The 55,260-nt window shown below is 70.0% G+C and carries 47 protein-coding genes and 2 riboswitches (1 of these 49 running past the window's edge); of the genes, 20 read left to right on the forward strand and 27 right to left on the reverse strand.

Features of this window, described 5'->3' with window-relative positions:
• Positions 1-637 carry the 5' portion of a thioesterase family protein gene (locus ABD355_RS35080; RefSeq protein WP_344404966.1) on the reverse strand. The gene continues 224 nt to the left of window position 1, outside the view, so the window shows 637 of its 861 coding nt (coding positions 1-637); it begins with the start codon at positions 635-637; its stop codon lies beyond the left edge, outside the window.
• A 164-nt stretch (positions 638-801) separates the two neighbouring features.
• Between ABD355_RS35080 and ABD355_RS35085 the strand changes: the two genes are divergently transcribed.
• Positions 802-2,025, forward strand: coding sequence for an alpha/beta hydrolase (locus ABD355_RS35085; protein ID WP_344404967.1), 1,224 nt, complete (start codon positions 802-804; stop codon positions 2,023-2,025).
• Here the strand turns inward: ABD355_RS35085 and ABD355_RS35090 are convergent.
• Together ABD355_RS35090 and ABD355_RS35095 are read right to left on the reverse strand one after the other, a co-directional pair.
• Positions 1,934-2,590 (reverse strand): trimeric intracellular cation channel family protein, encoded by a 657-nt coding sequence (locus ABD355_RS35090; protein WP_344404969.1) that lies wholly within the window; start codon positions 2,588-2,590, stop codon positions 1,934-1,936. The two genes, ABD355_RS35085 and ABD355_RS35090, sit on opposite strands and share 92 nt — an antisense overlap.
• Positions 2,591-2,622: 32 nt before the next feature.
• Positions 2,623-4,014, reverse strand: coding sequence for a M1 family metallopeptidase (locus tag ABD355_RS35095; protein WP_344404970.1), 1,392 nt, complete (start codon positions 4,012-4,014; stop codon positions 2,623-2,625).
• A gap of 325 nt (positions 4,015-4,339) precedes the next feature.
• Between ABD355_RS35095 and ABD355_RS35100 the strand changes: the two genes are divergently transcribed.
• A complete protein-coding gene (locus tag ABD355_RS35100) occupies positions 4,340-4,852 on the forward strand; it encodes a hypothetical protein (protein WP_344404972.1) in 513 nt (170 codons plus the stop codon).
• Between the two features lie 81 nt (positions 4,853-4,933).
• Here ABD355_RS35100 and ABD355_RS35105 read toward each other — a convergent pair whose 3' ends face one another.
• The 8 genes from ABD355_RS35105 to ABD355_RS35140 all read right to left on the reverse strand — a co-directional run bounded on the left by ABD355_RS35105 (position 4,934) and on the right by ABD355_RS35140 (position 14,122).
• On the reverse strand, positions 4,934-6,178 hold the full coding sequence (locus ABD355_RS35105; RefSeq protein WP_344404973.1) for an ABC transporter ATP-binding protein: 1,245 nt from the start codon (positions 6,176-6,178) through the stop codon (positions 4,934-4,936).
• Between the two features lie 23 nt (positions 6,179-6,201).
• On the reverse strand, positions 6,202-7,299 hold the full coding sequence (locus tag ABD355_RS35110; RefSeq protein ID WP_344404974.1) for an ABC transporter ATP-binding protein: 1,098 nt from the start codon (positions 7,297-7,299) through the stop codon (positions 6,202-6,204).
• The gene (locus ABD355_RS35115; protein ID WP_344404975.1) at positions 7,296-8,294 is read right to left on the reverse strand and encodes an ABC transporter permease; all 999 of its coding nucleotides are present in this window, start codon (positions 8,292-8,294) and stop codon (positions 7,296-7,298) included. Before ABD355_RS35115 ends, ABD355_RS35110 begins: the two co-directional genes overlap by 4 nt.
• Before the next feature lie 111 nt (positions 8,295-8,405).
• Positions 8,406-10,196 carry an ABC transporter substrate-binding protein gene (locus ABD355_RS35120; protein WP_344404977.1) on the reverse strand — a complete coding sequence of 597 codons (1,791 nt, stop codon included), beginning with the start codon at positions 10,194-10,196 and terminating at the stop codon, positions 8,406-8,408.
• Between the two features lie 70 nt (positions 10,197-10,266).
• Positions 10,267-11,274, reverse strand: a complete 1,008-nt coding sequence (locus tag ABD355_RS35125; RefSeq protein ID WP_344404979.1) for an ABC transporter permease — start codon at positions 11,272-11,274, stop codon at positions 10,267-10,269.
• A 309-nt stretch (positions 11,275-11,583) separates the two neighbouring features.
• Positions 11,584-12,381 (reverse strand): enhanced serine sensitivity protein SseB C-terminal domain-containing protein, encoded by a 798-nt coding sequence (locus tag ABD355_RS35130; protein WP_344404980.1) that lies wholly within the window; start codon positions 12,379-12,381, stop codon positions 11,584-11,586.
• 198 nt (positions 12,382-12,579) lie between these two features.
• Complete coding sequence (locus ABD355_RS35135; protein ID WP_344404981.1) at positions 12,580-13,371, reverse strand: enhanced serine sensitivity protein SseB; 792 nt, start codon at positions 13,369-13,371, stop codon at positions 12,580-12,582.
• A gap of 82 nt (positions 13,372-13,453) precedes the next feature.
• Positions 13,454-14,122, reverse strand: coding sequence for an AAA family ATPase (locus ABD355_RS35140; RefSeq protein WP_344404982.1), 669 nt, complete (start codon positions 14,120-14,122; stop codon positions 13,454-13,456).
• Between the two features lie 188 nt (positions 14,123-14,310).
• A riboswitch (glycine riboswitch) is annotated at positions 14,311-14,409 on the forward strand.
• Positions 14,410-14,510: riboswitch (glycine riboswitch) on the forward strand.
• A 44-nt stretch (positions 14,511-14,554) separates the two neighbouring features.
• On the opposite strand from ABD355_RS35140, the gene gcvT reads away from it, so the two are divergent.
• The 6 genes from gcvT (at position 14,555) to ABD355_RS35170 (ending at position 20,148) form a co-directional block, all read left to right on the forward strand.
• Complete coding sequence (gene gcvT, locus ABD355_RS35145; RefSeq protein WP_344404983.1) at positions 14,555-15,673, forward strand: glycine cleavage system aminomethyltransferase GcvT; 1,119 nt, start codon at positions 14,555-14,557, stop codon at positions 15,671-15,673.
• 129 nt (positions 15,674-15,802) lie between these two features.
• Complete coding sequence (gene gcvH / locus ABD355_RS35150; RefSeq protein ID WP_099931447.1) at positions 15,803-16,180, forward strand: glycine cleavage system protein GcvH; 378 nt, start codon at positions 15,803-15,805, stop codon at positions 16,178-16,180.
• A gap of 14 nt (positions 16,181-16,194) precedes the next feature.
• Positions 16,195-17,457, forward strand: a complete 1,263-nt coding sequence (glyA, locus tag ABD355_RS35155) for a serine hydroxymethyltransferase (RefSeq protein WP_344404985.1) — start codon at positions 16,195-16,197, stop codon at positions 17,455-17,457.
• Between the two features lie 56 nt (positions 17,458-17,513).
• Positions 17,514-18,881, forward strand: coding sequence for an L-serine ammonia-lyase (locus tag ABD355_RS35160; protein ID WP_344404986.1), 1,368 nt, complete (start codon positions 17,514-17,516; stop codon positions 18,879-18,881).
• A 126-nt stretch (positions 18,882-19,007) separates the two neighbouring features.
• Positions 19,008-19,340 (forward strand): hypothetical protein, encoded by a 333-nt coding sequence (locus ABD355_RS35165; RefSeq protein WP_344404987.1) that lies wholly within the window; start codon positions 19,008-19,010, stop codon positions 19,338-19,340.
• Between the two features lie 250 nt (positions 19,341-19,590).
• Complete coding sequence (locus tag ABD355_RS35170) at positions 19,591-20,148, forward strand: GH25 family lysozyme (protein ID WP_344404988.1); 558 nt, start codon at positions 19,591-19,593, stop codon at positions 20,146-20,148.
• A 17-nt stretch (positions 20,149-20,165) separates the two neighbouring features.
• On the opposite strand, the gene ABD355_RS35175 is transcribed toward ABD355_RS35170, so the two are convergent.
• Together ABD355_RS35175 and ABD355_RS35180 are read right to left on the reverse strand one after the other, a co-directional pair.
• Positions 20,166-20,915: an NADPH-dependent F420 reductase gene (locus ABD355_RS35175; RefSeq protein WP_344404990.1), complete on the reverse strand. Its 750-nt coding sequence runs from the start codon at positions 20,913-20,915 to the stop codon at positions 20,166-20,168.
• A gap of 14 nt (positions 20,916-20,929) precedes the next feature.
• Complete coding sequence (locus tag ABD355_RS35180) at positions 20,930-21,931, reverse strand: zinc-dependent alcohol dehydrogenase family protein (RefSeq protein WP_344404992.1); 1,002 nt, start codon at positions 21,929-21,931, stop codon at positions 20,930-20,932.
• 102 nt (positions 21,932-22,033) lie between these two features.
• Here ABD355_RS35180 and ABD355_RS35185 point away from each other — a divergent pair, with 102 nt between their 5' ends.
• Positions 22,034-22,942, forward strand: a complete 909-nt coding sequence (locus ABD355_RS35185; protein WP_344404993.1) for an AraC family transcriptional regulator — start codon at positions 22,034-22,036, stop codon at positions 22,940-22,942.
• Between the two features lie 64 nt (positions 22,943-23,006).
• Here the strand turns inward: ABD355_RS35185 and ABD355_RS35190 are convergent, their stop codons facing one another.
• Both ABD355_RS35190 and ABD355_RS35195 read right to left on the reverse strand, forming a co-directional pair.
• On the reverse strand, positions 23,007-23,219 hold the full coding sequence (locus ABD355_RS35190) for an EF-hand domain-containing protein (RefSeq protein WP_115905780.1): 213 nt from the start codon (positions 23,217-23,219) through the stop codon (positions 23,007-23,009).
• Between the two features lie 58 nt (positions 23,220-23,277).
• Positions 23,278-24,192, reverse strand: a complete 915-nt coding sequence (locus tag ABD355_RS35195) for a MerR family transcriptional regulator (RefSeq protein ID WP_344404996.1) — start codon at positions 24,190-24,192, stop codon at positions 23,278-23,280.
• A 49-nt stretch (positions 24,193-24,241) separates the two neighbouring features.
• On the opposite strand from ABD355_RS35195, the gene ABD355_RS35200 reads away from it, so the two are divergent.
• Complete coding sequence (locus ABD355_RS35200; protein ID WP_344404997.1) at positions 24,242-24,925, forward strand: GNAT family N-acetyltransferase; 684 nt, start codon at positions 24,242-24,244, stop codon at positions 24,923-24,925.
• On the opposite strand, the gene ABD355_RS35205 is transcribed toward ABD355_RS35200, so the two are convergent.
• The 7 genes from ABD355_RS35205 to ABD355_RS35235 all read right to left on the reverse strand — a co-directional run bounded on the left by ABD355_RS35205 (position 24,879) and on the right by ABD355_RS35235 (position 31,957).
• Positions 24,879-25,478 (reverse strand): ADP-ribosyltransferase, encoded by a 600-nt coding sequence (locus ABD355_RS35205; protein ID WP_344404998.1) that lies wholly within the window; start codon positions 25,476-25,478, stop codon positions 24,879-24,881. The two genes, ABD355_RS35200 and ABD355_RS35205, sit on opposite strands and share 47 nt — an antisense overlap.
• A gap of 87 nt (positions 25,479-25,565) precedes the next feature.
• Positions 25,566-26,750: a YncE family protein gene (locus ABD355_RS35210; protein WP_344404999.1), complete on the reverse strand. Its 1,185-nt coding sequence runs from the start codon at positions 26,748-26,750 to the stop codon at positions 25,566-25,568.
• Positions 26,747-27,538, reverse strand: a complete 792-nt coding sequence (locus tag ABD355_RS35215; RefSeq protein ID WP_344405000.1) for a polysaccharide deacetylase family protein — start codon at positions 27,536-27,538, stop codon at positions 26,747-26,749. The genes ABD355_RS35210 and ABD355_RS35215 overlap by 4 nt, the downstream gene beginning before the upstream one ends.
• A gap of 147 nt (positions 27,539-27,685) precedes the next feature.
• On the reverse strand, positions 27,686-28,189 hold the full coding sequence (locus tag ABD355_RS35220; RefSeq protein ID WP_344405001.1) for an ATP-binding protein: 504 nt from the start codon (positions 28,187-28,189) through the stop codon (positions 27,686-27,688).
• Between the two features lie 272 nt (positions 28,190-28,461).
• On the reverse strand, positions 28,462-29,229 hold the full coding sequence (locus ABD355_RS35225) for an enoyl-CoA hydratase/isomerase family protein (RefSeq protein WP_344405002.1): 768 nt from the start codon (positions 29,227-29,229) through the stop codon (positions 28,462-28,464).
• Between the two features lie 76 nt (positions 29,230-29,305).
• Entirely contained in the window at positions 29,306-30,544 is a 1,239-nt protein-coding gene (locus ABD355_RS35230) for a L,D-transpeptidase (protein WP_344405003.1), read from the reverse strand.
• Between the two features lie 165 nt (positions 30,545-30,709).
• Positions 30,710-31,957, reverse strand: coding sequence for a L,D-transpeptidase (locus ABD355_RS35235; RefSeq protein ID WP_344405004.1), 1,248 nt, complete (start codon positions 31,955-31,957; stop codon positions 30,710-30,712).
• A 153-nt stretch (positions 31,958-32,110) separates the two neighbouring features.
• Between ABD355_RS35235 and glgX the strand changes: the two genes are divergently transcribed.
• Positions 32,111-34,357, forward strand: a complete 2,247-nt coding sequence (glgX, locus tag ABD355_RS35240) for a glycogen debranching protein GlgX (protein ID WP_344405005.1) — start codon at positions 32,111-32,113, stop codon at positions 34,355-34,357.
• Positions 34,358-34,442: 85 nt separating this feature from the next.
• Here the strand turns inward: glgX and ABD355_RS35245 are convergent, their stop codons facing one another.
• From ABD355_RS35245 to ABD355_RS35260, 4 genes are read right to left on the reverse strand one after another with little or no spacing between them, the layout of a single operon-like run.
• Positions 34,443-35,087 (reverse strand): response regulator, encoded by a 645-nt coding sequence (locus tag ABD355_RS35245; protein WP_344405035.1) that lies wholly within the window; start codon positions 35,085-35,087, stop codon positions 34,443-34,445.
• 1 nt (position 35,088) lies between these two features.
• Positions 35,089-36,357: a sensor histidine kinase gene (locus ABD355_RS35250; RefSeq protein WP_344405006.1), complete on the reverse strand. Its 1,269-nt coding sequence runs from the start codon at positions 36,355-36,357 to the stop codon at positions 35,089-35,091.
• A gap of 26 nt (positions 36,358-36,383) precedes the next feature.
• Complete coding sequence (locus ABD355_RS35255; protein WP_344405008.1) at positions 36,384-37,118, reverse strand: ABC transporter permease; 735 nt, start codon at positions 37,116-37,118, stop codon at positions 36,384-36,386.
• Positions 37,115-38,041 carry an ABC transporter ATP-binding protein gene (locus tag ABD355_RS35260; protein ID WP_344405009.1) on the reverse strand — a complete coding sequence of 309 codons (927 nt, stop codon included), beginning with the start codon at positions 38,039-38,041 and terminating at the stop codon, positions 37,115-37,117. Before ABD355_RS35260 ends, ABD355_RS35255 begins: the two co-directional genes overlap by 4 nt.
• A gap of 205 nt (positions 38,042-38,246) precedes the next feature.
• Here ABD355_RS35260 and ABD355_RS35265 point away from each other — a divergent pair, with 205 nt between their 5' ends.
• From ABD355_RS35265 to ABD355_RS35295, 7 genes are all read left to right on the forward strand, one after another.
• The gene (locus ABD355_RS35265) at positions 38,247-40,061 is read left to right on the forward strand and encodes an ABC transporter ATP-binding protein (RefSeq protein ID WP_344405010.1); all 1,815 of its coding nucleotides are present in this window, start codon (positions 38,247-38,249) and stop codon (positions 40,059-40,061) included.
• A complete protein-coding gene (locus ABD355_RS35270; RefSeq protein WP_344405012.1) occupies positions 40,058-41,917 on the forward strand; it encodes an ABC transporter ATP-binding protein in 1,860 nt (619 codons plus the stop codon). The genes ABD355_RS35265 and ABD355_RS35270 overlap by 4 nt, the downstream gene beginning before the upstream one ends.
• Before the next feature lie 23 nt (positions 41,918-41,940).
• Complete coding sequence (locus ABD355_RS35275) at positions 41,941-43,713, forward strand: ABC transporter transmembrane domain-containing protein (protein ID WP_344405013.1); 1,773 nt, start codon at positions 41,941-41,943, stop codon at positions 43,711-43,713.
• Positions 43,710-45,464 (forward strand): ABC transporter ATP-binding protein, encoded by a 1,755-nt coding sequence (locus ABD355_RS35280; protein ID WP_344405014.1) that lies wholly within the window; start codon positions 43,710-43,712, stop codon positions 45,462-45,464. Before ABD355_RS35275 ends, ABD355_RS35280 begins: the two co-directional genes overlap by 4 nt.
• Positions 45,465-45,705: 241 nt before the next feature.
• A complete protein-coding gene (locus tag ABD355_RS35285) occupies positions 45,706-47,727 on the forward strand; it encodes a M4 family metallopeptidase (protein ID WP_344405016.1) in 2,022 nt (673 codons plus the stop codon).
• A 237-nt stretch (positions 47,728-47,964) separates the two neighbouring features.
• Positions 47,965-49,629: a M4 family metallopeptidase gene (locus tag ABD355_RS35290; RefSeq protein WP_344405017.1), complete on the forward strand. Its 1,665-nt coding sequence runs from the start codon at positions 47,965-47,967 to the stop codon at positions 49,627-49,629.
• A gap of 69 nt (positions 49,630-49,698) precedes the next feature.
• On the forward strand, positions 49,699-50,217 hold the full coding sequence (locus ABD355_RS35295) for a DUF1990 domain-containing protein (RefSeq protein WP_344405018.1): 519 nt from the start codon (positions 49,699-49,701) through the stop codon (positions 50,215-50,217).
• A gap of 107 nt (positions 50,218-50,324) precedes the next feature.
• Here ABD355_RS35295 and ABD355_RS35300 read toward each other — a convergent pair whose 3' ends face one another.
• Positions 50,325-52,943, reverse strand: a complete 2,619-nt coding sequence (locus ABD355_RS35300) for a glycosyltransferase family 1 protein (protein WP_344405019.1) — start codon at positions 52,941-52,943, stop codon at positions 50,325-50,327.
• A gap of 260 nt (positions 52,944-53,203) precedes the next feature.
• Between ABD355_RS35300 and ABD355_RS35305 the strand changes: the two genes are divergently transcribed.
• Together ABD355_RS35305 and ABD355_RS35310 are read left to right on the forward strand one after the other, a co-directional pair.
• Positions 53,204-54,406 (forward strand): S8 family peptidase, encoded by a 1,203-nt coding sequence (locus ABD355_RS35305; protein ID WP_344405020.1) that lies wholly within the window; start codon positions 53,204-53,206, stop codon positions 54,404-54,406.
• Positions 54,407-54,621: 215 nt separating this feature from the next.
• The coding region (locus ABD355_RS35310) for a maltotransferase domain-containing protein (RefSeq protein WP_344405021.1) at positions 54,622-55,260 on the forward strand (639 nt) is incomplete at its 3' end.

Here is a 55,260-nt window from a genome sequence, read left to right on the forward strand (position 1 = left end):
CCACCGCCAGGAGGAGGGAGAGCGGGTCGGCGTCCCGGCCGTCCGCCAGGCCGAACCAGGCGCGCATCTCGCCCTTCCCGGACGGTGCGCCGACCGCCCAGCCGAGGGTGGCCGGGTCGATCTTGATCATCAGGCGGTCGGCGATCGCCGAGCTGCCGGAGACGGGGGCCGGCCCGTCCTGGGGGCCGAAGCACTGGTCCATGGGCGGGAACTCCGGCGGGACGGCCGTGGTCCGCACGTCGTCCGGGAGTGCGTCCAGGTCGCCGTAGGAGGCGAGGACGCGGATGCGTTCCACCTCGCGGCCCTGCTCGTCGTACTGGAAGAGCGAGGCCTGGCCGGTCGACAGGGTGCGGCCCGTGCGGACGACGTCGGTGCGGACGACCGCCGGGCCCGGCTGGGACGCCGTCAGATAGTGCGCCGAGATGGTGAACGGGTCGGCGTGCGGCAGGGCGTCCGCGAGGGCGCGGCCCAGGACGGCCAGCAGATAGCCGCCGTTGACGGCGTTGATGATGGTCCAGCCGGCGGAGAGGTCGATGTCGTACACGCCGGGTGCGCGCAGGGCGAGCGCGGTGTCCCGGTCGAACTCACTGTCACCGATGGCGGCCCTCGTGGCCTGCGCGGAAGCTGCTTCTGGCATGCCTGAACCGTACAACGACAAACTACTAAGCGGTAGCTTTTCACGTTACGGGCGCATGACACATTCGTTCGGCCGCCGTCCTCCCGGGTGAGGTTCCGGCAATTTCTTGGTAAGTGCCCGCACTCGTCCTCAACCCCGAGGCGCCTCTCCCCCTCTATGGGGACATGAGCCTCACCGGGACTCCGTTCCTCTACACGCTGATCGTGCTGTTCGCGATCGCCCTGATACTGCCGCTCGTGCTGTGGACGCGGATGCGCGGGCCAAAAGCCCTGCGCGCGGCGGCCCGCGTGTTGATGCTGCTGTTCGCCCAGGGGACGGCGGTCGCGCTGGTCTTCGTCTTCATCAACAACGCGAACAACCTGTACGACAACTGGGCCGACCTGCTCGGCACGGGCAACCATGTGCAGCAGGCGGCCAACCTTGGTGCCGACGGTACCGGCGGAATAGCGCTGAAACGGTTGCCCAAGGTGAAGCAGGACTTCACCCCGGCCACCGGCCCGGGCATGCGCGGCGTGCGCCAGACCGAGCTCAAGGGCCGTGTCTCCGGCGTGAACGCCGAGGTCTACGTGTGGCTGCCGCCGCAGTACGACGACCCCAGCTACCGCAACCACAACTTCCCCGTGGTCGAACTGCTCCCCGGCTACCCGGGCTCGGCGAAGGCGTGGTTCGGGTCGATGAAGGTGACCCAGCAGCTGGCCCCGCTGATGCGCAGCGGGCAGGTCGCGCCGTTCATCCTGGTCGCCCCGCGCACCAACCTGCTGGCCGGCGTGGACACGGGCTGCGCCAACACCCCGGGCCAGGTCAACGCCGACACCTGGCTCAGCATCGACGTACCGAAGATGGTCATGGACAACTTCCGTGCCCAGCCGGCTCCCAAGGGCTGGGCGGTCGCCGGGTACTCGGCCGGGGCGCACTGCGCGGTCAAGCTGGCCGTCGCGCACCCGAACCGCTACATGGCCGCGATCAGCATGTCCGGCTACAACGACCCGATCGGCGAACGCAACTCGCTCGCCGCGCAGAACCCGACGGTCCGGGCCGAGAACAACCCCTTCCTGCTGCTGAAGAAGTCACCCACCCCGCCCCGGATCGCGCTGTACGTCTCCGGCCAGCCGCACGACGGCTACGAGGCCGGCGTCGGCCTCGAACAGATCGCGAAGGCACCGACGACCGTGCATGTCGTCTTCATCCCGAAGAGCGCGGGCGGACACACCATGGCGCTGTGGCGTCCGCAGGTGGTCCCGTCATTCCGCTGGCTCTCCGTGGAGATGGGCCAGCACCGTGGGCGGGCACGGAGCGCTACTCCTCCCGCACAGTCGACCGGCGGTTCCACGCACGCGGCGCTCGCCAGTGGTACTTCATCGCAAGCAGGCGCAACACGAAGGCGGTGACGACCGCGAGTCCGCTGGTGAAGGGGGTCAGGGCGTCGTAGCGGATGCACAGGACGGCCATGGTGGAGCCGACCATCGCTGGGACCGCGTACAGATCGCGGTCCCAGCGCAGCAGTGACGGCACCTCGTTGGCGAGGACGTCCCTGAGCACACCGCCCCCGACGGCGGTGGCGAGGCCGAGGGTCGCGGACTGGGTGAGGCCGAGACCGTACGCGTACGCCTTGATCGTCCCGGCGACGCAGAACAGACCGAGGCCGGCCGCGTCGAAGACGTTCACGGCGACCTGGATGCGCTCCACGTGCGGGTGCAGGAAGACGACCATGAGGGCGGCCAGGAGCGGGGTGATGAAGTAGCCCAGGTCCGTGAAGGCGGCCGGGGGCACCGCCCCGATGATCAGGTCCCGGAACAGCCCTCCGCCCAGCGCGGTGACCTCGGCGAGCACGGCGATGCCGAAGACGTCGAAGTTCTTGCGGACGGCCAGCAGCGCGCCGGAGATGGCGAACACGAAGATGCCGACGAGGTCGAGCGTGTGCTGGACGGAGGGACTGAACAGTTGGCTGAGCACCCCACATTCTTACTCGGGGGTTCTCACGGCCCTCACAGGGCCGGTTTGCCGGTGGTGTAGATCCACTTCTGGAACAGGTCGTCGAGGTTCTGCCCGGAGATCTTCTCCGCGAGCCTGACGAACTGCCCGGTGTTGGCGTTGCCGTAGCGGTGGATCCTCGTCCAGGTCGGCAGCAGCTCGAAGAACGCCTTGTCGCCGATGCGTTCCCGCAGCGCCTGAAGCGTCATCGCGCCTCGCTGATAGACCGCGGAGGCGAACATGGTGTCGCGCTGCGGGTCGGCGACGGTGATCTGCCAGAACGGGTTGTCGGCGGCGCGGGCGTTGTAGGCGGCCAGGAAGGAGTCGTGGGCGCTGCGGGTGCCCTGGTGCTCGGCCCACAGCCACTGGGCGTAGGTGGCGAAGCCCTCGTTGAGCCAGATGTCCTTCCAGCGCTCGACCGAGACCGAGTCGCCGAACCACTGGTGGGCGAGCTCGTGCACGATCGTCGTCTCGTTGCGCACGGCCGAGTACGCCGGCTTGCTCTGCACCTCCAGCGAGAACCCGGCCTGGGGCATGTCGTCGACGATCGCGCCGGTCTCCTCGAAGGGGTACGGCCCGAAGACCTGCGACCAGTAGTCGGTGGCCGCCGCGGTGACGGCGTACACGTCGACGTTGTTGCTGTTGGCGAGCACCGGGTCGATGGCGACGTAGATCGGGATCCCGGAAGGGGTGGTGCCGGTCTTGACGTCGAACTTCCCGATGGTGGCGGTCGCCAGGTAGGTGGCCATGGGCTTCGACTCGCGCCAGTGGGTGTACGTCGAGTCGCCCTTGTCGTACGTCGAGACGAGACGGCCGTTGGAGACGGCGGTCAGCCCCTTCGGCGCCTTGATACGGATGTCGTACGTGGCCTTGTCGTCGGGGTGGTCGCTGGACGGGAACCAGGTGGAGGCGGCGTTGGGTTCGCAGGCGACGAAGACGCCGTCGGGGGTCTTCATCCAGCCGTAGTCGGAGCCGAAGACGATGGGGCCGTTGAGGGGTTCGGGGACGCCGCCGTAGGTGACGGTGACCTTGAAGGTGTGCCCCTTGGGGAGCACTCCCTTCGGCGTGATGCGCAGTTCGTCGCCGTCCCGGGTGAACCCGGCGCGTCTGCCGTTCACTTCGACCCCGGTGACCTCCAGCTTCTGCAGGTCCAGATCGAAGGAGGAGAGGGTCTGGGTGGCGCGGGCGGTGAGCGTCGTACGGCCGTCGAGGCGGTCGGTGTCCGGGTTGTACGCCACATCGAGGTCGTAGTGGCGGGCGTCGAAGCCGCCGTTGCCGAGATTCGGGAAGTAGGTGTCGCCGATGCCCGGGGCGCCCGGAGTGGGGGCGGAGGAAGCGGCGATGACAAGGAAAGAGGCCGCCGCGGTCGCGACGGCCCCTAAGCGTGCCGAACGGGAGAGTGCCATGAGTAGCCCCTTCGGTTCGTAGTCCGATCAGACGGATACGCCCGACTCTGCACTCCGCTGCATCGACATGGACATGACTTTGCCAAGTCGTCATGCGCTACTGGGAAGTTGACTCCTGTCCGACCCTGTGCCCCATCACGACCTCGCGGTCTACGGGCTTGGCGAGAGCTTTGCCAGAGACTTCATCGAGTAAAGCGCGAAGCTCAGTTCTTCCTCAATCCCGCGGCCTTTGATTGACCGGCCCCTGTCAAAATCCATAGGCTCGCTCGCGTCTTGACGGTTTCCGCTGAAGCGGGAACCGGACCACTTAAATGGGGGAAATTCCATGCGCAAGAGAGCAATGCTGGGCGCGCTCCTGATGGCCACGACTGCGCCGGTCGTGGCGGCGGCTGCACCGGCATCGGCCATGCCCAGGCAGTGCCCGGTGACCTACGGGGTGCTCATCACCTCCCACCAGGCCTACCGGCTCCCCGCGAGCGGCGCCTACTTCAAGGACGGCCCGGGCGGCACCATGACAGCCTCCGTGACCAGGGCCACCACCATCTCCTACAGCCTCTCCACCTCGCTGGAGGTCAGCGCGAGCTACCTGTTCGCCTCGGCCAAGGCCTCCGTGAGCGGCAGCATCACCAAGTCCGTGGCGGTCACCACCGGCCACACGTACTCGCACAACATCAGCTCCCACAAGTACGGCAACCTGCAGTACGGCTCCAACGGCTACAAGGTCGGCTGGGAGTCCAACCGCACCAACCCGAACTGCAGCACGACGGTTCTGGCGACGGGCACGGCGAAACTTCCGGCGACCTCGGTCGGTTGGCATTACTGGGAGACGAATTCCTGACCTGAAAAAGCTTGCCGACATACGACATGCCCCGGCAGTCCGTTCGGACTGCCGGGGCATTTCGCCTTGACGGATTTCGGTCTACTTCTCGCCGGCGGTTTCCGGATTGCCGGACTCGGCAGCGGGCGCCGCCTCCGCGGGCTCCTCCGCTGCCGCCTCGGCCTCGATCTCCGCGACCTCCGCCGCCACCGCCGCCGACGTCTCCGCCGACTCCGCGAGCACCTCGTCCGCGACCAGCTCGGCCGCCTCCTTGGCGATCGTCAGCAGGACGGTGTCCTGCGGGGCCTGGTCCTCGAAGTTCTCCGGGTGGTGGCAGGCGACCTGCTGGCCGGGCTTGAGCTCGACGAGCTTCGGCTCGGTCGTCTTGCAGATCTGCGTCGCCTTCCAGCACCGGGTGTGGAAGCGGCAGCCGCTCGGCGGGGAGATCGGCGAGGGCACGTCGCCCTTGAGCAGGATGCGCTCGCTCTTGGCGTTCTTGCGCCGCGGGTCCGGGATCGGCACCGCCGACATCAGCGCCTTGGTGTACGGGTGCATCGGCGCCCGGTACAGCGACTCGCGGTCGGCCAGCTCCACGATCTTGCCGAGGTACATCACCGCGATCCGGTCCGAGACGTGCCGGACGACGGAGAGGTCGTGCGCGATGATCACGTACGTCAGGCCCAGCTCCTGCTGGAGGTCGTCCAGCAGGTTGACGACCTGCGCCTGGATCGACACGTCCAGCGCGGAGACCGGCTCGTCCGCCACGACCAGCTTCGGGTTCAGGGCGAGCGCGCGGGCGATGCCGATGCGCTGGCGCTGACCGCCGGAGAACTCGTGCGGATAGCGGTTGTAGTGCTCGGGGTTGAGACCGACCACCGACAGCAGCCGCTGCACTTCCTTCTTGATGCCGCCCTCGGGCTCGACGCCCTGCAGCCGGAAGGGAGCGCCGACGATCGTGCCGATGGTGTGGCGCGGGTTCAGCGAGGAGTACGGGTCCTGGAAGATCATCTGCACATCGCGGCGCAGCGGACGCATGCCGCTCACCCCGAGGTGCGTGATGTCCTTGCCCTCGAACTCCACCTTGCCGCCGGTCGGTTCGAGTAGCCGGGTGATCAGCCGGCCCATCGTCGACTTGCCGCAGCCGGACTCGCCCACGACGCCGAGGGTCTCACCGGCCCTGACCTCGAAGTCGATGCCGTCGACCGCGTGCACGGCCCCGACCTGCCGCTGGAGCAGGCCCTTCTTGATCGGGAAGTGCTTCTGGAGCCCGGTCACCTTCAGCAGGGTCTCGCCGGGGGCGGCGTCCTTGGTGAGGGTGGCACCGTCGCTCTGCGCGGGAAGGGTCACGGCTGTGTCCTTAGGGTTCTCGCTCACAGCTTCGGCGCAATCTCTTCGGTCCAGATGCGTTCCCGCTGCTCCTGCGTCATGTGGCAGGCGGCCCAGTGCTGGCTGCCGACCTCGGTCAGCTCGGGGCGGACCGTGCGGGTGACGTTGTCCTTCGGGACGTCGGCGTACGGGCAGCGCGGGTTGAAGGCGCAGCCGGACGGGACGTTGATCAGGGAGGGCGGGGAGCCCTTCACCGGGATCAGGCGCTCCTGCTGCTCCCGGTCCAGGCGCGGCATCGAGCCGAGCAGGCCCCAGGTGTAGGGGTGGCGGGGCTCGTAGAACACCTTCTCCGCCGGACCCCGCTCGACGCAGCGGCCGCCGTACATCACCAGGATGTCGTCGGCGAGCTCGGCGACGACGCCCAGGTCGTGGGTGATGATGATGACCGCGGAGCCGAACTCCTTCTGCAGATCCCGGATCAGGTCGAGGATCTGCGCCTGGACGGTCACGTCCAGGGCGGTCGTCGGCTCGTCCGCGATGAGCAGCTCGGGGTTGTTGACCAGCGACATCGCGATCATCGCCCGCTGGCGCATACCGCCGGAGAACTCGTGCGGGTAGCTGTCCACCCGCTTGTCCGGCTGCGGAATGCCCACCCGGTCGAGCATCTCGACCGCGCGCTTCTTCGCGGTCTTCTTGTCGACGTTGTGGTGGATGCGGTACGCCTCCACGATCTGCTGGCCGATCGTGTAGTACGGGTGCAGCGCGGACAGCGGATCCTGGAAGATCATCGCCATCTGACGCCCGCGCAGCTTGCGCACCTCGTCCGGGTCGGCGGTCAGCAGCTCGGTGCCGTCCAGCCAGATCTCGCCGGAGATCTGCGCCTTGCGCTTGCCGTACTGGCCGGCCGTGTGCAGACCCATGATGCCGAGCGAGGTCACCGACTTCCCGGAACCCGACTCGCCCACGATGCCGAGGGTCTTGCCCTTCTCCAGCTTGAAGGAGAGCCCGTCGACGGACTTGACCAGGCCGTCGTCGGTCGGGAAGTGCACCTTCAGGTCGCGCACTTCGAGGAAGGAGGTCGGGGCGGGCGAGGTGCCCGTGGGCTCGCCCACGGCCGCTCCGCTCTTGCTCAGTTCCGTCATGCGAGCCTCACTCGGGGGTCGATCACGGCGTACAGGACGTCCACCACGAGGTTGGCGATCAGCACCGCGAGAGAAGTGATCAGGGTGACGCCCAGAATGATGGGCAGGTCCTGGTTCTTGATGGCGGTCAGCACCGCCTGGCCGAGGCCCGGCAGGCTGAACGTCGTCTCGGTCAGGATCGCGCCGCCGATGAGGGCGCCGAGGTCCATGCCGAGCATGGTCAGGATGGGCGTCATCGTGGAGCGCATGGCGTGCTTGCCGATGACGACCTGTTCCGTGAGGCCCTTCGCGCGGGCCGTGCGGATGTAGTCCTCGCCGAGGATCTCCAGCATGGTGGCGCGGGTGATCCGGGCGTACATCGCCGCATAGAGGAACGCGAGGGTGATCCAGGGCAGGATCATGCCGCCGAGGTAGCCGGACACGCTCTGACTGAGCGGCACGTACTTGCCGTCCATCCATTTCAGTCCGAAGACGAAGATGGCGGAGGCCAGCAGGCCGGTGAAGTAGATCGGCAGGGACACACCGCTGAGGGCGACGACCATGGCACCGCGGTCCCAGAGGCTGCCCCGCTTGAGCGCGGAGAGCACACCGGCCGCGACACCGAAGACCAGCCACAGGACGGCGGCACCGAGCGCGAGACCCAGGGTCACCGGGAAGCGGTCGGTCAGCACCGGCCAGACAGCCTGCTCGCTGCGGAAGGAGTAGCCGAAGCACGGCGCGGAGCAGTGGGTGATGTCGCCGCCGGCCGCGTAGGTGCGGCCCACGAAGATGCCCTTGAAGAAGTGCCAGACCTGGATGAAGATCGGGTCGCTCAGACCCAGCTTCGTCCGCACCGCTTCCACCGCCGCGGGGTCGGCCTGCTTGCCCACGAAGCTCGTGGCGATGTCCACGCCCGCCCACTTGGGGACGAGGAAGAAGATGCTGAAGACCACCAGGATGGTGACCACCAGCATCACTGCGGCGGCGAACAGCCGCCTGATGAGGTAAGCGAGCACAGCTAACGGCCCGCCGCGGGGCCGCGGGCCGCCGGAGGTCGTCCGGTGGCCCGCGGTCCCGCCGCGCCGGCCTTCACCTGCCTTTCGTGCCGTACGGCGGGTGTGCCGGGATTACTTCGAGGACTTCAGACCGATGTTGACGAAGTCGTAGTAGCCGCTGTACGCGTTCGTCGTGTACACGTTGCCGATCCGCGAGGAACGCCAGTTCAGGAGCCGCTCGAAGGTGAAGGGCAGGTAGTACGCGCCCTCGCTCACCTTGTGGTTGATCTCCGTGGCGATCTGCGTCTTCTTCGCCTCGTTCAGTTCACCGTTGTACTGGTCGAACAGACCGTCGATCGTCTTGTCCTTGATCAGGGCGTAGTTGTTGTTGCCGCTCTGCAGGATGTAGTGGCTGCTCCACAGCGGGATGCCGTAGCCCTGGACGGTCGGGAAGTCCGGGCCCCAGCCCATGATGATGATGCCGAGCTTCTTCTTCGCCACGTTCGACGGGGAGCCGATGATGCCGGCGCTCTGCGAGCCGTCGTACTGGTAGATGTCGGCCTGGATGCCGACCTGCTTCAGCGCCGCCTGCAGGGACGTGGCCGTGGCCACCTCCTGCGTCTTGTTGTTGCGGACGGCGATGGTGGTCTTGAAGCCGTTCGGCTGGCCGCAGGCCTTCAGCGCCTGCTTGGCCAGGGCGACGTTGCCGTTCTTGTTGGCACCGGCGATCTTGTACGGGTCGTACTTCTGGCCCTCGCCACCGGGGATCGACGGCGGGAGCATGTTGGTGCCGATGTCGCCACCGGCGATCGGGCCACCGCGCGCGGTCTGCAGCGACACGTGGTCGGCGGCGTAGATCACGGCCTTGCGGCAGTCGATGTTGTCGAACGGCTTGACGCTCTGCGGGAAGACCGCGTAGCGGATGAAGCCGGAGACCGGGTTGTCCAGGTTGTCCTTGTGCTGCTTCAGGGCGATGGTGCGGCCCTGCGGGCCGAGGCCCGTCTGGCTGGCGTCGATGTCGTAGTCGCCGTTGATCAGACGCTGGTCCATGTCGCTCTGGTTGGTGGAGATGTCCAGAGTGATCTTGTCCGGGTACGCCTTGCGGACCGGGTCCGAGGACGCCTTCCACTCGGTGTTGCGCACCAGCACCAGCGACTTGCCCGGGCTGTACGACTGGAACTTGTACGGGCCCGAGGAGAACGGCTTCAGGCCGTACTTGGACTTGGTGTCCATGTCCTGGCGGACCGGCGAGGCCGAGACCATCGCCAGCACCTGCTTGAAGTCGGAGTTCGCCTTGGGAAGGTGGAAGACGATCGTCTTGGCGTCGGGCGTGTCGATCGCCTTCAGGCCGAGCTTGTCCTTCGAGGTGTCCTTGTACGGGCCCTTGTAGGTGTTGTTGGGATCCAGCATCTGCTGCAGGTAGATCGGGCCGCCGGACAGGACGTCCTGCGCCCAGACGCGCTCGATGCCGTACTTGATGTCCTGGGAGGTGATCGGCTTGCCGTCCTCCCAGGTGATCCCGTCACGCAGGTGGAAGGTGTACGTCTTGCCGTCGGACGAGACCTGACCGGCGTCCGTGGCGAGGTCGGGGGTGACCTCGGCGCCCGCGGCGCCCGGCTCGGTCTTGTAGGTGAGCAGCTGACGGCTGTAGTAGCGCGCGAAGTCCCACATGAAGCCGTAGTAACCACGCGTGGTGTCCCACGAGTCGGCGTCCTGCGGGGTGACGAACTTCAGCGTGCCGCCCTTCTTGACCTGATCGGCCTGGGCAACCTTGTTGTTCGCCGCGTCGAAGCCGGCCGCACCCGTCTTCGAACCGCCGCTGTCGCTGCCGCCGCCGCACGCCGCCATGGTCAGCATGCCGGCGACCGCGGCAGCAGCGGCCAACGCCTGCTTGCGCCGCCCTGAGGTGCGTTGGGTAGTCACGATCTCGGTTCCTCCGGTTTTGATGAGAGACCCCGTGGGAGTGCTCACGGGACGCTTGGGGTACGGCAGTTCAGCGCGATCCCTTCGGGTCGAGCGCGTCCCGCACGCCGTCGCCGAAGAGGTTGAAGGCCAGAACGGTGATGAAGATCGCCACGCCGGGGACGACCATGTACATGGGGTCCGAGTCGTAGTAGTCGATCGCAGTCGAGAGCATCTGCCCCCAGGAGGACGTGGGGGGCTTGACGCCCACGCCCAGGAAGCTGAGTGCCGCCTCGGTGAGGATGTTGGTGGGGATCATCATCGTCGTGTAGACGATGATCGGGGCGACGAGGTTGGGCAGCAGTTCCTTGAACAGGATGTAGAACCGCCCGGCACCCAGCGATCGGGCCGCCTCGACGTACTCGCGCTCACGCAGCGAGAGCGTCTGGCCGCGCACCACGCGTCCGATGTAGGGCCAGCCGAAGAAGCCGATGACCAGGATCATCACGAACACGCGCACGCTGGAGCCGCTCAGACCGAGCATCTCGTTCGGCATGACGGAGACCAGCGCGATGATGAAGAGCAGCTGCGGGAAGGCCAGCAGGCCGTCCATGACGCGGCTGATGATCGAGTCGACCCAGCCGCCGAAGAAGCCGGCCAGGATGCCGAGGATCGTGCCGAGCACCACGGCGACGATCGCGGACAGGAAGCCGACCAGGAGCGAGATCCGGGCGCCGTAGAGGATGCGCGCGAAGATGTCGCGGCCGTTGACCGGCTCGACGCCCAGCCAGTGGTCGCCGCTGATGCCGCCGAGCGACCCCTTGGGGGTGCTGAACAGCGGGTCGATCAGGCTCTCGTGGTAGACGTCGGGGTCCTGCCCGTAGAGGCTGGTGATCACCGGTGCGAGCAGCGCCACCACGACGAGTACGAGCACGACGATGCCGCCTGTGAGGGCGAGTTTGTCCCTCTTCAGGCGCTCCCAGGCGATCCGGCCCAGGGAACGCCCCTGTACGGCCTTGTCGCCGGCGGTGGCGACCGCCGCTTCTTCGGCCGCGCTCGGGGCCGCTTCAGCGGTCGGCTCGTGCAATGGTGCCGTCATCTGGCAGGGACCCCTCTCAACCGGCGGTAGCCGGCCCGCACTTTGCCGCGGTGGCGGCGTGATCAGTCCGTCGTACACGGGGGCGAACCCCCCTGGAGCGGGAGTCTTCAACGCTTTGGCGATCTGTTGCCAGACTTGGCGGTGAAAGGATGCGTAAACGTGATGCGGGCTGGAGGGTTCCGTTATCCGGACACCGGGTAACGGGGGCCGGACAGGGATTATTTTGGACATACTCCACGGAAAAGGATCTTCCGGCCCGATCTACGCGCGCAGACCGACTCCCGGCCTGGTACGGACCAGGCCTGCGTCTCAGTATCCGCCATGCACCGGCGGGTACCCGTACCCGGCCGCCGGGGCCTGGGCCGGAGCGGCCGCGTGGGCCTCGCGGTCGTAGAACGGGCGGGCGCTCGCGCGCATCCACAGCGCGACGGGGTCGTACTCGTCCGACATCGCCACCGTCGACACCGGCAGTCCGTCCGGGACGGCGCCGATGGACTGCTGCATCATCGCCCGCACCGAGTCCACCGCGGGCGGACTGGTGTCGTACACGTCAAGGCCGATGGCGAGATACGGCGCCCCGAGCGCCGGCTGCACCCAGGCGCGGCGCAGCGAGCGGACGGCCGGGGTGCGGTGGGCGTTCTGCACGAGCAGGGCGTAGAACTGCGGGATCTCGATCGCGGGTTCCGACATCCGCAGCGGGCCCGCCGCCTGGCGCTCCAGACCGGTGGCGATACGGCGAAGGTCGAGCCAGGGGATGCCCACGCCACCGCCCGGGGCGTGCGGATTGAGCCAGAGGCCGAAGTGGTCGGGATACAGGGTCCGGGCGACGTCCAGCCCGTCGACCACTTCGTACGATCTGTTCCAGCCGCTGGCCGAGAGTTCCTGGGCGGAGGTGACGCACGGGGCGTAGCCGTAGCCGTCGACCTCCATGTTTCCGTACTGGGCGTCCGGGGAGCCCGCCTGGCCGTGCCACAGGAGCATCCAGACCTGGCCGGAGCCGGGGGTCGCGAGTGCGCGGAGGAGTGCCTCGTAGGCGTCGTAGCGCCCTGGCGTCACCTGGCGCAGCATGTTCTCGACCGTCCCGGTCGTGGTGCCGCTGGCGCTCACGTGTGTGCCCCTTCTCATGGTTGCCCCGCGTATGCCATCAGCTTAAGCGCCCAGTAGCTCGGGACTTGTTGGTCGTGGGCGAGTGCGGGTGCGTTGTGGCTGGTCGCTCCCCCACTCTCGGCTTCGCTCGAGCGGGGGGACCCCCATCGCGGCGGAGCCGCATGTCGATACTGCCCCGCCCCCCTCAAAAGGGCGCTCCTAGTACCCCTGCTGATAGAAGGGCCGGACGTTTTCTCTCATCCAGGTCGCCACCGGGTCGTCCGTCACGTCCAGGAGGACCAGGTTGACGGGCCACGGGGTGGGGGTTCTGGTGATGGCCCGGCTCAGGGCCTCCAGGGGGAGGGCTCTGATGTCCCCCTCCCGCTGGGAGAGTTCGACGCCCACGAACATCACCGGGTCCGCCGTCTCGATGGCGGCGAGGCAGCGGCGGGCGGTGACGACCACGCCCGTCCCGGCGAACTCGGCGGAGGCCGCGGCGAGGAAGTCGACCGGGTCGTCCTGCCAGTCCGGCTCGAAGAGCTTGACCCGGCCGCCGGAGGCGGGGCCGTCCAGCGGAGTGCGGCCCACGCGGCAGAGTTCGGCGACGGCGGGCGGCGGGAGCGGGATGCCGACCACGCCGTCCGGGTTCACGGCGAGGCCGACCTGCGGGGGCAGGCCGCGGGCGAACTCGACGGCCGGGGCGATCGTGTACGACATGTGCGAGCCGACCACCTGCCGGAACTGCTCCTCGGAGCTGAAGACCGGCACATAGGCCTGGCCCTCGATCTCCAGCGTGGGCAGGTCGAGGGGGCCGCTGTTCAGGTCGCCGCCGTTCGGCAGCGGCACCCAGACGAAGCTGCGGCCGAGCACCTCCAGGATCCGGCCGCCCGCCGAGGGGATGCCGAGGGAGGCCGACAGCACCTCCTCCAGCTCGTTGCCGGGCCATCCGCCGTGCGGATGGGGGTGCGCCTGCAAGGGAAAGTCCGCGGGAAGATCCGCTGCGAAGTCCATCTGTGTCCGACCGCCTGCTGAGAACCACTGCTGTGGCTGGAAAGGCTAGCGGGTGGGAGGGACAAAGGGGTTGGGCCGTGCGTCACCCCGTGAAACCGATCCTGCGCAGGACGTCCGCGGCGTCCCGGTCCAGGAGCACCGCCGAGCCGACTCCCTCCGGCAGGTCGCCCCGCTCGACCGCGCGGATCAGCCGGGCCGCTGCCGTGCGGTGGCGCAGGAAGGCGTAGCGCGAGACGCCGCGGCCGCGCTCGCGCTGGCCCTGAAGGGCCGTGCCGGGCGTGACGTCGAGCAGCAGCAGATGCAGGGTGCCGCCGCGGCGCCGGGCCTCGCGGGCCAGCCAGCCGCGCACCCAGGCCTGCGTACCGCAGTCGTGCACGACGACCCCTTCGCCGCTGCGCAGGGCGCGGCGCAGCGCGGCGTAGTGGGCGAGGCGGACGAGGGGCCGGTAGAGCGCATAGGGCAGGAAGCGGGGCGCGCGGGCCTCCCAGCGGTCGCGGGCGTCCTGGGAGTCGATGCGGATGCCACGGACCGCGCGCTCCATCAGCGTGGACTTGCCGCTGCCCGGCAGGCCGGTGACCACCACCAGGTCACGGGGGCCGAAGAGCAGCGCGTGCGGGCTGTGCCCCGAGCGGTCGCGCAGGTCGCGGACCACGGGTGCGGGGCAGGCACCGCAGACATCCTTGGCCGGGGCCGCGGGCTGATGGGGCAGCGCTACGGCCGAGGTCGTGGCGTACACCGTGGTCCTGTTCACCGTGATCGTCCTTCCTGGGGGTCAGGAAAGCTTCTCCCCGCTCTTTGTAAAGGGAAGGTAATGCACGGCTTCTCGCAGTTGTGTTCGGTTCCGGCCACAGCCCCGTCACAAAGAGGAGGCGCGAAGAGGAGGTGCCAAGGAGGAGGGGGCGCGTGCAATGATGTGCGCGCAACTGCATACAGGCCGTTTGAATCCGCGCGGGAGAGTCCCGGCAGCAGAGTCTGCCGGGCGCCGAAGGAGCAAGTCCCTCCCTTGAATCTCTCAGGCCCCGTTACCGCGCGGGCGAGGCACATCTGAAAAGCGGGCCACCGGATCCGGTGGCCCCACCCAAGGTGCAAGCCATGACTTCATGGCGAACCTCTCAGGTTCCGATGACAGATGGGGAGGAACGACCTCGCCCGTCATGCACTCTGCCTGGGAGACGACCGTCCGATGAGCAGCACCGAACCCCGTCACACCGCGCTCGATGCCCTGCATCGCTCGCTCGGCGCGACGATGACCGACTTCGCCGGCTGGGACATGCCCCTGCGCTACGGCTCCGAGCGCGACGAGCACCTCGCCGTGCGGACGAAGGCCGGGCTCTTCGATCTCTCCCACATGGGCGAGATCACCGTCACCGGCCCGCAGGCCGCACAGCTCCTGAACTTCGCCCTGGTCGGCAACATCGCCTCCGTCGGTGTCGGCCGGGCCCGCTACACGATGATCTGCCGGGCCGACGGCGGCATCCTCGACGACCTGATCGTCTACCGGCTCGGCGAGACCGAATACCTGGTCGTCGCCAACGCCTCCAACGCCCAGGTGGTGCTGGACGCGCTGGTGGAGCGTTCGGCCGGCTTCGACGCCGAGGTGCGCGACGACCGGGACGACTACGCGCTGATCGCCGTGCAGGGCCCCGAGTCCCCCGGCATCCTCGGGTCTCTCACCGACGCCGACCTCGACGGCCTGAAGTACTACGCCGGCCTGCCCGGCACCGTCGCCGGCGTCCCCGCCCTCATCGCGCGCACCGGCTACACCGGCGAGGACGGCTTCGAGCTGTTCGTCGCCCCCGCTGACGCCGAGAAGCTGTGGCAGGCGCTGACCGACGCCGGAGCGCCCGTCGGGCTGGCGCCCTGCGGGCTGTCCTGCCGGGACACCCTGCGTCTGGAGGCGGGCATGCCGCTGTACGGGCATGAACTGTCCACCTCGCTCACGCCGTTCGACGCCGGGCTCGGCCGGGTGGTGAAGTTCGAGAAGGAGGGCGACTTCGTGGGGCGCGAGGCGCTCCAGGAGGCGGCCGCCAGGGCTGCGGAGAACCCGCCGCGCGTCCTCGTCGGCCTGGTCGCCGAGGGCCGTCGGGTCCCGCGCGCCGGGTACCCGGTCGTCGCGGGCGGCGAGGTGATCGGCGAGGTCACCTCCGGGGCCCCCTCGCCCACGCTGGGCAAGCCGATCGCGATGGCGTACGTCGACGCGGCGCATGCGGCGCCGGGCACCGAGGGTGTCGGCGTGGACATCCGGGGCAGTCACGAGCCGTACGAGGTCGTGGCGCTGCCCTTCTACAAGCGGCAGAAGTAGACACTGACCGAGACTGGGCGAGGCGGGCTGGTCCCCGGACGTGACCCCGCGCACATTTTCGCTGCTCACATGCGTTTTCCGGACTCCCTCATTCATCAGCACTCCACCGCGTACAGGAGAATTCAGGCCATGAGCAACCCCCAGCAGCTGCGTTACAGCAAGGAGCACGAGTGGCTGTCGGCCGCCGAGGACGGCGTCTCGACGGTCGGCATCACGGAGTTCGCGGCCAACGCGCTCGGCGATGTCGTCTACGCCCAGCTTCCCGAGGTGGGCTCCGCCGTGACCGCGGGCGAGACCTGCGGCGAGCTGGAGTCGACCAAGTCGGTCAGCGACCTGTACTCCCCCGTCACCGGTGAGGTCACCGAGATCAACGAGGACGTGGTGAACGACCCGTCCCTGGTCAACTCGGCCCCCTTCGAGGGCGGTTGGCTCTTCAAGGTCCGCGTCACCGAGGAGCCGGCCGACCTGCTCTCCGCCGACGAGTACACCGCCCAGAACGCCGGCTGAGGAGCCGTAGACGCATGTCCGTACTGAACACGCCCCTGCATGAGCTCGACCCGGAGATCGCCGCCGCGGTCGACGCCGAGCTGCACCGCCAGCAGTCCACCCTCGAGATGATCGCCTCGGAGAACTTCGCGCCGCTGGCGGTGATGGAGGCCCAGGGCTCGGTCCTGACCAACAAGTACGCCGAGGGCTACCCGGGCCGGCGCTACTACGGCGGCTGCGAGCACGTGGACGTCGCCGAGCAGATCGCCATCGACCGGCTCAAGGAGCTGTTCGGCGCCGAGTACGCCAACGTGCAGCCGCACTCGGGTGCCTCCGCCAACCAGGCCGCGCTGTTCGCGCTGGCCCAGCCCGGCGACACCATCCTGGGCCTGGACCTGGCGCACGGCGGCCATCTCACCCACGGGATGCGGCTGAACTTCTCCGGCAAGCAGTTCAACGTGGTCGCCTACCACGTGGACGACTCCGGCCTGGTCGACATGGCCGAGCTGGAGCGGCTGGCCAAGGAGCACCGTCCCAAGGTGATCATCGCGGGCTGGTCGGCCTACCCCAGGCAGCTGGACTTCGCCGAGTTCCGGCGGATCGCGGACGAGGTCGGCGCCTACCTGTGGGTGGACATGGCGCACTTCGCCGGCCTGGTGGCCGCCGGGCTGCACCCCAACCCGGTCGAGCACGCGGACGTGGTCACCTCCACCACCCACAAGACGCTGGGCGGCCCGCGCGGCGGGATCATCCTTGCGAGGAAGGACTTCGCGAAGAAGCTCAACTCGTCCGTCTTCCCCGGCTTCCAGGGCGGTCCGCTGGAGCATGTGATCGCGGCGAAGGCGGTCTCCTTCAAGGTCGCCGCGAGCGAGGAGTTCAAGGAGCGCCAGCGGCGTACGGTGGAGGGTGCGCGCATCCTGGCCGAGCGGCTGACCGCGGGCGACGCCCGCGAGGCCGGGGTGAACGTGCTGTCCGGCGGCACCGACGTGCACCTGATCCTGGTCGACCTGCGCCACTCCGAGCTGGACGGGCAGCAGGCCGAGGACCGTCTGCACGAGGTCGGCATCACGGTCAACCGCAACGCCGTCCCCAACGACCCGCGCCCGCCCATGGTCACCTCGGGTCTGCGGATCGGCACCCCGGCCCTGGCCACCCGCGGCTTCACCGCCGAGGACTTCGCCGAGGTCGCGGACGTCATCGCCGAGGCGCTCAAGCCGTCCTACGACGTCGAGGCGCTCAAGGCCCGGGTCAAGGCGCTCGCCGACAAGCACCCGCTGTACCCCGGCCTGAACAAGTAGTTCCCCGGTGGGGGCACCCGACGACGTGTGCCCCCGCCCTTTTCGGAGGAGTTCCCGTGGCCATCTCGGTCTTCGACCTGTTCTCGATCGGCATAGGCCCGTCGAGCTCCCACACGGTGGGACCGATGCGCGCGGCCCGCATGTTCGCCCGCCGCCTGCGCAACGAGGAGCTGCTGGGCTCCGTCGCGTCCGTACGATCCGAGCTGTACGGCTCCCTGGGCGCGACCGGCCACGGCCACGGCACCCCGAAGGCGGTGCTGCTCGGCCTGGAGGGCGCCTCGCCGCGGACGGTGGACGTGGAGACGGCGGACGAGCGGGTGGCGGAGATCACGTCGTCCGGCCGGATCCGGCTCCTCGGCGAGCACGAGATCCCGTTCTCCTTCGACGACGACCTGAAACTCCACCGCCGCAAGGCCCTCCCGTACCACGCGAACGGCATGACCCTGTGGGCGTACGACGCCTCGGGTACGGAGCTGCTGTCGAAGACGTACTACTCGGTGGGCGGCGGCTTCGTCGTCGACGAGGACGCCGTCGGCCAGGACCGCATCAAGCTGGACGACACCGTGCTGAAGTACCCCTTCCGCACGGGCGACGAGCTGTTGCGCCTGACGAAGGAGACGGGTCTGTCGATCTCCGCCCTGATGCTGGAGAACGAGCGGGCCTGGCGCACCGAGGACGAGATCCGCTCGGGGCTCCTGGACATCTGGCGGGTGATGCAGGCGTGCGTGTCCCGCGGCATGTCCCGCGAGGGCATCCTGCCCGGCGGTCTGAAGGTGCGTCGCCGGGCCGCCGTCTCCGCCCGCCAACTGCGCGCCGAGGGCGACCCGTTGGCGCACGCCATGGAGTGGATCACGCTCTATGCGATGGCCGTGAACGAGGAGAACGCGGCGGGCGGCCGCGTGGTCACCGCCCCCACGAACGGCGCCGCGGGCATCATCCCGGCCGTTCTGCACTACTACATCAACTTCGTGCCGGGCGCCGACGAGGACGGAGTCGTCCGCTTCCTCCTCGCGGCGGGCGCCATCGGCATGCTCTTCAAGGAAAACGCGTCCATCTCCGGCGCCGAGGTCGGCTGCCAGGGCGAGGTCGGCTCCGCCTGCTCGATGGCGGCGGGCGCGCTCGCGGAGGTGCTCGGCGGCTCCCCCGAACAGGTCGAGAACGCAGCCGAGATCGGCATGGAACACAACCTCGGCCTCACCTGCGACCCCGTCGGCGGCCTGGTCCAGATCCCCTGCATCGAGCGCAACGGCATGGCCGCGGTGAAGGCGGTCACGGCGGCGAAGATGGCGATGCGCGGCGACGGCTCCCACAAGGTGTCCCTGGACAAGGTCATCAAGACGATGAAGGACACCGGCGCGGACATGAGCGTGAAGTACAAGGAGACGGCACGGGGCGGGCTCGCGGTGAACATCATCGAGTGCTGAGGAAGCAGGCCCCGACCAGCTCGTTCGCGTCTTTCGGTGCTGTTTCGCAGCACGTGGGGTGTACCGGCGGGCTGACGTCCCGGAGACGGCTCTGCGCGGACGAGGTCAGGGACTTTCCGGCAGGAGATGTGCACGGTGCTGTGCCGCGCTCCCGGGGACGCCGTGCTGGCCTGCCTTCGCGACCTCGACGTCCTCGACAAGCCCCTGGATGCCTGCGTCGGCATCGCCCCCGACGTGGCCCTCCTCGTCCAGCACGGCACCGTCGTCGGCTGGAGCCTCACCGAATGCCCGGGCCTGGTCACCCCGCCGCTGGTGGACGACGTGGTGGACGGTGAACCGGTCGCCCTGGCCCGTCTCCGGGCCGCCGACGAGGCCCTGCGTGCCCAGCACGAGGACCGGCACCGGGCCGACACCCTGCTGGATCTGATCGCCACTTATGTGGAGGACTACGGGACGTGATCGTGCACCGGTCGGCGGCCCTCGGTCCGTACTGCGACGAGCGCCGCCTTCCGGTACTGCGTCGGCGCCCTGCGGGCCGCCCCGCCGGCTTCCTCTTCGTCGACGACCGCGAGGAGAACGTGCGCGCGGCGCAAGCCCCGAGCGGAATTGACGTTTTGCCCGTCGTTTCCACATCCGGGACGGATCACCCCTGCGCCAGGTGGGGATAAATCAACCGCTGTCCCCCCACCGGCACTTCAGGGAGTCCTCCATGCTGCGCGGTATCGACGTAAGCGCCTACCAGCCCTCCTCGTACAGCACGGACGGCCTCTCCTTCGTCTTCGTCAAGGCGACGGAGGGCCGTTCGTACATCAACCCGAGAGTCGGCGCCCAGGCACAACACGGACGCGGGGCCGGCCTCGTCGTCGGCTTCTACCACTTCCTGTGGCCGGGTCATCTCCAGGCCCAGGCGGAGTACTTCGTCGAGCGCACCCCTTCGAAGGTGGGCGACATCCTCGCCGTGGACTGGGAGCGGACCAGCGCCGGAACGCACGCGAGCAACGCGGAGAAGGACCTGTTCCTCCGCAAGGTGAAGGAGCTACGGCCGAACCACCGGGTCGTCCTCTACACCAACCGCGATTTCTGGCTCAACGTCGACACCACCTCGTACGCCGGCGACGGCCTCTGGATCGCCGACTACGTCACGGCGGGCAAGCCCCGCATCACGGCCAAGTGGCGTTTCCACCAGTACACCAGCGAGCCGCACGACAAGGACGTCGCGGACTTCGCCGACAAGGCCGCCCTGAAGGAGTGGGCCACGAGCGCCTGACGGGCACGCGCCCGCCGTCACGCCCTGAAGTCCGCCGGGCGTTCCCGGGGGGCCTCCGCCAGTGCCTTGGTCACACCGTCCACGCCCGCGCGCAGGCCGTAGACGGGTGTGCCCGGCTGCTGGCGCCAGGAGTCGGCGAGAGTGCCCGTGTCGACCGTGTCGAAGCCGAGTTCGTCGATCAGGTTCCTGACCACGCGCTTCGCGGCCTCGTCGTCGCCCGCAACCGGCACCGCCTGCCGCTCGGGGTCACCCGCGGGGCGCGGGCGCTCCAGGATGTCCTGGGCGAAGGTGCCGTTGAACGCCTTGATGACGGTGTGGCCGATCTGCTGTGCCGTCCAGGCGCTCTCCGTGAGGCCCTCGTCCTCGATCGCCGCGATCCTGCCGTCCCGCTGCTGGGGGTAGTAGTTGCCGGTGTCGATCACGGCGACGTTCTCGGCCGCGCCGTCCAGGAGGCCCGCCGGCAGGTCCGGGATCGCCTTGACGGGGATCGTGATCACGACGACCTCCGCGCCACGCGCCGCCTCCTGAACGGGTACCGGGGTCGCGCCGGTCTCCTCGGCCAGCTCCGTGAGCGTGTGGGGACCGCGGGAGTTGGCGACGGAGACGTCGTGGCCGAGGGCGGTGAGCCGCCGGGTGAGGTTGCCGCCGATGTTGCCCGCGCCGATGATGCCGATCTTCATGACAGGCCCTTCCCTGGATGATGCACGTGCATAGGTCTGGGTCGCGTCAACCTCGGAGTCCGGCGGCCTATTCCGCGGGTGCGGCAAACGGGTGAGGGCCCTCAGACCCGTACGACGATCTTGCCCGTGTGCCGGTTGGACTCCATCAGGCAGTGGGCGTCCCGGATGCGGTCGAGGCCGTCGAGGACCTCTCCGACGACCGGGCGGAACCCGCCGTCGGCGAGGCCGGCATTGAGGAAGGCGGTGGAGCGGCGGCGGCCGGCGGGTGTGGTGGTGAGGATCAGGTTGGCGTAGGTGTGGAGGGTGAAGGGCCAGTTCCGGGGGATCTCGGCCGGGCGGGTGTCCAGCCAGCCGTAGACGACCAGGGAGCCGCCCGGTGCCAGGGCCTCGGCCAGCGGGCCGAAGCCGGGGCCGCCGATCGCGTCGAAGATCACCTCGGCGCCGTCGCCCCCGGTGAGCCGTTTGACCTCCTTGGCCACGGCCTCTGGTGCCGATCCGCCGGTGACGATCACCTCGGCCGCGCCGAGCTCCAGCAGCCGGTCCCGTTTCTCCTCGGTGCGGGTGGTGGTGAGCGGGATCGCGCCGATGCGGCGGGCGACCTGGATCGCCGCGGTGCCGACGCCGCTGGACGCGCCGGTGATCAGCACATGGTCGCCGGGCCTGAGACCGGCGGTCTCCAGCAGGGCGCCGTACGCGGTCGTGTACGTCAGCCAGGCCGCGGCGCCGGTGACGGGGTCGACGGAGGCCGGGCGGCGCAGGACCGCGGTCTCGGGGAGGACGACCTGCTCGGCGTACACGCCCTGCGCGCTCATCTCGATGCCGGGGCCGGTCAGCACCGGATCGCCGACGGCCAGTTCGGTGACGCCGTCGCCGACCGCCTCGACGACGCCGGCTGCCTCGTAGCCGAGGCGGGAGGCGGGGAGGGCGGGCTGGTAGTAGTAACCGCCGCTCCGGAAAAGGGCTTCGGCGCGGTTGAGGCCCACCGCGTCGACCCGTACGAGCACTTGGCCGGGCGCGGGATCGGGGACGGGCACGTCCTCGACCCTCAGCACCTCGGGTCCGCCGATTTCATGAAAAAGCACAGTACGTGCGGTAGTTGGCATGCGGAACACGCTAGGCGGCGGGACGCGAGACGATCCATGTCCGCTGCTCTCCCTTTCCTGTGCGATCGTCTCCCCGGTACGGAATACGGCTACGGTTCGGACATGGACGTACTCAGTGACGCCGTGAGCGCGATGCGCACCGGGCGGCCGCACTCCTCGCGCCGGGACAAGTACGCGCCCTGGGGCATGCGGTTCGAGGCATCCCCGGGGGCCGGGTTCCATGTGGTGCTGCGCGGGTCGGCGTGGCTGATCCCGGCGGAGGGCGAACCGGTCGCGGTGGGACCCGGGGACGTGGTGTTCCTGGCGCACGGGCGGGGGCACGCGCTGGCCAGCGGACTCGACGTGCCGCTGGAGCACGTACGGCCCGGCTCGGACAACCGGTGGCCCGCGCCGCCGCCCGCGCCGAAAGAGGGCACTCCGGACGCGGTCCTGCTCTGCGGCTCCTACCAGATGGACCGCAGCCGCACCCACCGTCTGGTCTCCGAACTGCCGGACGTGGTGCACCTGCCCGCCCGGGTCGGCGCCCACCGCTCGCTGCGGGCGGCGGTGGAGCTGCTCGGCATGGAGCTGGAGGAGCCGCAGCCCGGTTCGGACGCCATCGTCACCTCGCTGCTCGACACCCTGCTGCTGTACATCCTGCGCGCCTGGTGGCAGCACGACCGTAAGGCCACCGGCTGGTCGGCCGCGCTCGACGACCCGGCCGTGGCGGCGGCCCTGCGCGCCATCCACGGCGACCCGGCCCGTCCCTGGACGGTCGAGGAGCTCGGCGCCGAGAGCGGACTGTCCCGCGCCGCCTTCGCCCGTCGCTTCACCACGCTGGTCGGCGAACCGCCGCTGGCCTACCTCACCTGGTGGCGCATGACGACCGCGGGCCGCCTCCTGCGCGAGGAGGACATTCCCCTGCGCCGGATCGCCGAACGCGCGGGCTACACCTCGGAGTTCGCCTTCGCCAAGGCCTTCAAGCGGGAGTTCGGGGTGGCGCCGGGACAGTACCGGAGACAGGTGTCCTGAGCCCGGCCCACGGCATGACGAAGGGGTGCCCGTCCGCCGTGCGGACGGGCACCCCCGGCACGTCCTACTTGTTCAGGTACGCCCAGAACTCGTCGAACGACAGCACCTTGTCGCCGTTCAGGTCACGGGCCTTGATGATCACCTCGGCGACCGACTCGGTGACGTTCCAGTCGCCTCCCTGGGCGAGGGCGGTCTTGAACTCCGCGGCGGTGATGAACCCGTCGCCGTCGGTGTCGATCCGCTGGAACTCCTTGCGCGCTGCTTCGATGTCGGCCACCGATCCGCCCCTTTTCTCCGTGACTGCGTGTCTTGCCGTCGTGTTGACGCAGGTCAGATTAGCTGGCCACGCGGGCCTTCAGTGCGGCGACCACCCAGGCGAACTCCGGCTCGTACGCCGCCTGCGGCCCGAGCCCCGCCACGACCGCCCACAACTGGCGGTAGCGGGCCACCCGGACGTTGGTGCCCGCCTCCAGCCGCTTCAGCACCGCGGCGGGGTCCGCATCGCCGAGCAGCCCGTGCAGGAGCTCCTCGGCCTCGGGCGCCTCGGGGGCGATGCCCCGCTCCCGGGCCTGACCCGCGAGCTGCACCAGGCGGCTCATGAACCACAGCGAGGTGCCCGCGGGCACGTCCGGGCCGCGGTCCGCCGCGTTGAACTCGACCATCCTGCGCATCAGGACCCGGAACTCGGGGTCCTGCATCATCTCGGCGAGTTCCACCCAGGCGTCCACCTGCTCGGGGGTCGGCTCGTCCGGCAGGTCCGCCGGGGCGAACCGCATCCGCTTGCGGATGTCCGGGTCGGCCGTGTCGAGCCCGTCGAAGATCTCCGTCGTGAAGTCCTCGACGATACGGGCCCGCTCGGCTGCCGACAGCCGCGCCAGTTTGTTCATGAGAGTCATCTCCTCTGCGGTCGAGCCGCGTCGCGCCACGGTCGACAGCACCGCACGGGTCACCTTCAGCGAGCGGATCTGGGCGTCCAGCGCCACCACGTGCGCCGCCGCGACCTGAGCGACCGTCCGCTCCCCGTCCAGGACCTTGCGTACGTCGTCCAGGCCGAGGCCCAGCTCACGCAGGGTGCGGATCAGCTCCAGACGGGCGGCGGACTCGGCGTCGTAGAGCCGGTAGCCACCGGAGGAGCGGGTCACGGGGGTCAGGACGCCCTCGTCGGACCAGTAGCGGATGGTGCGCACGGTCAGGCCGGTGGACCGCGCCAGCTCGCCGATGGTGAAAAGTCCGGTGCCGTCGTCGATCATGTGTGTGAGTCTGGGCCTTCCAGTGGGTGGAGACTCAAGGAGCGCGGTGATGGAGACTCTGCGGGACATTCTCGACGCGGCCGCGCGCGGTGTCTTTCCGCCCGCGGACGGCCGTACGACGGTGGTTCCGCAGGCCTGCGACCGGGACGCGGGCGTGCTCTCCTTCACCGCCCACTCGGTCGTCTTCACGGACGAGGACCCGCGGTGGGTGTACGACACCCTGGCCGCCGCGTCCTGCGACGCGCTCGCGGCGACCATGAACCCGCTTTTCCTTGCGGCCTTCATCGAGCGGACCGGCCGTACGTCGGAGACCATCGACGCGATGCTGGTCGGCTCCCCGCTGCCGGGCCGGCCGCCGCTCGCGCTGACCGAGATCGAGGACGGCGATCACCCGAGGATCGTGTATGCCCGGCGGCGGCGCGACGACGTGCGCGCCTGGGAGACGGACGGCGGTGTGCTGGTGCTGGGACGCGGGATCGCCGGGCGGCTTGAGGTCTCCGTCGAAGTCGACGAAGGGGTACGGCACCGGGGACTGGGCCGGGCTCTGGTGACGGCGGCCCGCCAGCTGGCCGCGGAGCCGCTCTGGGCGCAGGTCGCGCCGGGGAACGCCCGCAGCATGCGGACGTTCCAGGCGGCGGGCTACCGGCCCGTGGGCGCGGAGGCGCTGTTCATCGCCCGACGGGCCGTCAGTGCCAGGGCCGGTAGTACGGATTGCCCTGGCAGTCGTTCATGATCTCGGTCTTGGTCTTCTTGTCGACCGGGCAGACGCCGATGATGTACTGCCGCGCGATGCCGCCGGGGAAGGCCACCTCGACCTGGTCGGCCCATTTGTGGGTGTCGCCGATGGTCTTGTTGACGTCGACGCCGCCGGGAGCGTCGATGTAGTAGTTGTAGCCCGACTTGTACCAGGTCTTGTAGAGGTCGTGGTCGTATGTCGTCGACACGTACGGGGAGGGCTGGTTGACCAGGACGTACTGCTCGATGTCGTACTGGCCGTCGATGACGTCCTTGGGGTGGAAGCCCTGCTCGAAGACGGTCGCGGGGGCGCGGCTGTCGCTGCGGTAGAGCGTGCCGCAGGTCTTGCGCCAGACCGGTTGGGGCGTGATCCGGTCGACGTCCACACGGCGGTCGACGGCCGCCTTGACCGGGTCGTCGAACTGGGGACAGGCAGGGGCGGCGGCCTTCACGGGGGTGGCGGTGGTGACGGTCGCGGCCGTGGTCGCGAAGAGGGCCGCGAGGGACAGGACGACGGCAGCGGCCCGCCGCCGCAGGCGAGGTGTGATCATGGGGTGGACGATCCCCAGCCCGCGGCGGCGAAATGCGCGAGGTCACCCGTTCGGCGGTGTGTCCCGGGTTCCCCAACTCGCCGTGTTTCAGCGGAAGATGCCCGTATGGCCGAGCGAGTAGCGGCCCGGCTGCGGGTACACCGCGAGGCCGTGCGGGCCGCTGCCGACCTTGATGCGGGCCAGCTGGGCGCCGGTGCGGGTGTCGATGGCGTACACCTCGGAGTTGTAGCGCCCCGACAGCCACAGGACCTTGCCGTCCGCCGAGACGCCGCCCATGTCGGGGCTGCCGCCGTTCGGCAGGTGCCACTTCTTGGTGAGCCTGTTCTGTGTGAAGTCGAAGATGGAGATGGTGCCTTCGCCGCGGTTGGAGATGTACATCTCGCGCGAGTCGCGGCTGACGTAGAGGCCGTGGGCACCCTTGCCGGTGGGCAGCAGGGTGGGCTTGGTGAACTTGTCGCCGTCCAGGATCCACACCCCGTCGGCCATCATGTCGGCGATGTAGAACTTCTTGCCGTCCGGCGAGATCTTGACGTCCTGCGGCATCGCGCCCTTGAACGGCAGCTTCTGCTGCCCGATCACCTTCATCTGCGCTGTGTCGACCTTGAGAAGTTCACCGCTGAACTCGCAGGAGACGATGAAGTAGCGGCCGTCGAGGGAGAAGTCGGCGTGGTTGACGCCGTAGCAGCTGACCGGGACGGACTTCTCGACCTTCATGGTGTGCGCGTCACGGAAGACGAGTGCGCGGTCGAGGGAGGCCATGACGATCGCGTACTTGCCATTTGGCGTGAAGTAGAGGTTGTAGGGGTCGTGTACGTCGACGGCCTTGCCCGCCTTCCCCGTCCTCGGGTCGATGGGGGTGAGGGTGTTGCCGCGGTCGTTGTTGACCCACAGCGTCTTCATGTCCCAGGAGGGCACGACGTGCTGGGGCTGGATGCCCACCGGGATCGTCTCGATGACCTTGTACGTCTTCGGGTCGATGACGGAGACGGTGTTGGAGTTGGTGTTGGGGACGTAGACGCGGGACGGGAAGTCCTTCACCACCGGGGAGAGCCGGTTGGGGCGGTCCGCCGCGTACACGTCGTGCGGGTCGAGGACGGGCGGCATCCCGGCCAGGCCCTGTACGGCGGCCTTCTTCGGCGGGGCGACGGCGGCCTTCTTGCCGAGGGCCTCGTCCTCGTGGTGGGGGGCGCCGGTGCAGGCGGCGAGGGTGGTGAGCGAGGCGAGGGCGGCGGTCGCGATGATGAGGGCGCGGGTGAGCCGGGTGGGGTTCATGAGCTGAACAACTCCGTGGTGGTCACCGCGGCCAGGCCGCGGCGGGCGAGTTCTTCAAGTACGACGGGAAGAGCAGCGACCGTGTCCGGGTACCCGAAATGCATGCTCACCACGGAGCCGCCCCGGACCTCGTCGAGGACCTTGCGCTGGACGGCATCGGCGCCGGGCCGGGTGTAGTCGAGGGAGTCGACGTCGTACGAGAGGACGTGCGGATAGCCGGCGCTGCGGGCCAGGCGCAGGACCAGCGGGGACGCGAGGGGCGCGCGGGACGGGCGGAACCAGGTGCCGATGGAGCCGGTGAGGTGCTTCAGCCGGTCGGCGCAGGCGGTGATCTCGCTGCGGGCGTCGGCCTCGGACATGGTGTTGACGGCCAGATGGCGCTGGGTGTGGTTGCCGAGGTCGTGGCCGCCGTCGAGGATGCGGCGGGCCATGTCCGGGTACTGGTCGAGCCAGCTGCCCACGGCCAGGACGGTGAGGCGGGCACCGCGCTTCTCGGCCTCGGTGAGGAGGGAGTGGGCGATGGCGGGGTCGCCCTGGCCGTGGAAGGTGAGGGCGACTCGGGGGTGGGTGCGGGGGCCGTGGGTGAGCTGGGCGGGTTGGCCGGGGAGGCTGCGGGGGGTGGGGGCGGTTGATGGCGTGGGGGAAGGGGTGGACGGGGTGGACGACGGGTGCGCCGGTGAAGTGGGGTGCGCGCCGGCGCCGTTCGAGGCGCACCCTGCGGTGAGGGCGCCTGCGGCAAGGAGGCCGGCACCCGTGCGGAGCGCCGTCCGGCGGTCGGTCGAGGTCACCGCACCATTTAAGAGGGGAAGGGTAAGAAAAGGGCCGATTGAACCGATCGGGGGACATTCTTCGGGTCGCGCCAGGAGAAATTCAGCCCACTTCAGCCCAATCCGAGGGGGGTCCGGGGGCGCAGCCCTCAGGGTCGGCGACCCCCGCTAGCGGTCAGCGACCCTCATCTCGAACCAGGTCGTCTTGCCGCGGGGCAGGAGGTCGACTCCCCAGCGGTCGGAGAGCTTGTCGACCAGGAACAGGCCCCGGCCGCTGATGTCCGTCTCCTGGACCGGCATCAGACAGGGCAGGCCCCGGGAGGGGTCGCGGACCTCGATGCGGATCCAGCCCCGGCGGCGGCGCATCCGAAGGCCGAAGACCCGGGCGCCGGTGTGCCGGACCGCGTTGCCGACCAGTTCGGAGACGAGCAGGACGGCGTCCTCCGTCATCTTGGGCGTCAGGCCCCACTGCCGCAGGACCACGACCTGGGTGAGCCGTCGGGCGGTGGCGGCGGACTCCGGGCGGGACGGCAGCTGGACCTCCGCCTCGGTCGGGTTGCCGAACAACTCGAGCGCCTTGAGTGCCCGTTCGTCCTCCACCGCGGGCGACCAGCGCGCCGCCGTCGCACGGCCGTGTCCCCGCGGCTGTTCGATGCCCTCCAGCCCCGCCATGCCCCCATCATGGCCGCCCAGAGCGCCCTCCGGGGCCGTTCCTGAGGAATACGCCCCCCGGAATACGTCCTTCCGAATAGGCCGGCTGACATATGCCACAGGCAGTTCAGAGGCGTCCGCAGCCCGCCCGACCTGCGCTGAAGGCTCTCGTGGAGGCAATCGACGGTCTCCCTCGACAAGGCAGACTTAAGGTTGCCTTAAGGCTCCCATAAACCGCCCCATCGAGGGACCCGGATCAGACAGCGCGTCAATTGCAAGTGGTTCAAAGGGACTCAGAGGAACTTCGCCTTGCCCGGCCCCTCCTCCACGAAGCTGCGCATCCCGCGCTCACGGTCCTCCGTCGCGAACAGGCCCGCGAACCAGTTCCGTTCGACGGCGAGGCCCGTCTCGATGTCCGTCTCCAGACCGGTGTCGATGGACTCCTTCGCGGCCCGCAGCGCGAGCGCCGGGCCCTGCGCCAGCTTCGCCGCCCACTCGTGCGCGGCAGTGTAGACCTCCTCGGCCGGCACCACCCGGTCCACCAGACCCAGCGTGAGGGCCTCGTCCGCCTTGACCATCCGGCCGGTGAAGATCAGGTCCTTCGCCTTCGACGGGCCGACCAGCCGGGACAGCCGCTGGGTGCCGCCGGCGCCCGGGATCAGGCCCAGCAGGATCTCCGGCTGGCCCAGCTTGGCGTTCTCGGCCGCGATCCGGTAGTCCGCGCAGAGCGCCAACTCGCAGCCGCCGCCGAGCGCATAGCCCGTGATCGCCGCCACCACCGGCTTGGGGATGCGGGCCACCGCGGTGAACGAGTCCTGCAGGGCGCGGGCGCGCAGGACCATCGCCGTGTGGTCCATGTTCTGCATCTCCTTGATGTCCGCGCCCGCCGCGAACACCTTCTCCCCGCCGTACACGATCACGGCCCGTACGTCGTCACGCCGGGTCGCCTCCTCGGCCAGCTCCTTGAGCCGGTCCTGGGTGGCGACGTCCAGCGCGTTCATCGGCGGGCGGTCGAGCCGGATGGTGCCGACGCCTTCGGCGACTTCGAGATTCACGGTCATGAGGGCAGGTTAACGGGGACTAACGACAACGGCCCCGGTGCGATCGCTCACACCGGGGCCGTACCTCAGCACACGTCTACGACTTCCACTGCTCCCACGACATGTTCCAGCCGTTGAGCCCGTTGTCCGGGGAGACCGTGTCGTCATGGGCGTGCTTGACGATCACCACGTCGCCGAGGATGGAGTGGTCGAACATCCAGCCGGCCGGCAGCCCGCGGTCGTAGCCGCCCCGCACGTCCCGCAGGCCGATGCAGCCGTGGCTGGCGTTGTAGTTGCCGAAGGCGTCGCCGGACCAGTAGTTGCCGTGCAGGAAGGTACCGGAGTCGGTCAGCCGCATCGCGTCCGGGACGTCCTTGATGTCGTACTCCTTGCCGAGGTTGACCGTCTCGCTGTTCATGCGGGTCACCCGGAGCTTCTCGCTGATCACCATCTGGCCGTTCCAGGTGTCGTAGCCCGGCTTTCCGGTGGTGACCGGGATGGTCTTGATGACCTTGCCGTCCTGGGTGACCTTCATCTGGTGGGTCTTGGCGTCGACGATGGAGACCTGGTTGCGGCCGATGGTGAACTTCACCGTCTTGTCCTGCTTGCCGTAGACGCCGGGCCGGCCCTCGACGCCGTCGAGGTTCAGGCTCACGGTGACCTTCGTACCGGACTTCCAGTAGTGCTCCGGGCGGAAGTCGAGGCGGTCGTTGCCGAACCAGTGGCCCTCGACGTCGACGGCCGGTTCGGTCTTGATGGTGATGGCCTTCTCGACGTCCTCGGGGTGTGTGATGCCCCGGGTGAAGCGGACGGAGAACGGCATCCCGACGCCGACGGTGGAGCCGTCCTCGGGGGTGAAGGTGCCGACGAAGGTGTTCTGCGGGGTGAGCGTGGTGAAGCTGGAGTCCTCGGCCGCCTCACGCCCCTCGGAATCCTTCGCGACCGCGTGCACGGTGTACTTGGTGGACGCGGCCAGATGGGTGGACGGCGTCCAGCCGGAGCCGTCGGCGGTGATCTTCCCGGATATCTCGGAGCCCTTGGCGTCCTTGACCTCGACCTCGGTCAGCTTGCCCTTGCTTGCGCTGACCTTGAGGACGCCGCTGGTCTCGACGGACTTCGCGCCGTCCTTGGGGGCGATGGTGACGACGGCCGCCGACTGCTTGGTCTGCGCCGCGTCCGCGTCCTTGCCCTTGCCGTCGCCGGAACCGGACCCGGAACCGCCCCCTCCGCAGGCGGTGACGGCCAGCAGCAGCACCCCGGACACGAGTGCCAGCCGCCCCTTGCCGCCACGCCTGCGCGCGTCAACCGACGCCCCCGATATCGGCCGCACGTTCAAGTTGTTCTCCCCTCGCCGGCCCTGGTCAGGCCCGCACCCTGGCGCGTCCCGCCGCGCGCATTGGCGCATATTAACTGCAAGGTTTTGGGGATCGTGTCAGCTGAATGTCACCGTTCCGTCGCAACTTTGACCATGCACCCGGCCCAAGCCCCGTCCCCCTTCGGGTTACTTGACCGCGCTGCCCGCCTTCCATGCCTTCCAGCCCATATTCCACCCTCCGAGGCCGTTGTCGGGAGCGACCTTTTTGTCATTGCTGTGGACGACCTGGACGACGTCCCCGACGAGGCTGCGGTCGAAGAACCAGCCGGCCGGGGTGTCGGAGCTGCCGCCCTTGACGTCCATCAGCCCGACGCAGCCGTGGCTGACGTTGACGTGGCCGGGGGCGTTCGGCGCCCAGTAGTTGCCGTGCAGGAAGGTGCCGGAGTCGGTGAGGCGCAGGGCGTGCGGGACGTCCGGGATGTCGTACTCGCCCTTGCCGTTCTGCTTCTTGAAGCCGACCGTGGCGCCGTTCATACGGGTCAGTTCGAGCATCTCCATCACCACCATCTTCCCGTTGTAGGTGGTGTGCTTGGGCGCCCCGGCCGTGATCGGCACGGTGGCGAGCAGCGCACCGTCCCGTCGTACCTGCATGGTGTGCGCGGCCGCGTCGACCACGGAGATCTGGCTGCGGCCGACGGTGAAGGAGAACGTCTTGTACTGCAGCCCGTAGACGCCGGGCGCGCCCTCGACGTCGCGCAGGCGCAGGGAGACGGTGACCTGGGTGCCGGGTTTCCAGTACCGCTGGGGGCGGAAGTCGAGGCGGTCCTTGCCGAACCAGTGCGGGCGGATCTCCACCGGCGGCCGCGCGGTGACGTGGATGGCCCGCTCGACGGCCGCGCGGTGCTCGATCTCCCGGTTGAACTCCAGGGAGACGATCATTCCGGTGCCGACCGTGGAACGGTTCTCCGGGGTGACGTACCCGATGAACCGCTCGTCGGGGACGAAGGTGGTGAAGGTCGCGTGCCGTGCGGACCTGCGGCCGTGGCCGTCCAGGGCCACCGCGTCGACGGTGTACTTGGCGGCCAGCGCGAGCCGGCTCTCGTCGGGTTCCCAGCGCAGTCCGTCCTCGGAGATGCGGCCGGGCACCTCGGAGTCCTGCGCGTCCTGCGACTTGACGACCTTCACCGACTCCAGGCGGCCGCTGTCCACCCCCACCTGAAGCCTGCGGCCGGGGCGGACGCCCTTGCTGTTGTCGTCCGGGGAGATCCGGATGACGTCCTCGGGTGCCGGAGCCTTGCCGAACGCCTCACCGATGTCGCTGCGGTCCGCCGGGTCCGCGGTACAGCCGGCGGCTCCGGCCAGCAGTCCTGCCCATGTCAGTACGGCGGCCAGCGCGGCCCCCGCGCGCCGTGCGCGCCCTTGTCCATGCCTCACGAGCTTCCCAACGACCGGCCCCGCCCTGGGGAAACGTGAGTGCGAGCCAAGCTCTGGGCAGAACAGTGGGGAGGACGACGCGACGGGGAGCCGCGGCCGGGACGCCGTGTGCTCTTCTGGGGGGTCGTTCCGTGAGCCGTGGGAGGCGGACTGGTGTCCAGCGCAGCCGAGCAGGAGGCGGTGGCCGAGGGGCGCGCCGAAGAGGGTGAACGCCCGGCCGGCGTGGTCAACGGCGCGTCCCGCAAGGTGCCGGGCGTGCCCGTGCGGCCGGGTGCGCCGATGCCGCTGGGATCCAGGTTCCGGGTCGGCCCGGACGGGGTCGCGGGCACCAACTTCGCGCTGTGGGCGGGCGGGGCGGAGGCGGTGGAGCTGTGCCTGTTCGACGAGGCCGGCAAGGAGACCCGCGCCCGGCTGACCGAGCTGACGCACGAGATCTGGCACGGTTTCGTGCCGGGGGTGATGCCCGGGCAGCGCTACGGCTACCGGGTGCACGGCCGCTGGGACCCGTGGACCGGCGGCCGCTGGAACCCGGCGAAGCTGCTCCTCGACCCGTACGCACGCGCGGTGGACGGCGACTTCAGCCTGCCGCCGGAGGTGTACGGGCACGTTCGTGACTGGCCGCAGCAGCAGGTCGCGGACACCGTGCGCGACGACCGGGACTCGGCGCCGTACGTCCCCAAGGGTGTCGTGGTCCACGATGACGACGACTGGGCCGACGACCGCCGCCCGAAGACCCCGTGGGCGGACTCGGTCATCTACGAGCTGCATGTCCGGGGGTTCACCAGGCTGCATCCGGGAATCCCGGAGGAACTGCGCGGCACCTACGCCGGATTGGCGCACCCCGCCGCCGTCGAGCACCTCGTCAGGCTGGGCGTCACGGCCGTGGAGCTGCTGCCCGTGCACCAGTTCGCGCACGAGGACCATCTGCTGCGCCGCGGTCTGAAGAACTACTGGGGCTACAACTCCATCGGCTACTTCGCCCCGCACGCCGCGTACGCCGCATCCGGTACGACGGGCCAGCAGGTCGGCGAGTTCAAGCGGATGGTGCGCGCCCTGCACGCGGCCGGCATCGAGGTCATCCTCGACGTGGTCTACAACCACACGGCGGAGGCGGGCGAACTCGGCCCGACACTGTCGTTGAAGGGGATCGACAACCGGGGGTACTACCGGCTGCAGTCGGACGCCCGGCGCTACGCCGACTACACGGGCTGCGGCAACACGCTCCATGTGGTCCAGCCCCAGGTGCTGCGCCTGATCACGGATTCACTCCGCTACTGGGTGACGGAGATGGGCGTCGACGGCTTCCGCTTCGATCTGGCCGCCGCCCTCGCCCGGTCCATGCACGACGTGGACATGCTGTCGCCGTTCCTCGCGGTCATCGCGCAGGACCCGGTGCTGCGGCGGGTGAAGCTGATCGCCGAGCCGTGGGACGTGGGATCCGGCGGCTATCAGGTGGGGGCCTTCCCGCCGCTGTGGACGGAGTGGAACGACCGGTACCGCAATGCCGTGCGGGACTTCTGGCGGGGCGCGCTGCCGGACGTACGGGATCTCGGGTACCGGCTTTCGGGGTCGAGCGACCTGTATGCGTGGGGCGGCCGCCGGCCGTACGCGTCGGTCAACTTCATCACCGCGCACGACGGTTTCACCCTGCGCGACCTGGTGTCGTACGAGCGCAAGCACAACGAGGCCAACGGCGAGGGCAACCGGGACGGTTCGAACGACAACCGGTCGTGGAACTGCGGGGCGGAGGGGGAGACGGCCGACGAGCGGGTACGGGGGCTGCGGCGGCGGCAGCTGCGCAACCTGCTGACGACTCTGCTGCTGTCGACGGGCGTGCCGATGCTGGTGGCCGGCGATGAACTCGGGCGCACCCAGCGCGGCAACAACAACGCCTACTGCCAGGACAACGAGATCAGCTGGCTGGACTGGGGGCTGCTGGAGGAGCCGGGCTGGAAGGCCCTGTTCGACCTCACGGCACGGCTCATCGAGCTGCGGCACCGGCATCCCGTGCTGCGCCGCCGGGCCTTCTTCTCGGGGCGGGCGCACTCCGCCGACGGTCTGCGCGACCTGGCCTGGTTCACCGCGCGCGGCACGGAGATGACGGAACGGGACTGGTACGCGCCCGCCGCCACGCTCGGTATGTATCTGTCCGGACGGGACATACCGGGCCGTGACGAGCGCGGCGACCCGATCCTCGACGACAGCTTCCTCGCCGTCCTGCATGCCGGGGACCGCCCGGTGAGCTTCGTACTGCCGGGGCCGCCGTGGGCCGGACAGTACGAGGTGGTCGTCGACACGTCGAGGGAGGCGCAGAGCGAGGCGCCGGGGGTGGTGCACCGGGCGGGGACGGCGATCACGGTACCGGCACGGGCGGTGCTGTTGCTGCGGGTCGCCGGCTGAGGGCGCCGGAGTCGGGAACTGCGCGACCAGCCACGATGGCGCCGCAGGCGAACGACGGCGTACCAGGTCACTTCCAGCGGAGCGCTTAGCCGAGGATCCCCCGCTCGTACGCCGTCGCCACCGCCGCCGCGCGGTCGTTGACGCCCAACTTGCCGTACAGATGGGTGAGATGGGTCTTCACGGTGGCCTCGCTGATGAACAGTTCACGGGCGATCTCGCGGTTGGACGTGCCCTTGGCCACCAGGGCGAGGACCTCGCGCTCGCGGGCGGAGAGGGGCTCGTTCCCGGGCGGCCTGGGGGTGCGGACCGCGGAGACCAGGCGGGAGGCGACGGCGGGGGACAGCACCGTGCGGCCCTCCGCCGCCGCGCGGACGGCGGTGAAGAGCTCGTCGCGCGGGGCGTCCTTGAGCAGATAGCCGGTCGCGCCCGCCTCGATCGCGGGCAGGGTGTCCGAGTCGGTGTCGTACGTCGTCAGCACGAGGACCTTGGCCCGGGCGCCGCGCCGGGTCAGCTCCGTGATCGCCTCCACCCCTCCGCCGCCCGGCATCCGCAGGTCCATGAGGATCACGTCGGGGTCGAGGGCCGCGGCCCGTTCGAGCGCCTCGACGCCGTTCGACGCCTCGCCGAGGACGGTGAATCCCGGGGCCGCGTCGAACATGCCGCGCAGACCGTCGCGTACGACGGGATGGTCGTCGACGATCAGCAGGGAGATCTGCGGGGTGCCGGTCATGTCAGCTGTCATGGCGGACCAACGGTACGCGAGCCGACAGTGCCGTGCCGTGGCCCGGTTCCGTCTCGACGGTCAGCGAGCCCGCGATCCGTTCGGCGCGGGCCCGCATGCCGTCCAGGCCGAAGCCGCCGGAGCCGGTGCGGGCCGGGAGCGCAAGGGGGTCGAAGCCGCTGCCGTCGTCGCGGATGTCGAGGATCACCTCGTCGCCCAGGAAGGAGAGGGTGACGCCGAGACGTGCGGCGCCGGCGTGGCGGGCCGCGTTGGACAGGGCCTCCTGCGCGATGCGCAGCAGGGTGGCCGAGACCTCCTCGTGGAGCTGCTCCGCCGTGCCGGTGAGCGTGAACTCGGCGCGTACGCCCGTCCGTTCGCCCCATGCGGCGACCGTCTTCTTCAGCGCCTCGGGCAGTCCGGCGTCCGCCAGCTCCACCGGCGCCAGGTTGTGCACGGAACGGCGGGCCTCGCCGAGGCTGTGCCGGGCCAGGTCCATGGCCCGGCCCAGATGTTCACGGGCCTGCTCCCGGCCGGAGGTGTTCGATACGACCTGGAGCTGGGCGATGATGCCGGTCAGCCCCTGGGCGATGGTGTCGTGGATCTCGGCGGCGAGCCGCCGCCGCTCGTCCGCGACCCCCGCTTCCCGTGCCTGGACGAGGAGTTGGGTGTGGAGGGCGGCGTTCTCGTCGAGCGCCTGCTGCAGGGCTGCGTTGGTGCGTTCGAGTTCCGCGATGGTCGCGGTCCGTTCGCGGGCCCGCTGCGTCTCCTGCTCGGTGAGATGGGAGACCACCATCTGCAGGCCGGAGTTGGCGACCAGCAGCGCGGCGAAGACGGCCCACTGCACTCCGCTCCGGAACGGCATTCCGCCGGCCTGCGCGCCGGCCACGGTGACCGCGCTCGCGAGCAGCCCGAGCCGCTGCCGGCGCCTGCCCGGGATGGTCTCGTCCGCGTCCATGTAGCCGGCGGCCGCGTAGAACGCGAAGAACGGGTTGATCCAGGTGAGGACGAAGGCGAGGGCCCAGCGGACGACGTAGTACGCCGTCCCGGTCCGGGACGGCGTACGGCCGCGGCCCGGGCGGCGCACCCGGATGCCCTGCCACAACAGTTGGAGCGCGACCGCTGCGCCGAACAGGGCCCAGGCGGTGTACCACTTGGCCGGGGAGGCTTGCTGGTCTGCGGTCGCGAGCGCGGGGACGAGACCGATGAGGAGCAGCCCGTACGGCCCCCAGGTGCGCAGTTGGTCCCAGCGCCAATCCATCTGGCTGTCCGCCACGGTCATGTCCTCAGTGTGCACGGCCGGACCACCTACTCCCAGCGGAACCAGCGGCCCGCCGCACCCGTGAGCAGCAGGATCCACAGTGCCAGCACACCCAGGTGCCCCCAGCCCGGCCAGTGCCCGGCCGCCGCCCGGTTGAGGGCCTGCGCGGCCGCTCCGAAGGGCGTGTACCCGACGATACGGGCCATCAGATGCGGCATGGCCTGCGTCGGCAGCCACACACCCGCGCAGAACATCGAAGGGAAGAAGACGGCCGAACCGATCGCACCCGCGATCTTCGTCGTACGGGACAGGGCCGCCACCACCGATCCGAGAGCGAGGGCGGCCAGCACGGCCAGCAGCAGCGCGAGGACGTATCCGAGGGGCTGTTTCGGCAGTCGTACGGCGAAGGCGAGACGCCCGACCGCGAGGGCGAGCAGCGCGGACACCAGGGCGGCGGCGCCGTACACCACCATCTGCGCGGACAGCAGGGCGCTCGGCCGGACCGGAGTGGTGGCCATCCGGCGCAGGATGCCGCGCTCCCGGTAGCCGGTGAGGGTCTGCGGCATCGACTGCAGACCGCCGACGATCATGCCGAGCAGCACGGCGACCGGGACGTAGACGTCGATGGTGCGCAGACCGCCGAGGTCGGCCTGGTGGTCCCGGAAGGACGGGATGGAGCCGAGGATCGCCAGCAGCAGGGTCGGGAAGAGCAGGATCCAGAAGATGGCGCCGGGCTCGCGGCGGAAGAGGCGGACCTCGGTCTTCAGTACGGCGGTGCTCATGCCGCTGTCTCCTCGGTGTCGGTGTCGTCGGTCTTGGTCAGGTCGAGGAACGCGTCGTCGAGCGTGGCGTCCACGACACGCAGTTGGTGGGCGGTGATGTGGTGGCGGGCGAGCAGGGTGATGACCGCGTTGACCGTCTCGTCCGTGCCGGAGAGGGTGATACGGCCGTCCTTGTGCTCCACGGACGCGAGCGCGGGCAGGGCGGCGAGGTCACGGTCGTCCAGCGGGGCGGACGGGGTGAAGCTGATGACGGTGGCCCCCGCCGAGCGCCGGATGAGGCCGGCCGGGGTGTCCAGTGCGGCCACCCGCCCCTTGTCGATCACGGCGATGCGGTCGCACAGGCGCTGCGCCTCCTCCATGAAGTGGGTGACGAGGAGAACCGTCACGCCACTGGCCCTGACGTCCTCGATCAGCGCCCAGGTGTCCCGGCGGGCCCGCGGGTCCAGGCCGGTCGTCAGCTCGTCCAGGACGACCACCCGCGGGTTGCCGATCAGGGCGAGCGCGATGAACAGGCGCTGCTTCTGGCCGCCGGAGAGCTTGCCGAACCGGGTGGTCAGCTTGGCGGTCAGGCCGAGGCGTTCGGCGAGCGGCGCCCAGTCGAGCGGGCTCGGGTAGAAGGAGGCGTACAGCTCCAGCGCCTCGCGGACGGTGAGTTTGGGCTGCAGCTCGCTCTGCTGGAGCTGGGCGCCCAGGACGCGGGCCACGCGCTCGTGGTCGGCGACGGGGTCGAGGCCGGTGACGCGGACCCGGCCGGCGTCGGGGACGCGCAGTCCCTCGACGCACTCGACGGTGGTGGTCTTGCCGGCGCCGTTCGGGCCGAGGATCCCGAAGATCTCGCCCTCCTCGACGGCGAAGGAGACGCCGTCGACGACGGTCCGGCCGCCGTAGGACTTGCGCAGTTCGGTGACTTCGATGACGGACATGGCATCAGATTCGCGGGAAGCGCCCCGCCGCCACATCGGCCGTCCCGCTCGAAACGGCATCAACCGATCGGTTGATGCCGCGCTACGACCCCTCCGGATCTCCTGTACGACCCCTCGAACGCGCAGGTCGTAGGACCAGGGGCCGAGCCGGGTCCGGCCAAAACTCGGTGGGCGTTGTCAGTGCCGATCCGTAGGCTCACAGACGATGCCCTCGACACGTGCAACCACCAAGGACCCCGGCGAAACCACCGACCGATCGGCCGTGCGCACCCTGCTGCGGCTGTGGCCGTACGTACGGCCCGTGCGGGCGCGGCTGTTCACCGCCGCGTTCGTCGCCGTGCTCGCCTCCTGTACGGGCCTCGTGATCCCGCTCGTCCTGAAGTGGATGGTGGACGGGCCGGTCGCCGACCGGGACCCGGCGGGCGTGTGGCTCGGCGCGCTGTACCTGCTGCTCCTCGGGCTCGGGGAGGCACTGCTGTTCGGGCTGCGGCGGTGGCTGGTGGCGCGGCCGCTCGCCGGCATCGAGGCGGGGATGCGGGCGGACCTGTACCGGCATCTGCAGCGGCTGCCGGTCGCCTTCCATGACCGCTGGGCCTCGGGCCAGTTGCTCTCGCGCGGCACGACGGACCTGATGCTGCTGCGCATGTTCCTCGCCTTCCCGATGACGTTCCTGCTGGTCAACGGGGTGACGATCCTTGTCGGCGTGGTGATCATGCTGCTCCAGGACTGGACGCTCGGGCTGGTGATCCTGGGGCCGGCCGTCCCCGTGATGGTCACCTGCGTGATCTTCGAGAAGCGGTACGCGGATGTGGCGCGGCTCGCGCAGGACCAGGTCGGCGATCTGACGACCGTCGTCGAGGAGAGCGTGCTCGGCATCCGGATCATCAAGGGGTTCGGGCGTCACCGCAGCCAGGCACGGGCGTTCCGCGAGCTGACCCGGACACTGCGGAGGACGGAGCTGCGGAAGGCGGGGCTGCTCGCCACGATCTGGGGCGTGATCGTGACGCTGCCGGAGGTGGCGATCGGGGCGGCGCTGGTGCTGGGGACTGTCCAGGTGGCCGACGGTTCGCTGTCCGCGGGGACCTTGGTGGCGTTCCTGTCGACGGCGCTCGCGCTGCGGTGGCCGGTGGACTCGATCGGGTTCCTGCTGGCCATGAGCCAGGAGGCGGCTACTGCCACGGAGCGGTACTTCGAGGTGATGGACGAGGCGCCGGAGGCGGAGCGGGCGGAGGGCGGGGTGCGCGACTCGGCACGCCTGCCGGCAGCTGCCCGAGGCTTGCGGTTCCACGACGTACGGTTCCGTTACCCGGACGCCCCCTGCGACTCCCCGCCCGTCCTCGACCGCATCGACCTCCACATCCGCCCAGGCGAATCCATGGCCCTGGTGGGCGCGACCGGCAGCGGCAAGACGACGCTGACCGCCCTCGTCCCCCGCCTCCACGAGGTCACGTCGGGCCACATCACCCTCGACGGCGAGGACATCACCGCCATGTCCCGCGAGGAACTCCGCACCCTCGTCGCCGTCGCCTTCGAGGAACCCACGCTCTTCTCCGCGACCGTCGGGGACAACGTGCTCATGGGCGCCCGGGACGGTGCGGGCGACGCCGAGCTGAACCGCGCCCTCGCCGTCGCGCAGGCCGAGTTCGCGCATGCGCTGCCCCAGGGCACGGACACCCAGGTCGGTGAGCAGGGCCTCAGCCTCTCCGGCGGGCAGCGGCAGCGGCTGGCACTGGCGCGGGCCGTCGTGGGCAGACCCAGGTTCCTCGTCCTGGACGACCCTCTGTCCGCCCTCGACGTGCACACCGAGGCGGCGGTCGAGGCCGCCCTGCGGGACGTCCTCGCGGACACCACGGCGCTCATCGTGGCGCACCGCCCCTCCACGGTCCTGCTCGCCGACCGGGTCGCGCTGCTGTCCGGCGGCCGCATCACCGCCGTCGGCACGCATCACGAACTGCTGCGCACGAACGCCGAGTACGCCCATCTGATGTCCGGGACCTCAGAAGCGGAGGACGAGCGATGACGGCCCCCACCACCTCCGTCCCCACGGCGGACGACGAGCCGGACCTCCCCCGCCCCAAGGACGCCGGCGACCCCTTCGACCGGGACGTCCTGCCCACTCCGCCGGGCGCCACCGCCGGCCTGCTGCGCTCCCTGCTCGCCCCCATGAAGGCCCGCGTCGCCGTCACCACGCTCCTGCTGCTGCTCCAGCAGGCGGCGGTGCAGGCGGGCCCGCTGCTGGTGGCGTACGCGATCGACAAGGCCGTACCGGCGTTCCGGGACCACGACCACGGCCCGCTGATCGCGGTGGCCGCGGGCTATCTGCTGTGCGCGCTGGTCTCCGGCGCACTGCAGTACGCGTTCATCATCACCTCCGCCCGGGTCAGCCAGGACGTCCTGCTCGATCTGCGCGGCCGTATCTTCCGCCATGCGCAGGCGCTGAGCATCGACTTCCACGAGCGCTACACGAGCGGTCGCCTGATCTCCCGGTCGACGGCGGACGTGGAGTCGCTGCGGGAACTGCTCAACGAAGGCCTGCAGGAACTCATCACGGTCATCCTGTCCTTCGTCTACATCTCGGCGATGCTGCTCTGGCTGGACCTGGGGCTCGGCGCCGTCGCCGTGGCGTCCTTCGTGCCGCTGTACCTGCTGGTACGGCTCTACCAGCGGCGCGCGGTACGGGTGTACCGGGTGCGGTCCACGGCCATCGCGGCCGTCATCGTCAAGTTCGTCGAGACCATGAACGGCATCCGGCCGGTGCGCGCGTTCCGCCGCGAGGCCGCCAACGACGCCGACTTCCTGACGCTGAACCGGCGGCACGAGCGGGTCAACGGCGACGCCATGCTGGAGATGGCCCGCTATGTCGTCGGCTCCCGGCTGGTCGCCAACACGGCCGTCGCGGTGATCGTGCTGTGGGGCGCCTACCGGGTGGCGGGCGGCTCGCTGGAGCTGGGCGTGCTGGCGGCCGCGGTGCTCTATCTGCGCCGCCTCTACGACCCGATCGACCGCCTCGGCATGTTCCTGAACTCGTACCAGTCGGCGGCGGCCTCCCTGGAGAAGATCGCCGGGCTGCTGGCGCAGACACCGTCCGTGCCGGAGCCGTCGACTCCCGTGGAACTTCCGGTACGGGAGAGCGAGCACCCGGGCCGGGAGGTCGTCTTCGACGGCGTCAGCTTCGGCTACCGCACCGGCGGCGAGGTCCTGCCGGTCTTCGACCTGACGATCCCCGCCGGGCAGACGGTCGCGGTCGTCGGTTCGACGGGCGCCGGCAAGTCGACCCTCGCCAAGCTGCTGGCCCGCTTCTACGACCCCTCCGCCGGGCGGGTCCTGCTGGACGGCGTCGACCTGCGCGATCTCGCCGTGCCCGAGCTGCGGCGCGGGGTGGTGATGGTGACGCAGGAGGCGTTCCTGTTCTCCGGCACGGTCGCCGAGAACATCGCCATCGGCCGCCCGGACGCGACCCGCGAGCAGATCGAGCAGGCGGCGAAGGCGATCGGAGCGCACGAGTTCATCAGCGCCCTGCCCGACGGCTACGACACGGACGTACGGAAGCGGGGCGGCCGTATCTCCGCGGGCCAGCGCCAGCTCGTGGCCTTCGCCCGGGCGCTGCTCGCCGACCCGGCCGTGCTGATCCTCGACGAGGCGACCAGCTCGCTCGACATCCCGGGCGAACGGGCGGTGCAGCGGGCGATGCTGACGGTCCTGCGCGGCCGTACGGCCGTGGTCATCGCGCACCGGCTGTCGACCGTCGAGATCGCGGACCGGGTGCTGGTCATGGAGCACGGGCGGATCGTGGAGGACGGCAGCCCGACCGAACTCATCGAAGGCACCGGGCGGTTCGCGGACCTGCACCGGGCGTGGCGGGACAGTCTGGCGTAGGGACAGGCAGGGATCGGGGGAGCATGATCGACGCGTACGAGGATCCGGGCGAGCCCGACAGCCGCGGGGGCGCCCGCTATCTGCTGTGGCTGGTGCGCCGCCAGCCCGGCCGGTCGCTCGCCGGGGCGGTGCTGGGCAGCGTGTGGATGGTGCTGCTGGCCGCGACGCCGTATCTCCTCTCCAGGGCGATCGACGACGGGCTGGAGCCCGGTGACTACCCGGCACTGGCGGGCTGGACCGCGGCGCTCTTCGCGGTGGGGTCGTTCAACGCCTGGCTGAGCATCATGCGGCACCGCACGATGACACGGGTGCGGATGGACGCCAACTTCCGCACGGTCAAGGTGATCGTCGGCCAGGCGGTCCGGCTGGGCGCCGCGCTGCCGCGGCAGGTGGGGGCCGGGGAGGTCGTCACCATCGGGGTCGGCGACGTACAGACGATCAGCCAGTCACTGACGGTGGTCGGCCCCGGGGTGGGGGCGGTGGTCGCCTACCTGGTGGTCGCGGCCGTTCTCCTGTCGGTCTCGCCTCTGATCGCCGCGGTCGTCCTGCTCGGCATCCCCCTGATCGTCGTCCTGGTCGGACCGTTGCTGACCCGTCTGCAGGGCGCGGAGACCGAGTACCGCAACCGGCAGGGCGTCCTCACGGCCCGGATCGCCGACCTCGCGGGCGGCCTGCGCGTCCTCAACGGCCTCGGCGGCAAGGGCCTGTTCGCAGACGCCTTCCACCACGACTCCCAGCGACTGCGCCGCCAGGGCTACCGGGTCGGAGCGGTCACCAGCTGGGTCCAGGCGCTCGGCATCGGACTGCCGACCCTGTTCCTCGCAGTGGTCACCTGGCTGGCGGCCCGCCTGGCCGCCCAAGGGTCCATCACCATCGGCCAGTTGGTATCGGTGTACGGCTACGTGGCCGTCCTGGTCGGTCCGGTGGCGTTCTGGGTGGAGTGCGGCTACCAGATCAGCCGCGGCCTGGTGTCGGCGCGACGGGTCGTACGCTTCCTGCAGTTGGAGCCACTGGCCGACACCGGCACCCGGGACGCCCCTGCGGGGCCGGCGGTACTGCACGACCCGGAGTCGGGCGTACGAATCCACCCGGGCCACCTGACCGCCTTGGCAAGCGCCCGCCCCGCGGATGCCGCAACAGTGGTCGACCGCCTGGGCCGGTACGCACCGTCGAGGGCAACCTGGGACGGCATCCCTCTGGACGAGATCGAGCTGAAGCAGGTCAGGCGTCGCATCCTGGTGGCCGACCACGAGGCAGACCTGTTCGCAGGCTCCCTGCGCGATGTACTGGGCGCTGCGGCCTTCAGGGGCGCGGGGAACGGCGCGACCAGCCACGACGAAGTAGCAGACGCCCGACAACAAGCCGAGGCACCCTCTGAGGCGCACCTGCTCAAATCAATCCACGCAGCCGTCGCAGACGACATAGTCCAGGGCTTGCCCGACAACCTGGCCTCGGCAATAGACCCCCAGGCCCGCAATCTCTCCGGCGGCCAAAGACAACGCGTCCGCCTGGCAAGGGCACTCGCGGCCGACCCCGAGATCCTGCTCGCCGTCGAACCGACATCCGCCCTGGACGCCCACACCGAAGCCCGGGTGGCACAGCGACTGCGGGCGGCACGGGAAGGCCGTACGACAGTGGTCACGACCACATCCCCCCTCGTGCTGGACCGCGCGGACACCGTGCACTACCTCGTCGACGGCAAGGTGGCGGCCACCGGAAACCACCGCGACCTACTCGAAGCCGAGCCGGGTTACCGCGCCCTCGTCGCCCGGGACGCCGAGGAGACGGTCCGATGACGACACGATCAGGCCACCTCCCCGTGGCCGAACGGCAGGACGTACGCCGGGCCATGGTCCGCCTCGTACGGGCCGACGCCCGCGCCTTCAGCACCGTGCTCGCACTCAACGCACTGGCGGCCGGCGCCGGACTCGCCGGACCCTGGCTGGTCGGCCGGATCATCGACGAGGTGCGGGCCGGACACGGCGTGGGCGCCGTCGACCGGCTGGCGCTGTGGATCCTGCTGTGCTCGCTGGCGCAGCTGGTACTCGCCCGCTGGGCCCGCTATGTGGGACACCGCTTCGGGGAGCGGACCCTGGCCCGCGTGCGCGAGGAGTTCGTCGACCGGGCGCTCGCGCTGCCCGCGGCGGTCGTGGAGCGGGCCGGCACCGGCGATCTGACGGCGCGCGGGACGGCCGACGTGGCCACGGTCGGCACGACGCTGCGTGACGTCGGGCCCGAACTGCTCATCAACAGCGTGCAGGCACTGTTCCTGCTCGTCGCGGTGTTCTGGCTGAACCCGCTGCTCGGCGGGTGCGGCCTGCTCGGTCTGGTCGGCATCTGGTGCGCGCTGCGCTGGTATCTGCGCCGGGCCCGCGACGGCTATCTCGCCGAGGGGGCCGCCACCTCCGAGGTCGCCGAGATCCTCGCGGCGACCGCGTCCGGTGCCCGCACGGTCGAGGCGCTGCGGCTGGAGCAGCGGCGGATCGCCGCGAGCCGGGACGCGCTGGAGACGTCCCGGCGCACCCGGCTGTACACGCTGTTCCTGCGCACCGTGTTCTTCCCGGCGGTGGAGGTCTCCTACCTGGTTCCGGTGTCCGCGGTCCTGCTGGTCGGCGGGGTGCTGCACGGACGCGGCACGCTCAGTCTCGGTGCGGTCGTGACGGCGGCCCTGTATCTGCAGCGGCTGAGCGGGCCCCTCGACGAGATCCTGATGCGGGTCGAGCAACTGCAGAACAGCAGCGCCTCCTTCGCCCGCGTGGAGGGCCTGGCGCGTGCGCCCCGCGCGCAGCAGGCCGAGGCGCCCGCTCCGGCGGACGACCGCTTCGACGTGGCCGGGGTGCGGTACGCCTACGAGCGCGGCGGCGAGGTGCTGCACGGCGTCGACCTGACCGTACGGCCCGGCGAGCGGCTCGCGGTGGTGGGCCCCTCGGGCGCCGGAAAGACCACGCTGAGCAGGCTGCTGGCAGGGGTCGACGCGCCCACCGAGGGCACGGTGACCGTCGGTGGGGTGCCCGTCGTCGACCTCGGGCCCGAGCAGCTGCGCCGCCAGGTCGTCCTGGTCACTCAGGAGCACCATGTGTTCCTCGGCTCGGTCCGCGACAACCTGCTGATCGCCGAACCGGCCGCCACGGACGAGGAGTTGTGGGCGGCCCTGACGGCGGTGGGAGCCGACGACTGGGTGCGCGAACTGCCAAACGGCCTGGACACCCCGCTCGGAGACGGCGGCACCCGCACCGACGGCTCCCAGGCCCAGCAGCTCGCCCTCGCCCGCGTGGTCCTGGCCGACCCGCACACCCTGATCCTCGACGAGGCCACCGCACTCCTCGACCCGACCACCGCCCGCCACACCGAGCGCGCCCTGGCCGCCGTCCTCGAGGGCCGCACGGTCATCGCCATCGCCCACCGGCTGCACACCGCCCACGACGCGGACCGGGTGGCCGTGATGGAGGACGGCCGGCTCACCGAACTCGGCACGCACGAAGAGCTCGTGGCGGCGGACGGGGCGTACGCGGCGCTCTGGCACACCTGGCACGGCGAGCCGTCGTAGACGCGCTTTCCCCTCACGATCACCCATCTGGTTCGGATACCGAACATGAACAACCGGACAACGAACCATTTCCGGCCAACTTTGTGACGCGCTCCTGACAGGGCGGGAATCTCCTGCCACCCTTCCCACAGCTTCAACACAGCAACCCCACAAGCTCCACCCCCAGTTCTGCCCGGACGGTCGACCCACCGTCCGGATCTCCCTGGCCGCGCGACCCGCGGCCACGCAGAAGGAGTCAGTGTTGAGAAGCAGTTCCTCTCGCAGACGCACCTCCCACATCGTCGCCGTCGCCGGCGTCACCGCACTGCTCGCCGCGGCCGTCCAGTCGGGCGCCGCGTCCGCCGCCCCCGCCCAGGCCTCGTCCGCGAACAAGGCGCACATGGCCGTCAAACTCTCCCCCTCCCAGCGCGCCGAGCTGATACGCGACGCCGACAGCGCCCGTGCGCAGACCGCCAAGGACATCGGCCTCGGCGCGAAGGAGAAGCTCGTCGTCCGTGACGTCGTCAAGGACGCCGACGGCACCCTGCACACCCGCTACGAGCGCACCTACGACGGCCTGCCGGTCCTCGGCGGCGACCTGGTCGTCGACACCGCCAAGTCGGGCGCCACCAAGGACGTCATCAAGGCGACGAACGCCGCCATCAAGGTCGCCGACGTCACCCCGGGCATCACCAAGGCGGCCGCCGAGCAGCAGGCCGTGAAGCGCGCCAAGGCCCTCGGCGGGACCAAGCCGGCCGCCGACAGCGCCCGCAAGGTGATCTGGGCGGCGAGCGGCAAGCCGGTCCTCGCGTACGAGACGGTCATCGGCGGCTTCCAGGACGACGGCACGCCGAACCAGTTGCACGTCATCACGGACGCCACCACCGGCAAGAAGCTCTTCGAGTACCAGGGCATCGAGAACGCGACCGGCACCGGCAACACGCAGTACAGCGGCACGGTCTCGCTGACGACGACCCAGTCGGGCTCGAACTACAACCTGACCGACGGCGACCGCGGCGGCCACAAGACGTACAACCTGAACCACGGCACGTCCGGCACCGGCACGCTGTTCTCGCAGAGCAGCAACACATGGGGCAACGGCACCACGTCGAACGCCGCGACCGCGGGCGCGGACGCGCACTACGGCGCCGCGGAGACCTGGGACTACTACAAGAACACCTTCGGCCGCAGCGGCATCAAGAACAACGGCGTCGGCGCCTACTCGCGCGTCCACTACGGCAACTCGTACGTGAACGCGTTCTGGGACGACGGCTGCTTCTGCATGACGTACGGCGACGGCTCCGGCAACGCGGACCCGCTGACCTCGCTGGACGTGGCGGGCCACGAGATGACCCACGGCGTCACCGCCAACACCGCCGGCCTCAACTACAGCGGCGAGTCGGGCGGTCTCAACGAGGCGACCTCCGACATCCTCGGCGGCGTCGGCGTCGAGTTCTACGCCAACAACGCGTCCGACCCCGGTGACTACCTCATCGGCGAGAAGATCAACATCAACGGCGACGGCACCCCGCTGCGCTACATGGACAAGCCCAGCAAGGACGGCGGCTCCGCCGACTCCTGGTACTCGGGCGTCGGCAACCTCGACGTGCACTACTCCTCGGGCGTCGCCAACCACTTCTTCTACCTGCTGAGCGAGGGCAGCGGCGCCAAGGTGATCAACGGCGTCAGCTACAACTCGCCCACCTCGGACGGCCTTCCGGTCACCGGCATCGGCCGCGACAAGGCCCTGCAGATCTGGTACCGGGCGCTGACCACCAAGTGGACGTCCACCACCAACTACGCGGGCGCACGCACCGGCACGCTCGCGGCCGCCGGTGAGCTGTACGGCACCACCTCCGCCGAGTACAAGGCCGTGCAGGACGCGTGGGCGGCCGTCGCGGTCGGCTCCCGCTCCGGCGGGGGCGGCGGGTCCGGGACCTCGTACGAGAACACCACCCCGGTGGCGATCCCGGACAACGGGCCGGCCGTCACCTCGTCGATCACCGTCTCCGGCAGGAGCGGAAACGCGCCAAGCAACCTCCAGGTGAGCGTCGACATCACGCACACCTGGCGGGGCGACCTGGTGATCGATCTGCTCGGCCCGTCGGGCACCGCGTACCGTCTGAAGAACTTCAGTTCCTCGGACTCGGCCGACAACGTCCAGGCGACGTACACGGTCAACGCCTCGTCCGAAACGGCCAATGGCACCTGGAAGTTGAGGGTCCAGGACCAGGCCGCGCAGGACGTCGGCACGCTCAACAGCTGGAAGGTGACGTTCCCGTAGACCGCCTGCGGCGGCATCGGTGACAGGGCGCCGTTCCGGGGTGCGACTCCCCTGGGCGGCGCCCGTTTACATCCCCGAAATGTTCACCCGGGAGTCGCTTTTCAGCCAACATCACTTCGGGGTCCTGACATGTACGCGCCTTGATGTCACTCTTCCTCACAACCGCCGCACAACTTCACTGCAACTCCGGACGGGCGCCCCACGCCGTACCGGACTCCCCCACCACAAGGAGCTTGTGTGACCCCCCTCTACGCGCGTCACAAGCGCTCGACTCTGGCCATCGCAACCGCCGTTGCCGCCGGAGCCCTGCTCACCACCGGTCTGACCACCGGTTCGGCCACCGCCCAGACCAAGGCGGACTCCACGGCCACGGCCCGCACGGCCGGCTCCCCCGCCGCGTTGTCGGCCGCGACCCGCGTCTCCCTCATCCAGCAGGCCCAGGCCGACGTCGCCGCCACGGCGCAGAAGATAGGCCTCGGCACCAAGGAGAAGCTGGTCGTCAAGGACGTCGTCAAGGACGCCGACGGCACGGTCCACACCCGCTACGAGCGCACCTACGCGGGCCTGCCCGTCCTCGGCGGCGACCTGGTCGTCGCGACGAAGGCCGGCAAGACCGAGAGCGTCGTCAAGGCGACGCAGGCGGCCATCAAGGTGGCCTCGCTCAAGCCGCAGATCACCACCGCCAAGGCCGAGAAGCAGGCGCTGACCGCGGCCCAGGCCGCGGGCTCCGCCAAGACCTCGGCGGACAAGGCCCGCACGGTCGTCTGGGCCGGCTCCGGCAAGCCCGTCCTCGCCATCGAGACCGTCGTCGGCGGCCTCCAGGACGACGGCACGCCGAACGCGCTGCACGTCATCACCGACGCGGCCACGGGCAAGAAGCTCTTCCAGTACCAGGCCATCGAGAACGCCACCGGTACCGGCAAGACGCTGTACTCGGGCACGGTCAGCCTCAGCGTCACCCAGTCGGGCTCGACGTACAACCTGACCGACGCCACCCGCGGCGGCCACAAGACGTACAACCTCAAGCGGGGCACCTCCGGCAAGGGCACGCTGGTCTCCAGCTCGTCCAGCACCTTCGGCACCGGCACCGCCTCCAGCTCCTCCAGCGACCAGACGGCCGCCGCCGACGCCGCCTACGGCGCGCAGGAGACCTGGGACTACTACAAGAACACCTTCGGCCGCAGCGGCATCAAGGACGACGGCGTGGCCGCGTACTCCCGCGTCCACTACGGCAGCTCGTACGTCAACGCCTTCTGGGACGACAGCTGCTTCTGCATGACGTACGGCGACGGTGACAACAACACCGACCCGCTGACCTCGCTGGACGTGGCGGGCCACGAGATGACCCACGGCGTCACCGCCAACACCGCCGGCCTCGACTACAGCGGTGAGTCCGGCGGCCTCAACGAGGCGACCTCCGACATCCTCGGCGGCGTCGGCGTGGAGTTCTACGCCAACAACGCGTCCGACAAGGGTGACTACCTCATCGGCGAGAAGATCAACATCAACGGCGACGGCACCCCGCTGCGCTACTTCGACAAGCCCAGCAAGGACGGCGGCTCGGCGGACTCCTGGTCCTCCTCCGTCGGCAACCTGGACGTGCACTACTCGTCCGGTGTCGCCAACCACTTCTTCTACCTGCTGGCCGAGGGCAGCGGTTCGAAGACGATCAACGGCGTCAGCTACAACTCGCCGACGTCCAACGGCTCCACGGTCACCGGTATCGGCCGGGACAAGGCGCTGCAGATCTGGTACAAGGCGCTGACCGAGCAGTTCACCTCGACCACCAACTACAAGGCGGCCCGCGCGGGCACGCTGGCGGCGGCGGCGAGCCTGTACGGCTCCAGCAGCACCGAGTACAAGACGGTCGCCGCGGCCTGGTCCGCGGTCAACGTGAACTGACCCGAGGGGGGTCGGCGGGCGGTACCCGGGACGGAGGCATTCCCGGGTGCCGCCCTACTCTTGTGTCCCATGCGCCTGGAGGACTTCACCTACGACGACGTCGGCGGCACCAGCCGCGTCGGTTTCTGCCCGCCGGGCTTCCGCCCGATGCATGTGCGCACGCGCATCGGCGAGGGCGAACCCTGCTTCCGCCGAGCGGCCGAGGCGGTCCTCACCTGGGAGATGCACCGGGAGCTGGGCGTGGGCATCGACGCGAGCGCCGAGCGCGCCGCACCGGACGTCGACGTCACCGTCACCCTCGCCGGGGTGATCAAGGCCCCGTGCCGCATCGTCTACACCGTCGAGGAGCCCCGCCGTGCGGGCTGGGCGTACGGCACGCTGGCCGACCACCCGGAGTGCGGCGAGGAACTCTTCCTCGTGGAGCGCACCGGTGATGGCACGGTGTGGCTGACGGTGTACGCGTTCAGCAGGCCCGCGAAGTGGTTCGCCCGGGCGGGCGGGGCGGCCACGCGGGGCCTGCAGCACGCGTACGCACGGCGGTGCGGGAAGGTTTTGCGGCAGTTGTGCGTGCCCCTCTCCGAGGGGTGAGCGGGGGGTGCAGGCGCCGGTGACTGGGGGCTGCCGCCCCCAGCCCCCCCGCTTTCGGCCTGAACGGCCTCGTCCTCAAACGCCGGACGGGCTGAAATACCTGACCGTCACCTCATCAGCACCCCTGCACCCTCCCCCGTCTCCTCCGAAGGCACCGCCACCAGCCCCAGTTCCACCCCGGACGCCAGCAGTCGGTGGGACGGCAGGATGCGGACCGTGTAGCCGTAGGGACCGGTGCGGTCGAGGGAGAGGGGGCCCTCGTAGAACCACCTGCCTTCGGCGTCGGGGCCGCCCGCCGGTTTCAGGGGGACGGTCGTCGCGTCCGCGATGCGGTCCTCGGGGTCCACGCGGCCGGAGACGACCTGGACCTCCACGTCGTCCGGGCCCAGCTCGCCCAGGCCCACACGGACCCGTAGAGCGAGCGTGCTGCCGAGTTCCGCGGTGGCCATGGCGGCGGACGTCTCCACGTGGTCGACGGTGACGCCGTGCCAGGCGGCCCGCACCTTCGCCTTCCAGGCGGCGAGTTCGCGGGCGGAGCCGGGGTCCATGGCGCGGTGTGCGTGGGCGGCCGGGGCGTAGAGGCGCTCGACGTACTCGCGGACCATGCGGCCGGCCAGCACCTTCGGGCCGAGCAGGGTCAGCGTCTGGCGGACCATCTCGATCCACCGGTCGGGCAGACCGTGCTGCCCCCGCTCGTAGAAACGCGGGGCGACCCGCTGTTCCAGCAGGTCGTAGAGTGCGTCGGCCTCTATGGCGTCGCGGTGGTCGGGGTCGGTGCCCGCGCCGTCGGCCGTCGGGATCGCCCAGCCGAAGTCGGGCTGGAACCACTCGTCCCACCAGCCGTCCAGGACGGAGAGGTTCAGGCAGCCGTTCAGGGCCGCCTTCATGCCGGAGGTGCCGCAGGCCTCCAGGGGGCGGAGCGGGTTGTTGAGCCAGATGTCGCAGCCGGGGTAGAGCTTCTGCGCCATCGCCATGCCGTAGTCGGGGAGGAAGACGATGCGGTGGCGCACCCGTGGGTCGTCGGCGAACCGGACCAGTTCCTGGACCAGGCGCTTTCCGCCGTCGTCCGCCGGGTGGGCCTTGCCCGCGACCACGATCTGGATCGGGCGCTCCGGGTGCAGCAGCAGGTCCATGAGGCGGTCGCGGTCGCGCAGCATCAGGGTCAGGCGTTTGTACGACGGGACGCGGCGCGCGAAGCCGATGGTGAGGACGTCCGGGTCGAGGACGCCGTCGATCCACCCCAGCTCCGCGGTCCCCGCGCCGCGTTGCCGCCAGGAGGCGCGCAGCCGCACCCGTACCTCGTCCACCAGCTGCTCGCGCAGGTTCCGCCTGAGCTCCCAGATGTCCTGGTCGGGGATGTCCCCCACCGCGTCCCAGCGGTCCGAGCCGCCGACCGTCAGCGCGTCCTCGGTGCGCTGCGCGCCGATCTGCCGGGCGCCGAGGCGGAACACCTCGGGTGCGACCCAGGTGGGCGCGTGCACCCCGTTGGTCACGGAGGTGATCGGCACCTCGTCGGGGTCGAATCCCGGCCACAGTCCGGAGAACATCTCGCGGCTGACATGACCGTGCAGCAGGGAGACGCCGTTGGCGCGCTGGCCCAGGCGCAGCCCCATCACGGCCATGTTGAAGAGGTTCGGCTCGCCGCCGGGATAGGTCTCCATGCCCAGGCGCAGGATGCGTTCGACGTCGATGCCGGGGAGTTCGGCTTCGGGGCCGAAGTGGTGGGCGACCAGCTCCCGGTCGAACCGGTCGATGCCGGCCGGGACCGGGGTGTGGGTGGTGAAGACGGTGCCGGCGCGGACCGCTTCCAGCGCGGAGTCAAAGTCAAGGCCGCCCTCGCAGAGTTCCGCGATCCGCTCCAGGCCGAGGAAGCCGGCATGGCCCTCGTTGGTGTGGAAGACCTCGGGTTCGGGGTGGCCGGTCAGCCGGCAGTAGGTCCGTACGGCCCGCACTCCCCCTATGCCGAGCAGCATCTCCTGCAGCAGCCGGTGCTCGCTGCCGCCGCCGTAGAGCCGGTCGGTCACCCCGCGCTCGCCGAAGTTGTTGTCCTCGACGTCCGAGTCGAGCATCAGCAGGGGGACGCGGCCGACCTGGGCGAGCCAGATACGGGCGTGCAGCCGGCGGCCGCCGGGCAGGGCGAGGGAGACCTGGGCGGGGGTGCCGTCGGGTTCCTCGACGAGCGCCACGGGCAGCTCGTTGGGGTCCAGGACCGGGTAGTGCTCCTGCTGCCAGCCGTCCCGGGACAGCGACTGGCGGAAGTAGCCGTGCCGGTAGAGCAGGCCCACCCCGACCAGGGGCACACCGAGGTCGCTGGCCGCCTTCAGATGGTCGCCCGCCAGGATGCCGAGGCCGCCCGAGTACTGGGGCAGGGCGGCCGTGATGCCGAACTCCGGCGAGAAGTAGGCGATGGCGGCGGGCAGTTCACCCGGGTGGGTCTGGTACCAGCGGTCGCCGGTCATGTAGTCGTCCAGGTCGCCCGAGACCTCGGCCAGTCGGCGCAGGAAGCGGTGGTCCCCCGCCAGCTCCGCGAGCCGCGCCGGCGACACGCTGCCCAGGAGCCGTACGGGATCGCCGTCCGAGGCGGCCCAGCGCTCGGGGTCGACGGACTGGAACAGATCGCGGGTCTCCGCATGCCAGGACCAGCGCAGATTGCGGGCCAGATCGCTGAGCGGCCGCAGGGGTTCGGGGAGAACGGGTCGGACGGTGAATCGACGGATCGCCTTCACTTTCCACCTCGACGCGTGTCGCTGTGCGGACGCACAACGCTGTGCGCCTCGTCGTCAACCTCGACGGTATCCGTGCGGAGGGCTCCGCAACCACGCCACGTCCAAGAGCAGGCCACACTCCTACGCCGTCCGGAAAACGCCGCAACCTTCACGCGTCCGCCATGGCGGACATGGCCGATTCCGCCCCGTAGGCCCTCTTGTGGGCCTTCTACACCGCACGAGAGGCTGCCAAGTGGAGTCAATGGAGGGGAACTCGGACCATGGCACGGACGCGAACACGGCGTCTGCGCTGGACAGGGGGTCTGACCGCGGCGGCCTGCGCCGCCGCGCTCTCGGCCGTCACCCTGCCCGCGCACGCCGCACCGGAGGGTCAGATACTCGGCGCCGGTGAGCCCGGCTCCGTCAGCGGAAGTTATCTGGTGACACTCAAGGGGGGAACGGAAGCTCCGTCGGCGATCGGAAAGGGCATCGCCGAGAAGTACGGGGCAAAAATAAGCCACACCTACGGCTCGGTCCTCAACGGCTACGCCATCAAGGCCAACGAGAGACAGGCCAAGCTGCTCGCGGCCGACTCGCAGGTCGCCTCGGTCGTCCAGGACACGCGCGTGTCCCTCGACCACACCCAGAAGAACCCGCCGTCCTGGGGTCTGGACCGGATCGACCAGCCGAGTCTGCCGCTGGACAAGAGCTACACCTGGCCCGACTCCGCGGGCGCCGGTGTCACCGCGTATGTGATCGACACCGGTATCCGCATCACGCACAAGGACTTCGGCGGCCGGGCGAGCTACGGGTGGGACTTCGTCGGAAACGACAAGACCGCCTCCGACGGCAACGGACACGGCACCCATGTCGCCGGCACCATCGCCGGCACCAGGTACGGCGTCGCCAAGCAGGCCAAGGTGGTCGCCGTCCGTGTCCTCGACAACGACGGCTCCGGTACGACCTCGCAGGTCATCGCGGGCATCGACTGGGTGACCAGGCACGCGAGGAAACCGGCGGTCGCCAACCTCAGCCTGGGCGGCTCCTACAACGCCCAGCTGGACGCCGCCGTACGCAACTCCATCGCGTCGGGCGTCACGTACGCGGTTGCCGCCGGGAACGACGGCCTGCCGGCCGCCCTCTACTCCCCGGCGGACGTGAAGGAGGCCCTCACGGTCGGCGCGACCGACAGGACGGACGCGCGGGCGGGCTTCTCCAACTTCGGCTCGGCCGTGGACCTGTTCGCACCCGGAGTGTCGATCACCTCGGACTCCTATGCGAGCGACACCGGGAAGGCGACCTTCTCCGGTACGTCGATGGCGACCCCGCACGTCACCGGCACGGCCGCGCTGTATCTGGCCGACCATCCGAAGGCCACACCGGACCAGGTCGCCAAGGCACTCGTGAAGCTGGCGGTGTCCGGGAAGGTCTCCGGCCGGGGCCTCGGCTCACCGGACGAACTTCTGCAGGTGCCGGCTTCTTAGTGGCACAGTCCCCGGACCGGTCCCGTTCGTTCACGAATGGGACCGGTCTTGTGTGTAGACATACGCGTGAGTAGTTAACAAAGTGCCGGATTGCGTACCCGAATAGGGTGGGAAGGCTCCTCCGGTACACCACACAGGCAGTTCACGGGAACCACCCGCAGGACCACCTCCCCACAGCCATCCGCCCACCCACGTTGACGCGGACAGGAGCGGTCATGCCCGCCACGCACCACTCGTCAGCACCCCCGACGACCAGCACCGAAGCACGCCCCGTGCGCCCCGACGCCGGACCACCGGCCCCGCAGCCACCCCCCGCGGGCGCCGCCGCGGGCATCGGGCGCATACCCGTCCTCGACGTCCGCCCGGTCGTCCAGCAGGGGCGAAGGCCGGCCAAGGCCGTGACCGGCGAGTCGTTCGAGATCTCGGCCACCGTGTTCCGGGAGGGCCATGACGCGGTCGCCGCAAACGTCGTCCTGACGGATCCGCAAGGCCGTCCCGGCCCCTGGACGCCGATGCGGGAACTGGCCCCGGGCACCGACCGCTGGGGCGCCACGGTCACCGTCGGCGACGTGGGCCACTGGACCTACACGGTGGAGGCCTGGGGCGACCCGATCACCACCTGGCGCCACCACGCCCAGATCAAGATCCCGGCGGGCATGGACACGGACCTGGTCCTGGAGGAGGGCGCGCGGCTGTACGAGCGCGCCGCCGACGGCACCCCCGACGGCCGACGTGACGTGCTGCTCGCCGCCGTCGCCGCCCTGCGGGACGAGAGCCGCCCGGCCACCTCACGTCTGGCGGCGGCGTTGACGCCGGAGGTGGACGCGGTGCTGGCCCGCCATCCGCTGCGGGAG

This window comes from Streptomyces longisporus (assembly GCF_039532765.1).
Taxonomy (GTDB): domain Bacteria; phylum Actinomycetota; class Actinomycetes; order Streptomycetales; family Streptomycetaceae; genus Streptomyces; species Streptomyces longisporus.

Coding starts and splice junctions, on each gene's coding strand:
- ABD355_RS35095 (WP_344404970.1), bottom strand. CDS start 4,014: ATGGCACTCTCCCGTTCGGCACGCTTAGGGGCCGTCGCGACCGCGGCG.
- ABD355_RS35135 (WP_344404981.1), bottom strand. CDS start 13,371: ATGGACTTCGCAGCGGATCTTCCCGCGGACTTTCCCTTGCAGGCGCAC.
- ABD355_RS35275 (WP_344405013.1), top strand. CDS start 41,941: ATGATCGACGCGTACGAGGATCCGGGCGAGCCCGACAGCCGCGGGGGC.
- ABD355_RS35280 (WP_344405014.1), top strand. CDS start 43,710: ATGACGACACGATCAGGCCACCTCCCCGTGGCCGAACGGCAGGACGTA.
- ABD355_RS35170 (WP_344404988.1), top strand. CDS start 19,591: ATGCTGCGCGGTATCGACGTAAGCGCCTACCAGCCCTCCTCGTACAGC.
- gcvH (WP_099931447.1), top strand. CDS start 15,803: ATGAGCAACCCCCAGCAGCTGCGTTACAGCAAGGAGCACGAGTGGCTG.
- ABD355_RS35210 (WP_344404999.1), bottom strand. CDS start 26,750: ATGAACCCCACCCGGCTCACCCGCGCCCTCATCATCGCGACCGCCGCC.
- ABD355_RS35165 (WP_344404987.1), top strand. CDS start 19,008: ATGTGCACGGTGCTGTGCCGCGCTCCCGGGGACGCCGTGCTGGCCTGC.
- ABD355_RS35180 (WP_344404992.1), bottom strand. CDS start 21,931: ATGCCAACTACCGCACGTACTGTGCTTTTTCATGAAATCGGCGGACCC.
- ABD355_RS35100 (WP_344404972.1), top strand. CDS start 4,340: ATGCGCAAGAGAGCAATGCTGGGCGCGCTCCTGATGGCCACGACTGCG.
- ABD355_RS35245 (WP_344405035.1), bottom strand. CDS start 35,087: ATGACCGGCACCCCGCAGATCTCCCTGCTGATCGTCGACGACCATCCC.
- glyA (WP_344404985.1), top strand. CDS start 16,195: ATGTCCGTACTGAACACGCCCCTGCATGAGCTCGACCCGGAGATCGCC.
- ABD355_RS35125 (WP_344404979.1), bottom strand. CDS start 11,274: ATGACGGCACCATTGCACGAGCCGACCGCTGAAGCGGCCCCGAGCGCG.
- ABD355_RS35260 (WP_344405009.1), bottom strand. CDS start 38,041: ATGTCCGTCATCGAAGTCACCGAACTGCGCAAGTCCTACGGCGGCCGG.
- ABD355_RS35220 (WP_344405001.1), bottom strand. CDS start 28,189: ATGGCGGGGCTGGAGGGCATCGAACAGCCGCGGGGACACGGCCGTGCG.
- ABD355_RS35110 (WP_344404974.1), bottom strand. CDS start 7,299: ATGACGGAACTGAGCAAGAGCGGAGCGGCCGTGGGCGAGCCCACGGGC.
- ABD355_RS35205 (WP_344404998.1), bottom strand. CDS start 25,478: ATGATCACACCTCGCCTGCGGCGGCGGGCCGCTGCCGTCGTCCTGTCC.
- ABD355_RS35305 (WP_344405020.1), top strand. CDS start 53,204: ATGGCACGGACGCGAACACGGCGTCTGCGCTGGACAGGGGGTCTGACC.
- ABD355_RS35265 (WP_344405010.1), top strand. CDS start 38,247: ATGCCCTCGACACGTGCAACCACCAAGGACCCCGGCGAAACCACCGAC.
- gcvT (WP_344404983.1), top strand. CDS start 14,555: ATGAGCAGCACCGAACCCCGTCACACCGCGCTCGATGCCCTGCATCGC.
- ABD355_RS35295 (WP_344405018.1), top strand. CDS start 49,699: ATGCGCCTGGAGGACTTCACCTACGACGACGTCGGCGGCACCAGCCGC.
- ABD355_RS35085 (WP_344404967.1), top strand. CDS start 802: ATGAGCCTCACCGGGACTCCGTTCCTCTACACGCTGATCGTGCTGTTC.
- ABD355_RS35255 (WP_344405008.1), bottom strand. CDS start 37,118: ATGAGCACCGCCGTACTGAAGACCGAGGTCCGCCTCTTCCGCCGCGAG.
- ABD355_RS35270 (WP_344405012.1), top strand. CDS start 40,058: ATGACGGCCCCCACCACCTCCGTCCCCACGGCGGACGACGAGCCGGAC.
- ABD355_RS35185 (WP_344404993.1), top strand. CDS start 22,034: ATGGACGTACTCAGTGACGCCGTGAGCGCGATGCGCACCGGGCGGCCG.
- ABD355_RS35195 (WP_344404996.1), bottom strand. CDS start 24,192: ATGATCGACGACGGCACCGGACTTTTCACCATCGGCGAGCTGGCGCGG.
- ABD355_RS35200 (WP_344404997.1), top strand. CDS start 24,242: ATGGAGACTCTGCGGGACATTCTCGACGCGGCCGCGCGCGGTGTCTTT.
- ABD355_RS35250 (WP_344405006.1), bottom strand. CDS start 36,357: ATGACCGTGGCGGACAGCCAGATGGATTGGCGCTGGGACCAACTGCGC.
- ABD355_RS35225 (WP_344405002.1), bottom strand. CDS start 29,229: ATGACCGTGAATCTCGAAGTCGCCGAAGGCGTCGGCACCATCCGGCTC.